Annotated in this window: 51 protein-coding genes, 1 tRNA gene and 1 pseudogene (2 of these 53 only partly in view); 19 read left to right on the forward strand and 34 right to left on the reverse strand. The window is 66.7% G+C overall.

Features of this window, described 5'->3' with window-relative positions; all coding sequences use genetic code 11:
* The 3 genes from AC1MDG_RS15655 to AC1MDG_RS15665 form a co-directional block, all read right to left on the reverse strand.
* On the reverse strand, nt 1-482 hold the 5' portion of the coding sequence (locus AC1MDG_RS15655) for an MOSC domain-containing protein (protein ID WP_479804970.1). The gene continues 172 nt to the left of window position 1, outside the view; 482 of the gene's 654 nt are visible here — the first part of the coding sequence; the start codon lies at nt 480-482; its stop codon lies off the left edge, out of view.
* Between the two features lie 93 nt (nt 483-575).
* Entirely contained in the window at nt 576-1,250 is a 675-nt protein-coding gene (locus tag AC1MDG_RS15660; RefSeq protein WP_043483263.1) for a response regulator, read from the reverse strand.
* Nucleotides 1,247-2,842, reverse strand: coding sequence for a sensor histidine kinase (locus tag AC1MDG_RS15665; protein ID WP_479804972.1), 1,596 nt, complete (start codon nt 2,840-2,842; stop codon nt 1,247-1,249). The genes AC1MDG_RS15660 and AC1MDG_RS15665 overlap by 4 nt, the downstream gene beginning before the upstream one ends.
* Before the next feature lie 153 nt (nt 2,843-2,995).
* On the opposite strand from AC1MDG_RS15665, the gene AC1MDG_RS15670 reads away from it, so the two are divergent.
* From AC1MDG_RS15670 to AC1MDG_RS15685, 4 genes are read left to right on the forward strand one after another with little or no spacing between them, the layout of a single operon-like run.
* Nucleotides 2,996-3,835 carry a Tat pathway signal protein gene (locus AC1MDG_RS15670; RefSeq protein WP_479804974.1) on the forward strand — a complete coding sequence of 280 codons (840 nt, stop codon included), beginning with the start codon at nt 2,996-2,998 and terminating at the stop codon, nt 3,833-3,835.
* A gap of 2 nt (nt 3,836-3,837) precedes the next feature.
* Nucleotides 3,838-5,058, forward strand: coding sequence for a glutathionylspermidine synthase family protein (locus tag AC1MDG_RS15675; protein WP_479804976.1), 1,221 nt, complete (start codon nt 3,838-3,840; stop codon nt 5,056-5,058).
* A complete protein-coding gene (locus tag AC1MDG_RS15680; RefSeq protein ID WP_479804978.1) occupies nt 5,055-6,539 on the forward strand; it encodes an APC family permease in 1,485 nt (494 codons plus the stop codon). Before AC1MDG_RS15675 ends, AC1MDG_RS15680 begins: the two co-directional genes overlap by 4 nt.
* Nucleotides 6,540-6,587: 48 nt before the next feature.
* On the forward strand, nt 6,588-7,787 hold the full coding sequence (locus AC1MDG_RS15685) for an acyl-CoA dehydrogenase family protein (RefSeq protein WP_479804979.1): 1,200 nt from the start codon (nt 6,588-6,590) through the stop codon (nt 7,785-7,787).
* A 101-nt stretch (nt 7,788-7,888) separates the two neighbouring features.
* Here the strand turns inward: AC1MDG_RS15685 and AC1MDG_RS15690 are convergent, their stop codons facing one another.
* The 7 genes from AC1MDG_RS15690 to AC1MDG_RS15720 all read right to left on the reverse strand — a co-directional run bounded on the left by AC1MDG_RS15690 (nt 7,889) and on the right by AC1MDG_RS15720 (nt 16,136).
* Nucleotides 7,889-8,635: an SDR family oxidoreductase gene (locus AC1MDG_RS15690; protein ID WP_479804980.1), complete on the reverse strand. Its 747-nt coding sequence runs from the start codon at nt 8,633-8,635 to the stop codon at nt 7,889-7,891.
* Complete coding sequence (locus AC1MDG_RS15695; protein WP_479804981.1) at nt 8,632-10,059, reverse strand: glycosyltransferase 87 family protein; 1,428 nt, start codon at nt 10,057-10,059, stop codon at nt 8,632-8,634. The genes AC1MDG_RS15690 and AC1MDG_RS15695 overlap by 4 nt, the downstream gene beginning before the upstream one ends.
* A 237-nt stretch (nt 10,060-10,296) precedes the next feature.
* Nucleotides 10,297-11,682: an MFS transporter gene (locus tag AC1MDG_RS15700; protein WP_479804983.1), complete on the reverse strand. Its 1,386-nt coding sequence runs from the start codon at nt 11,680-11,682 to the stop codon at nt 10,297-10,299.
* Nucleotides 11,679-12,188, reverse strand: a complete 510-nt coding sequence (locus AC1MDG_RS15705) for a winged helix-turn-helix transcriptional regulator (protein WP_479804984.1) — start codon at nt 12,186-12,188, stop codon at nt 11,679-11,681. Before AC1MDG_RS15705 ends, AC1MDG_RS15700 begins: the two co-directional genes overlap by 4 nt.
* Before the next feature lie 33 nt (nt 12,189-12,221).
* Nucleotides 12,222-13,526, reverse strand: a complete 1,305-nt coding sequence (locus tag AC1MDG_RS15710; RefSeq protein ID WP_479804986.1) for a glycosyltransferase 87 family protein — start codon at nt 13,524-13,526, stop codon at nt 12,222-12,224.
* Between the two features lie 6 nt (nt 13,527-13,532).
* The gene (locus AC1MDG_RS15715) at nt 13,533-14,717 is read right to left on the reverse strand and encodes a cystathionine gamma-synthase (protein ID WP_479804988.1); all 1,185 of its coding nucleotides are present in this window, start codon (nt 14,715-14,717) and stop codon (nt 13,533-13,535) included.
* A gap of 33 nt (nt 14,718-14,750) precedes the next feature.
* Nucleotides 14,751-16,136, reverse strand: a complete 1,386-nt coding sequence (locus tag AC1MDG_RS15720) for a cystathionine beta-synthase (protein WP_479804990.1) — start codon at nt 16,134-16,136, stop codon at nt 14,751-14,753.
* A gap of 166 nt (nt 16,137-16,302) precedes the next feature.
* On the opposite strand from AC1MDG_RS15720, the gene AC1MDG_RS15725 reads away from it, so the two are divergent.
* A complete protein-coding gene (locus AC1MDG_RS15725; RefSeq protein WP_479809117.1) occupies nt 16,303-17,436 on the forward strand; it encodes an SLC13 family permease in 1,134 nt (377 codons plus the stop codon).
* Nucleotides 17,437-17,440: 4 nt separating this feature from the next.
* Here the strand turns inward: AC1MDG_RS15725 and AC1MDG_RS15730 are convergent, their stop codons facing one another.
* Entirely contained in the window at nt 17,441-17,869 is a 429-nt protein-coding gene (locus tag AC1MDG_RS15730; protein WP_479804992.1) for a VOC family protein, read from the reverse strand.
* 155 nt (nt 17,870-18,024) lie between these two features.
* Here AC1MDG_RS15730 and AC1MDG_RS15735 point away from each other — a divergent pair, with 155 nt between their 5' ends.
* The gene (locus AC1MDG_RS15735) at nt 18,025-19,005 is read left to right on the forward strand and encodes a DNA-3-methyladenine glycosylase family protein (protein WP_479804994.1); all 981 of its coding nucleotides are present in this window, start codon (nt 18,025-18,027) and stop codon (nt 19,003-19,005) included.
* A gap of 64 nt (nt 19,006-19,069) precedes the next feature.
* Here the strand turns inward: AC1MDG_RS15735 and AC1MDG_RS15740 are convergent, their stop codons facing one another.
* Complete coding sequence (locus tag AC1MDG_RS15740) at nt 19,070-20,746, reverse strand: AMP-binding protein (protein WP_479804995.1); 1,677 nt, start codon at nt 20,744-20,746, stop codon at nt 19,070-19,072.
* Nucleotides 20,747-20,848: 102 nt separating this feature from the next.
* Here AC1MDG_RS15740 and AC1MDG_RS15745 point away from each other — a divergent pair, with 102 nt between their 5' ends.
* Nucleotides 20,849-21,127, forward strand: coding sequence for a putative quinol monooxygenase (locus tag AC1MDG_RS15745; protein WP_028269669.1), 279 nt, complete (start codon nt 20,849-20,851; stop codon nt 21,125-21,127).
* Between the two features lie 109 nt (nt 21,128-21,236).
* Here AC1MDG_RS15745 and trxA read toward each other — a convergent pair whose 3' ends face one another.
* Together trxA and AC1MDG_RS15755 are read right to left on the reverse strand one after the other, a co-directional pair.
* Nucleotides 21,237-21,650, reverse strand: a complete 414-nt coding sequence (trxA, locus tag AC1MDG_RS15750; protein WP_043483309.1) for a thioredoxin — start codon at nt 21,648-21,650, stop codon at nt 21,237-21,239.
* Between the two features lie 82 nt (nt 21,651-21,732).
* A complete protein-coding gene (locus AC1MDG_RS15755) occupies nt 21,733-22,278 on the reverse strand; it encodes an acyl-CoA thioesterase (RefSeq protein WP_479804998.1) in 546 nt (181 codons plus the stop codon).
* Between the two features lie 61 nt (nt 22,279-22,339).
* On the opposite strand from AC1MDG_RS15755, the gene AC1MDG_RS15760 reads away from it, so the two are divergent.
* On the forward strand, nt 22,340-23,074 hold the full coding sequence (locus AC1MDG_RS15760) for a potassium channel family protein (RefSeq protein WP_479805000.1): 735 nt from the start codon (nt 22,340-22,342) through the stop codon (nt 23,072-23,074).
* A gap of 600 nt (nt 23,075-23,674) precedes the next feature.
* A pseudogene (locus AC1MDG_RS15765) lies at nt 23,675-24,148 on the forward strand (LysM peptidoglycan-binding domain-containing protein); the annotation flags it as partial.
* Between the two features lie 135 nt (nt 24,149-24,283).
* Here AC1MDG_RS15765 and AC1MDG_RS15770 read toward each other — a convergent pair.
* Together AC1MDG_RS15770 and AC1MDG_RS15775 are read right to left on the reverse strand one after the other, a co-directional pair.
* A tRNA-Tyr gene (locus tag AC1MDG_RS15770) sits at nt 24,284-24,365 on the reverse strand.
* 161 nt (nt 24,366-24,526) lie between these two features.
* Nucleotides 24,527-24,781, reverse strand: a complete 255-nt coding sequence (locus AC1MDG_RS15775; protein ID WP_043483315.1) for a hypothetical protein — start codon at nt 24,779-24,781, stop codon at nt 24,527-24,529.
* A gap of 251 nt (nt 24,782-25,032) precedes the next feature.
* Here AC1MDG_RS15775 and AC1MDG_RS15780 point away from each other — a divergent pair, with 251 nt between their 5' ends.
* Nucleotides 25,033-25,524 (forward strand): YajQ family cyclic di-GMP-binding protein, encoded by a 492-nt coding sequence (locus AC1MDG_RS15780; protein ID WP_003804256.1) that lies wholly within the window; start codon nt 25,033-25,035, stop codon nt 25,522-25,524.
* Between the two features lie 104 nt (nt 25,525-25,628).
* On the opposite strand, the gene htpX is transcribed toward AC1MDG_RS15780, so the two are convergent.
* Together htpX and AC1MDG_RS15790 are read right to left on the reverse strand one after the other, a co-directional pair.
* Nucleotides 25,629-26,498 carry a zinc metalloprotease HtpX gene (gene htpX, locus AC1MDG_RS15785; protein ID WP_479805002.1) on the reverse strand — a complete coding sequence of 290 codons (870 nt, stop codon included), beginning with the start codon at nt 26,496-26,498 and terminating at the stop codon, nt 25,629-25,631.
* Nucleotides 26,499-26,551: 53 nt separating this feature from the next.
* Nucleotides 26,552-27,823 (reverse strand): MFS transporter, encoded by a 1,272-nt coding sequence (locus AC1MDG_RS15790; RefSeq protein WP_479805004.1) that lies wholly within the window; start codon nt 27,821-27,823, stop codon nt 26,552-26,554.
* A gap of 129 nt (nt 27,824-27,952) precedes the next feature.
* Here AC1MDG_RS15790 and AC1MDG_RS15795 point away from each other — a divergent pair, with 129 nt between their 5' ends.
* From AC1MDG_RS15795 to AC1MDG_RS15805, 3 genes are read left to right on the forward strand one after another with little or no spacing between them, the layout of a single operon-like run.
* Nucleotides 27,953-28,768: a hypothetical protein gene (locus AC1MDG_RS15795; protein ID WP_479805006.1), complete on the forward strand. Its 816-nt coding sequence runs from the start codon at nt 27,953-27,955 to the stop codon at nt 28,766-28,768.
* A 30-nt stretch (nt 28,769-28,798) separates the two neighbouring features.
* Nucleotides 28,799-29,266 (forward strand): Fur family transcriptional regulator, encoded by a 468-nt coding sequence (locus tag AC1MDG_RS15800; protein WP_043483322.1) that lies wholly within the window; start codon nt 28,799-28,801, stop codon nt 29,264-29,266.
* A gap of 26 nt (nt 29,267-29,292) precedes the next feature.
* Nucleotides 29,293-30,792, forward strand: coding sequence for a catalase (locus AC1MDG_RS15805; RefSeq protein ID WP_043483324.1), 1,500 nt, complete (start codon nt 29,293-29,295; stop codon nt 30,790-30,792).
* 149 nt (nt 30,793-30,941) lie between these two features.
* Here AC1MDG_RS15805 and AC1MDG_RS15810 read toward each other — a convergent pair whose 3' ends face one another.
* Genes AC1MDG_RS15810 through AC1MDG_RS15825 form a run of 4 tightly spaced genes read right to left on the reverse strand, consistent with a single transcriptional unit; the run spans nt 30,942 to nt 34,450 of the window.
* Nucleotides 30,942-31,862 carry an ABC transporter ATP-binding protein gene (locus AC1MDG_RS15810; RefSeq protein WP_479805009.1) on the reverse strand — a complete coding sequence of 307 codons (921 nt, stop codon included), beginning with the start codon at nt 31,860-31,862 and terminating at the stop codon, nt 30,942-30,944.
* Nucleotides 31,852-32,625 (reverse strand): ABC transporter permease, encoded by a 774-nt coding sequence (locus tag AC1MDG_RS15815; RefSeq protein WP_479805010.1) that lies wholly within the window; start codon nt 32,623-32,625, stop codon nt 31,852-31,854. The genes AC1MDG_RS15810 and AC1MDG_RS15815 overlap by 11 nt, the downstream gene beginning before the upstream one ends.
* Nucleotides 32,622-33,464, reverse strand: a complete 843-nt coding sequence (locus AC1MDG_RS15820) for an ABC transporter permease (RefSeq protein ID WP_479805012.1) — start codon at nt 33,462-33,464, stop codon at nt 32,622-32,624. The genes AC1MDG_RS15815 and AC1MDG_RS15820 overlap by 4 nt, the downstream gene beginning before the upstream one ends.
* Entirely contained in the window at nt 33,461-34,450 is a 990-nt protein-coding gene (locus AC1MDG_RS15825) for an ABC transporter substrate-binding protein (protein ID WP_043483336.1), read from the reverse strand. The genes AC1MDG_RS15820 and AC1MDG_RS15825 overlap by 4 nt, the downstream gene beginning before the upstream one ends.
* Nucleotides 34,451-34,715: 265 nt before the next feature.
* Between AC1MDG_RS15825 and AC1MDG_RS15830 the strand changes: the two genes are divergently transcribed.
* Nucleotides 34,716-35,351, forward strand: coding sequence for a DUF2461 domain-containing protein (locus AC1MDG_RS15830; RefSeq protein ID WP_479805014.1), 636 nt, complete (start codon nt 34,716-34,718; stop codon nt 35,349-35,351).
* Between the two features lie 48 nt (nt 35,352-35,399).
* Here AC1MDG_RS15830 and AC1MDG_RS15835 read toward each other — a convergent pair whose 3' ends face one another.
* The 8 genes from AC1MDG_RS15835 to AC1MDG_RS15870 all read right to left on the reverse strand — a co-directional run bounded on the left by AC1MDG_RS15835 (nt 35,400) and on the right by AC1MDG_RS15870 (nt 45,038).
* Nucleotides 35,400-36,005 carry a TetR/AcrR family transcriptional regulator gene (locus tag AC1MDG_RS15835; RefSeq protein ID WP_479805016.1) on the reverse strand — a complete coding sequence of 202 codons (606 nt, stop codon included), beginning with the start codon at nt 36,003-36,005 and terminating at the stop codon, nt 35,400-35,402.
* Between the two features lie 49 nt (nt 36,006-36,054).
* Nucleotides 36,055-37,596 (reverse strand): amino acid permease, encoded by a 1,542-nt coding sequence (locus AC1MDG_RS15840; RefSeq protein ID WP_479805018.1) that lies wholly within the window; start codon nt 37,594-37,596, stop codon nt 36,055-36,057.
* A gap of 174 nt (nt 37,597-37,770) precedes the next feature.
* Nucleotides 37,771-38,178, reverse strand: a complete 408-nt coding sequence (locus tag AC1MDG_RS15845; RefSeq protein WP_479805019.1) for a DUF779 domain-containing protein — start codon at nt 38,176-38,178, stop codon at nt 37,771-37,773.
* Nucleotides 38,178-39,200: an alcohol dehydrogenase AdhP gene (gene adhP, locus AC1MDG_RS15850; protein WP_200891041.1), complete on the reverse strand. Its 1,023-nt coding sequence runs from the start codon at nt 39,198-39,200 to the stop codon at nt 38,178-38,180. The genes AC1MDG_RS15845 and adhP overlap by 1 nt, the downstream gene beginning before the upstream one ends.
* 135 nt (nt 39,201-39,335) lie before the next feature.
* A complete protein-coding gene (gene exaC / locus AC1MDG_RS15855; protein ID WP_479805021.1) occupies nt 39,336-40,859 on the reverse strand; it encodes an acetaldehyde dehydrogenase ExaC in 1,524 nt (507 codons plus the stop codon).
* 126 nt (nt 40,860-40,985) lie between these two features.
* Nucleotides 40,986-42,389, reverse strand: coding sequence for a helix-turn-helix domain-containing protein (locus AC1MDG_RS15860; protein WP_479805023.1), 1,404 nt, complete (start codon nt 42,387-42,389; stop codon nt 40,986-40,988).
* A 100-nt stretch (nt 42,390-42,489) separates the two neighbouring features.
* Nucleotides 42,490-43,959: an FAD-dependent oxidoreductase gene (locus tag AC1MDG_RS15865; RefSeq protein WP_479805025.1), complete on the reverse strand. Its 1,470-nt coding sequence runs from the start codon at nt 43,957-43,959 to the stop codon at nt 42,490-42,492.
* Between the two features lie 68 nt (nt 43,960-44,027).
* On the reverse strand, nt 44,028-45,038 hold the full coding sequence (locus AC1MDG_RS15870; protein WP_479805026.1) for a DNA topoisomerase IB: 1,011 nt from the start codon (nt 45,036-45,038) through the stop codon (nt 44,028-44,030).
* Nucleotides 45,039-45,295: 257 nt separating this feature from the next.
* Between AC1MDG_RS15870 and rarD the strand changes: the two genes are divergently transcribed.
* Complete coding sequence (gene rarD, locus AC1MDG_RS15875; protein ID WP_479809118.1) at nt 45,296-46,228, forward strand: EamA family transporter RarD; 933 nt, start codon at nt 45,296-45,298, stop codon at nt 46,226-46,228.
* Nucleotides 46,229-46,359: 131 nt separating this feature from the next.
* Here the strand turns inward: rarD and AC1MDG_RS15880 are convergent, their stop codons facing one another.
* From AC1MDG_RS15880 to AC1MDG_RS15890, 3 genes are all read right to left on the reverse strand, one after another.
* Entirely contained in the window at nt 46,360-47,229 is an 870-nt protein-coding gene (locus AC1MDG_RS15880) for a universal stress protein (protein WP_479805028.1), read from the reverse strand.
* Nucleotides 47,230-47,437: 208 nt separating this feature from the next.
* Nucleotides 47,438-48,793 carry a 4-aminobutyrate--2-oxoglutarate transaminase gene (gene gabT, locus AC1MDG_RS15885; protein WP_043483368.1) on the reverse strand — a complete coding sequence of 452 codons (1,356 nt, stop codon included), beginning with the start codon at nt 48,791-48,793 and terminating at the stop codon, nt 47,438-47,440.
* A gap of 51 nt (nt 48,794-48,844) precedes the next feature.
* Nucleotides 48,845-50,275: a gamma-aminobutyraldehyde dehydrogenase gene (locus AC1MDG_RS15890; protein ID WP_479805030.1), complete on the reverse strand. Its 1,431-nt coding sequence runs from the start codon at nt 50,273-50,275 to the stop codon at nt 48,845-48,847.
* Nucleotides 50,276-50,443: 168 nt separating this feature from the next.
* Here AC1MDG_RS15890 and AC1MDG_RS15895 point away from each other — a divergent pair, with 168 nt between their 5' ends.
* The 4 genes from AC1MDG_RS15895 (at nt 50,444) to AC1MDG_RS15910 (ending at nt 55,163) form a co-directional block, all read left to right on the forward strand.
* Entirely contained in the window at nt 50,444-51,886 is a 1,443-nt protein-coding gene (locus AC1MDG_RS15895) for a PucR family transcriptional regulator (RefSeq protein WP_043483371.1), read from the forward strand.
* Between the two features lie 77 nt (nt 51,887-51,963).
* Nucleotides 51,964-53,193: an MFS transporter gene (locus AC1MDG_RS15900; protein ID WP_479805032.1), complete on the forward strand. Its 1,230-nt coding sequence runs from the start codon at nt 51,964-51,966 to the stop codon at nt 53,191-53,193.
* The gene (locus AC1MDG_RS15905) at nt 53,190-53,870 is read left to right on the forward strand and encodes a FadR/GntR family transcriptional regulator (protein ID WP_479805034.1); all 681 of its coding nucleotides are present in this window, start codon (nt 53,190-53,192) and stop codon (nt 53,868-53,870) included. The genes AC1MDG_RS15900 and AC1MDG_RS15905 overlap by 4 nt, the downstream gene beginning before the upstream one ends.
* A gap of 177 nt (nt 53,871-54,047) precedes the next feature.
* Entirely contained in the window at nt 54,048-55,163 is a 1,116-nt protein-coding gene (locus tag AC1MDG_RS15910) for an AI-2E family transporter (protein WP_479805035.1), read from the forward strand.
* A gap of 57 nt (nt 55,164-55,220) precedes the next feature.
* Here AC1MDG_RS15910 and AC1MDG_RS15915 read toward each other — a convergent pair whose 3' ends face one another.
* Nucleotides 55,221-55,501 carry the 3' portion of a hypothetical protein gene (locus tag AC1MDG_RS15915; protein ID WP_043483381.1) on the reverse strand. 265 nt of this gene lie beyond the right edge of the window, so 281 of the gene's 546 nt are visible here — the last part of the coding sequence; the start codon falls outside the window, past its right edge; its stop codon occupies nt 55,221-55,223.

The following is a 55,501-nucleotide window of genomic DNA, read 5'->3' on the forward strand; positions in this document are numbered from 1 at the left end:
TGGTCTCCGGCCTGGATGGTCCCGGTCCTGATCACGCGAAGGTAGGTGCCCACCCGGCCCGCCTCGGTGAACCGTTTGACCCACCGGGCCTCGTCCATGCGGCGCTGGAACGTGGCGCAGGGAACGCGGGGCGACGTTACCTCGACTTCGACGTCGAGGCCGATCTTCCACCGTTCGCCGATCACCGCAGTGGTGGTTCCGATACCGGCCACCCGGAGGTTCTCGCCGAAAACTCCCGGCGGCAGTTCCCGCTGCAGCTCCCCAACCCAGTAGTCGGCGTCGTCCTGCGAATAGGCGTACAGCGCCTGGTCCACGCCACCGTGGTGGACGCGGTTCGCCTGGACGTCCCCGTGGAGCCCGAGTTTGTGGACCCTGACCGGACCTTCGACGGCACGTTTGTCGATGGCCGTGACGCCCATGCTCCCCTCATCGCTCAGAAGCTGGTGTACCCGGCATACGGCAAGCACAGATGCGGTTTCCATGGCTACAGTCTAGGTTCTTCGGCCCTGATTGCCCGGGCAACTTCCGCACCCGCCTCAGGCAGGCGGCGTCAAGGGGGCGTCAGGCAGGCGGGGTCAGGGATCGAAGCGGTACCCCATGCCGGCCTCCGTGTGCAGGTGGCGCGGCTTGGCCGGGTCCTGCTCCAGCTTGCGCCGCAGCTGGGCCAGGTAGACGCGAAGGTACTGGGTCTCCTTGGCGTACGCCTGGCCCCAGACCTGGGTGAGCAGCTGCTGCTGGCTGACCAGCTTTCCCGCGTTGCGCACCAGCAGTTCCAGGATGTTCCATTCCGTGGGGGTGAGTCGGATTTCCTGCCCGTCCCGGATTACCTTTCGGGCCGCCAGGTCCACCATGAAGTCCGCGGTTTCCACCGTAGGGGCCTCGCGCTGCGCCGGCGAGCGCCGGGATGCTGCGCGCAGCCGTGCCAGCAGCTCGTCAAGCCCGAACGGCTTGGTCACGTAGTCATCCGCCCCGGCGTCGAGCGCTTCCACTTTGTCCTCCGAGGCGTGGCGGGCGGAAAGCACGATCACGGGCACGGAGCTCCAGCCGCGGATCCCCCGGATCACCTCAACTCCGTCCATGTCCGGCAGTCCGAGGTCCAGCACCACAATGTCCACCGGGTGCTGGGCGGCCAGTTTCAACCCGTCCGCTCCCAGGCCCGCGGTGATTGCCTGGTAGCCGTGGGCGCGGAGGTTGATCTGCATGGCCCGGGCCAGCTGGGCCTCGTCTTCGATGATCAGCACCAGGGTCACGGCAGCGGTCCCTCCCACAGCGGCAGGGTGACCACCATGGTCAGCCCGCCGCCCGGCGTCGGCTCCGCTGCCAGGGTTCCTCCCATGGCCTCGGTGAAGCCGTTGGCAACGGCCAGGCCCAGCCCGATCCCCACGGTGCGGCCGCCGCCGGTGCGCTGGGAATCGTTCAGCCGCTGGAACGGCTGGAACATGTCCAGCACCGCCGCCGGTGCCACCCCCGAGCCCCGGTCCACCACACGGAATTCGCTGGCAGGCCTGCCGGCCAGCGCGATCCCCTCCCCCGCCCGGGCGGTCAGCACCACGTCCGCCTCCGGCGCGTATTTGAGCGCGTTCTCCACCAGGTTCGCCACCACGCGTTCCAGCATGCCGGCGTCGGCCTCCACTCGGGGCAGGTTGGGCGGCACTTCCACCCGGATGCGCGCTGCGGGCAGCCCCCTCAGCGCATCGGGCAGCACCTCCGCCCAGCCCAGTCCGCGCAGGAGCGGGTTGACCGAATCAGCCGTGATCCGGGACATGTCCAGCAGGTTGCCGATCAGGTGGTCCAGCCGGTCGGCTGAATCCTCGATGGTGGCGAGCAGTTCGCGTTCGTCCTCCGGGGAAAACCGCACGTCCTCCTGGCGCAGGCTGCTGACCGCCAGCTTGATCCCGGCCAACGGGGTGCGCAGGTCATGGCTGACGGCCCTCAGGATGGAGGTGCGCATCTTGTTGCCCTCGGACAGCCGCTGGTTGTCCTGCATGCTCGCCACCAGTTGGCGCCGTTCCAGGATGGCCACAAGGAACGCTCCGAAGGCGGCCAGCATCCGCTGGTGCTGGCCTGAAAACGCCTGGCCGGCCGGCGGCCCGCCGTTGATCAGCAGCGTGTACCGGGAATCGACGACGACGGCGTGGTCGGCGGCCGCGTGCGTCACCGGCGCGCTGGTCCCGGCGCTGGCAAGCACGGTCCACTCGGCAATGCTGCCGCGCCCAAGGCCGGGTGCGCTGCCTGCAGCGGGCCGGGCCGGTCCGACGCGGCGGCCTCCCGGGGGGCCTCCCGCCACCAGCGTGACAGCGTCCACATCCAGCCTGCTGCGGACCTTCTCCAGGAAGGACTCCAGGCTGCCGTCGGAACTGAGGATCCGCAGGGCGAGCTCGCTCAGCGCCGTGGCTTCGGCCCCGGACCTGGCTGCTTCCTGCGCCCGGCGGGTCGCCAGGCCAACAGCCAGGGCCACACTGCAGGCAACGGCCAGGAACACCAGGAGGGTGAAGAGAGTGGAGGGATCGGCGATGGACAGCGTGCCCACAGGATCGGCGGAGAAGTAGTTGAGGAGCGTTGTGCCCAGGACGGCTGCCACGACGGCGGGCCAGAACCCCCCGATGGCGGCAACTGCCACGGCAACGGCGAGATGGAGCAGCATGATGATCGCGAAGTTCCGGTAACCCGCCAGCGTTACCAGGACTTCCACCGCGGGCGGCAGGACCACAGCGAGCGCCATGCCGACGACGAAGCGGCTCCGCCCGATTCCCTGAAGCTCCGGGCGTGCCGTCCCGGAACCGGCGGAGCCGGCCTGGCCGGACCTGCCGGTGCCGCCGCGGGCGGATTCAACTGCTGCCATGGCTCCATCTTGGCATGGGCAGTTCTCCCCCGTTTTCCGTTAACGGCACTTCCTGTCAGGCGCTAGGCTGACTTCAGGATTTACGCACCGGTGTCTTGCCGGGACGGCCATGCCGCGCCACCTTGACGCGCGCGTGCACGGTCACGTTTGAGCATGGACAAGCAAGGGGAACCCATGGAGCCGCAGGACCCGGATCAGGATCCTTCAAAGGACCCGACGAAGGATCCAAAGAACACCCGTCCCGGCCAGCAGCGCCCGGACGGCCGGCCTGCCGGAGCCGGTGGCCCCGGAGCCTCCCGGCCCGGGTGGATGACTGCGCCCGAGGATTTCACGCCGCAGCCCCACGACCCGGCGACCGGGCAGCTGCCGCCCTGGCAGGTCCCCAAACCGGAGCTCCGACCGGAACTGCTCGGCGACGGGGCACCGGGAGGAGCCGCGCCCGCACCGGGAAAGGCCGGCGGGCGGCCCGGACGGCGCCAGAAGGGCCCGGCCGCAGGGCAGGCTGCGGTGCCGGGCGCGGCTTCGGCGCCGTCGCCCGGGACAGCAGGACCGGGACCGGTGATCGACCCCTTTGAACGCGAACGCGAGCGGGAAGCAGCGGTACGCAAGAAGCGCTCGCAGCGCCGTACCGTCGTCGTCGGCCTCGGCGTTACCGCCCTGCTGGCAGGCACCATCACCGCCATCGTGGCCAGCAACGAGGCGGAAGCCGACTACGCACAGGTCTGCTTCAACGATGAAACCGGCGAGCGCGTGGACGACGCACAGTGCGACAACAGCAGCAGCGCCGGACGCAGCTCCGGAATCTACGCCTGGTACTTCTACTCGCGCGGCGCCAGTGTTCCGGCGGTCGGGCAGAACCGCTCGCAGTACACGGGCTTCACCAAGACTGTGCCGCAGGGGGCGAAGACGTCCACGGGCTACAGCACCAAGGGCGGCACGGTCAGCAGGGGCGGCTTCGGCAGCAGCTCCAAGGGCGGAAGCACGGGAGGCTAGGCGTGAAGAGACTCAATGCAACCCCGCGGCCCGACTGGAAGCGGAAGATCGAGGAGCAGGGGCTGGTCTTTTCCACCACCACCATGCCGGACGGCAAGAAGATCGAGTACTGGAACGAGTCCGCGTACTACGAATTCACCATGGACGAGGTGGAAACCCTCGAGAAGACCGCCGAGGACATGCACCTGATGTGCCTGGAGGCGGCCAAGTACCTGGCCACCGGTGCCATGGGCAATATCGGAATCGGTCCGCAGGCGCTGGAGCTGGCCGCGGAGTCCCTGCAGGCCGGGGACATGGACATCTACGGCCGCTTCGACTTCGTCTACGACGGCCGGGGCGGCCCCGCCAAGATGCTCGAGTACAACGCGGACACCCCCACCGGGCTGATCGAGGCCTCCGTGGCGCAATGGTTCTGGCTGCAGGAAGTCTTCCCGGAGAAGGACCAGTGGAACGGCATCCACGAAGCCCTGATCCGGCAGTGGAAGAAACTCCAGTACCGCACCGGCATGAGCACCCTGCACATTGCGCATTCCGAAGCCGAGCAGTCCGGCGAGGACTGGATGACGGCGGCCTACATGCGCGACGTCGCCGGCCAGGGCGGCTGGACCACCATCGGCATCAACATGTCCGACATCGGCTGGGACCCCAACCTGAACCGTTTTGTGGACCTGGACAACTTCATGATCAGCACCATCTTCAAGCTGTATCCGTGGGAACTGATGATGAAGGAACCCTTCGGCCAGCGGTTGCTGCAGCGTGCCCACAATCCGCGCTGGGTGGAGCCGGCCTGGAAGATGCTCCTGTCCAACAAGGCGCTCCTGGCCGCGCTGTGGCACCTGTACCCGGACCACCCGAACCTCCTCCCGGCTTACCTGAACGAGCCAGGGCCGCTGAAGGAATGGGTGGCGAAGCCGCTGCACGGCCGCGAGGGAGACAACATCAAGATCCACGCCGCCGGCGTCAACATGGAACAGCCGGGCGGCTACGGGCGCGAGGGCTGGTGCTACCAGCAGTTCCACTCCCTGCCCGATTTCGACGGCAACCACCCCGTCCTGGGCCTCTGGGTGGTGGACGGCGAATCCGTAGGCTGCGGCATCCGCGAATCGGACGGACCCATCACCGATTATTTCTGCCGGTTCGTCCCCAACACGATCGACGCCCCTGCACCCGTTTCACTCCAGGCCGCTTCGGCCTCCTCCAGCAAAGCAGGTATCGCACTATGACCACAGGGACGACGACGGCGGAGGTTCCGTCCAAGGGGCTGCGCGCCGGCATCCTGGACCTGGGCGACTCCGTGATGCTGGGGCTGGCCTCAACCGCCCCCGTTTATTCACTTGCCGCCACGCTGGGCCTGATCGTTGCGGTCAATGGCGACTACACCCCCCTGATCCTGCTCCTGGGCTTTGTGCCGGTGCTGTTCATCGCCTACGCCTTCCGGGAACTAAACAGTGCCCTGCCGGACTGCGGCACCACCTTCATCTGGGCGCGCCGGGCATTTGGCCCGTGGGCGGGCTGGCTGGGCGGCTGGGGCGTTGCCCTGGCCGGCATCGTAGTGCTCGCCAACCTGGCCCAGGTGGCCGGGCAATACCTGTGGCTTTTGGTCGGCGACGGTTCGCTGGCCGAAAACGAACTGCTGGTCACGGGCACCGGTGTGGTGTTCATCATCTTCATGACCCTGGTGAACTACTGCGGCATCCGGCTGGGCGAGCACGTCCAGCGGGTGCTGACGTATGTGCAGTATGTCTCGCTGGGCATATTTGCGCTGGCCATTGTCTTCCGGATCGCCGGGGGTGCGCCGGAGGGGCAGGCTTTCGACATTGAGTGGTTTAATCCTGCCGGTGCCTTCGCCGACCCAGGAGCAGTAGTGCACGGCGCCCTCCTGGCGCTCTTCATCTACTGGGGCTGGGACACGTGCCTGGCAGTGAACGAGGAAACCGAAAATCCGGCCACGACGCCCGGCCGGGGTGCCGTCATCTCGGCCTTCGTCCTCGTGGCGATCTACGTCTCCGTGGCGCTCCTGGTGATGATGTATGCCACCGTGGGCACGGATGGCATCGGCCTCGGCAACGCCGAAAACCAGGACGATGTCTTCCTGGCCATGAAGGATGTGGTGCTGGGCCCTTGGGGCTGGCTGATTGTGGTGGCCGTGCTGGCGTCGGTGCTGTCCTCGACCCAGACCACCATCCTGCCCACCGCGCGCGGCACGTTGTCCATGGGCGTCCACGGTGCCCTGCCGGCCAGGTTCGGCGAAGTCCACCCGCGCAACCAGACTCCGGGGTTCTCCACGCAGGTAATGGGGGCCGCCGCCGTCGTGTACTACGTGGCCATGAGCTTCCTCAGCCAGAACCTGCTTTCCGACTCCATCAGCGCCATCAGCCTGTTCATTGCGTTCTACTACGCCCTGACCGGTTTCGCGTGCGCCTGGTTCTTCCGAGGCACCCTGCGGGATTCCGCCCGCAACCTCTGGTTCCGGGGCATCCTGCCGCTGCTCGGCGCACTGATGCTGACCGCCGCCTTCTTCATCTCCGCCGTTCAAATGTGGGACCCGGCCTACGGCGATACGGAGATCTTCGGCGTGGGCGGTGCTTTCGTCAGCGGAGTGGTGCTCCTGGCGCTGGGCGTGGTGCTGGCCGTGGTGTGCCGGTTCTCCCCCGCCACCCGGGACTACTTCGTGGCACGGCAGCCTGAGCCCAGCCAGCTGTAGGGGCAACGGGTACCAGCAGCCCGGACGGGCAAGCCGTAGGATGCTCCAATGAGCAACGCCGCCGACCTTCCCGCTGTTTCCGACACCTCCGATGTCCTGGGCCTTGACGCCCTGCTGACGGCCGAGGAGCTGGCCGTCCGGGAGCGGATCCGCGATTTCACGGAACAACGGATCAAACCGGATATTGCCCGCTGGTACGACGACGCCGTCTTTCCGCTCGACATTGCCCCGGAACTCGGCGAACTGGGCGTGCTCGGCATGCACCTGGAGGGTTACCGCTGCCCCGGCCGCTCCGCCGTCGAGTACGGCCTGGCGGCCATGGAGCTGGAGGCCGGGGACTCCGGAATCCGTACCTTTGTCTCGGTGCAGGGTTCCCTGGCCATGACCGCCATCCACAGGTGGGGTTCCGAGGACCAGAAACAGGAGTGGCTCCCCCGGATGGCCGCCGGCGAGGTAATCGGCTGTTTCGCCTTGACCGAACCCACTGCCGGGTCAGATCCGTCCTCCATGACCACGGTGGCCCGCCGCGACGGATCAGGCGAGGACGCCGGATGGGTGCTCGACGGCGCCAAGCGCTGGATCGGCCTGGCTTCCGTGGCCGGGGTGATGGTGGTGTGGGCCATGACCGACGACGGCGTCCGCGGCTTCCTGGTGCCGACCGGAACACCCGGGGTCACCGCGACGCCGATCAACCGGAAACTTTCGATGCGCGCCTCGATCCAGTGCGATGTGGCGTTCGACGGCGTGAAGCTTGGTCCCGAGGCCCTGCTGCCGGGTGCCCGCGGCCTGCGCGGGCCCTTCAGCTGCCTGAACGAAGCGAGGTACGGAATAGCCTGGGGCGCCATGGGTGCCGCCCGCGACTCCTACGAGGCGGCGCTCAAGTACTCGCAGGACCGGCTCCAGTTCGGCCGGCCGCTGGCCGGGTACCAGCTCACGCAGGAGAAACTGGTGAACATGCTCCTGGAGATCCAGAAGGGCACCCTGCTGGCGCTCCACCTGGGCCGGCTCAAGGACGCCGGCACGCTGCGGCCGGAACAGATCTCACTGGGCAAGCTCAACAACGTCCGCGAAGCTCTGGCCATCGCCCGTGAGGCCCGCTCCATCCTGGGCGGCAACGGGATCACACTGGACTACTCGCCGCTGCGGCACGCCGCGAACCTCGAGTCGGTGCGCACTTATGAAGGCACGGACGAGGTCCACACCCTCATCCTGGGCCAGCACATCACCGGCATCGGCGCCTTCCGCTGACCCCTGTCCCAACTAGGTAGCAGCAGGTGTCGTTATGAGCCGACAAAACGACACCTGCTGCTACCTAGTTGGGCTGCTGCGTGCGGGCTGGGACGGGGAACCTAGGCCGAGAAGCCGCCGTCGGCCTTGATCAGCTGCCCGGACACCCAGCGGCCCTCCGGCGAGAGCAGGAACGCCACGGTTCCGGCCACGTCCGTAGGTGTTCCCAGGCGGCCGCCGGGCTGCTGCCGGGTCAGGTCCTCCCGCAGCTCCGCGTCCATCCAGCCGGTGTCCACCGGGCCGGGGTTCAGCACGTTCGCGGTGATGCCGAGCGGCCCCAGCTCCCGGGCCGCGGCAATGACGGTCCGGTCCAGTGCTCCCTTGGACGCGCCGTACGGCAGGTTGAACGCGGTGTGGTCACTGGTCAGCGCAACGATCGCGCCGCCGTCGTCCGCCGCCTGCCGGGCGAAGGCAGCGATCAGCTGCCAGCTGGCACGGGTGTTCACGGCGAAGTGCCGTTCCCAGCTGGCCAGCGTGGTGTCCAGGACGCCGGAGTCCACGGATTCGGCGTGGCTGAGCACCATCCCCTGCAGGGTTCCGGCCTGCTCCGCCACTGCGGCCATGAGCCCCTCCACTGCCAGCGGATCCTCCAGGTCCGCCGGTACAGCAAAGACGCGGGCGCCGGTCGCTTCCAGCTCCGCCGTGAGGCGTTCGACGTCGTCCGGCTGGACTCCCCAGGGCATCCTCGAGTCGTACTCCTGCCAGTACGTCAGCACCAGGTCCCAACCGTCGGCAGCGAGGCGGCGGGCAATGCCGGCACCGATTCCGGCAAGGCGGCCGACGCCGGTCACCAGCACCGTCCTGTTCATGCGGGCACCTCGGCCAGGGAACCACGCCGAAGCACCACGAGCCAGCAGGCCAGGATGGCCACCGCGCAGAACACGCCGGCGCTCGATGCCATCAGCCAGGGCTCGGGCGTCTGGAAGTCCAGGTTCTCCGCGCCCAGGGCCGCGCCGATGCTCTTGGGGGAAAAGAAGAACACGATGATCGAGGCCCCCAGCACGCCGCCCATCAGCCAGCGGGCTGCGCGGTGGCGGTGCGGCGTCTCGCGCAGGGTCCAGGCGAAGGCCGGGAGGACCGCCGCCATCCAGACCCAGTGGTGGGACCAGGAGACGGGGCTGATGAGCAGCATGGTCAGGGCCGTGGCCGAAATGGCCACCACCCGGGCGCCCTGGTCGCTGGCAGCCTTGATCACCAAGGCGCCAACGCCTGTCACCAGCAGGCTCAGCAGCAGCCAGGGAACGGTGACCCCGGCTTCGGGAACGCCGAAATGCAGCAGCGCACCCTTGATGGAGAGGTTGTCCACGTAACCTGCGCCGCCGATCCGGGACGTGTCGGGGAGGATCTCCAGCCAGAAACTGAACGATTCCGCCGGGCGGACCAGCCAGCCCAGCAGCACGGTAAAGGCGAACCCGCCGGCCATGTTGAACAGTCCGCGCCAGTCCTTGCGCACCAGGAAGTACAGTCCGAAAACCAGCGGCGTCAGCTTAATGCCGGCGGCCATTCCCACCAGGAAGCCCCGGCCCGGAAAACCCTGGTTCCAGCGCTGGTTCCTGGCCAAAAGGTCGGCCGCCATGATCCCCATCAGCAGGATGTTGATCTGGCCGAACGCCAGGGTCTCGCGCCACGGGCCCAGGTTGATGACGGCCAGCAGCAGGATCACGGCGCCCCACCTGTTCCGCGTTGCCTGGAACCCGGGGGCGGCGAAGGTGCCCCGCCAGTCCTGCTTGGCGCTCCAGTACCGCACTCCCCGCACGGCGACCCACACGGCGACGGCCGCCCCGGCGGCGTTGAACAGCATCAGGGCGGACTCTTCCGGCAGCCGTGCCAGCAGGCTGAACAGCAGCGCGGCGAACGGCGGGTACGTGAACGGCAGCTCCGGCCCTCCGGCCCAGCCCACGGTCAGGCGGTAGAGGCCCGACGGCGACTGGCCGGCTTCGTTGAGGATCTTGCCGCCGTGCCAGTACACGCTGAAATCGAGGCCCTGCTCGCCCCACACGCCAAGGCGTTGGACAACGAACACGGCTGCGGCCAGGACGGCCAGCAGCGTCACCAGCTCACCGGCCATGCCCAGCGCCAGCCGGCTGCGGTACCAGGATCCAGTGGTCCTGCTTTCAGCGGGTCTGCTTTCAGCGGTCCCGATTTCATGGGTCCCGGCGCGTGGCCGTGATTCCGCCCCCGCACGTGGGCGCGCCCGGGCGTCGAGCTCTTTTTCGGCGTCGAGCAGTGCCATCCCGTGTCCCCAAACGTTGTTCCTGCAGAGCGGCGCCACTGGAGGCGCGTTGCGCGCGAATCGCGATGTTATGCCGGCCGACTCGCGCCGGATCCGGCGCGTCGTCCTCACATCCTACTGAAACAGCAGCCCTGTCCCCCGCTGCCCCGCCCCGGCGTGGCATCACAAATCGGCCAGGAACCGGCCTCCGGGCTTTACGCGCCAGGCTGCAGGGCCAGGCGGCCGGCGCGTCTGTGCTCAGCCCTCGGCAGCCCTGGCCTCCACCAGGACGGGCTCCCGCGCCCCGGCATCCTTGCGGATGGTGGCGCTGATGACGGCGGCGATGGTGCACATGGCGGCTGCGCCGAACCAGGCATAGGTGTACTGGCCGGTGGCGTCACGGATGGCGCCGGCGGCCAGGGCCGCGGCGGCTGCGCCGAGCTGGTGGGCGGCGAAGACCCAGCCGAACACCACGCTGCCGTCGGCCCCGAACACCTGGCGGCAGATGGCGGCGGTAGGCGGAACGGTGGCCACCCAGTCCAGTCCGTAGATCACCACGAACACGATCATGCTGGGCTGGACCGTGGCGCTGAGCAGAAGCGGCAGCACCAGCAGCCCGATGCCGCGGAACTGGTAGTACACCGCCAGCAGGATCCTCGGGTTGAAGCGGTCCGTCAGCCAGCCTGATGCGATGGTGCCCGCGATGTCGAAGATTCCGACGACGGCGAGCAGGCCGGCCGCGGTGGTCTCCGCCATGCCGTGGTCGTGCGCGGAAGGAATAAAGTGGGTGCCGATCAGCCCGTTGGTGGTGGCCCCGCAGATGGCGAAACCGGCCACCAACGCCCAGAAGGTACGGACCTTGCTGGCGCGTTTGAGCACCTGCAAGGCCCGGACCGCGGCGTTTCCGCTGGGCTCGGCACTCCCGTCAGGTGCTGCGCCGTTGCCGCCGGGCGCCGGTGAGCCCGGCGCCGGCGAAGAGGCAGGTTCCGCCACGGCCTCGGCCCCGTAGGGCAGCACTCCGGCGTCGGAGGGTGAGTTCTTGAGGAATTTAAGCACCAGCGGCACCACGGCCAGGGCACCAGCGGCGATGAGCAGGGAGGCCTGACGCCAGCCGGGATCCTGCGCCAGCATGGCAATGAAGGGCAGGAACACCAGCTGCCCCGCGGCACTGCCGGCGGTCAGGATGCCGATCACCAGGCCGCGGCTCTTCGCGAACCACGTGTTGGCGATGGTGGCGGCGAAGACCAGTGCCATGGATCCTGTGCCCAGTCCGATCAGCAGTCCCCAGGTCAGCAGGATCTGCCAGGACTGGTTCACCAGCACGGTCAGGGCACTGCCGGCGCCGATAAGGACCAGCGCCACCGAGGTCACGGCGCGGATGCCGAACCGTTCCATGAGCGCCGCGGCAAACGGTGCGGTGAGGCCGAAGAGCACCAGGTTGATGCTGACGGCGGCGGACAGCACGGTGGTGGACCAGCCGAATTCGTTCTGCAGCGGAACCATCAGGACCCCCGGGGCCGCCCGGAAGCCGGCCGCGCCCACCAGTGCAAGGAATGCGACGGCGGCCACGATCCACGCGGGATGCAGCCGGCGGCGGGTCCTCTTCCCGGGAGCGGACGGCAGGGTCGTCTTGGGAGCGCTCATGCTGCGGTTCCGTTCTGTGGGGCTGCCGTGGCCAGCGGGACCGGTTCCGGGGTGCGCGTGAGGCTGTGCCAGCTGGTGTTGTCCGCGGTGAGGCGCTCACCGCAGGCCGTGCAGGTGTCCGCGGAGGAGGTCCGCTGCCCGCAGGTGGTGTGGATGACGAACATGTGCGCGTTGTCGGACGGTGCGGGGAGGTGCTTTTCGGCCCAGATCACGACGGCGTTGAGCACCGGCAGGGCATCCTCGCCCTTGCCGGTGAGGACGTATTCCTGGCGGGTGCGGCCGCCGTCGTCGTACGGTTTCCGCTCCAGCAGCCCGGCCTCCACGAGGCCAGCCAGCCGTTTGGTGAGCACGGAGTCGGCCACCATCAGCCGTTTCTTCATGGCGTCGAAGCGGCCATTGCCGAAGAAGACCTCGCGGAGCACCAGCATGCTCCAGGGGTCGCCGAGGATGTCCAGGCCGCGCGCCATGGCGCAGCTGCGTTGGGACCAGTCAGAACGGAGTGCCATGCAGGCAACCGTAGCTGACTTTCTTGAAGAAAGCTAGGTTACCCGGGCACCAGGTTGCCCGGAGGGAGTTGAGCGGAGCGAGGCCCGTGAGGGACGGTACGCGAGGGCCCAGTAAGCCAGCATGGCAATGCCGCACACCACGCCGAGGCTGGACACCGTGAGCTGCCACTGCGTCTGCGGGTCCTTGCCCCATTCCGCTGCCCCGGCCCAGACAGCCAGGTTCTTCGGCGTCATATAGAAGGCGATGGTGGAAAAGACCACGATGACCCAGCCGGCGGTCCGCATCCTGCCGCTCCGTGACGGCACGCGGTGCATGGCGAAAGCCATGCTGGGCAGCGCAACAGCCACCCAGACCCAGTGGTGTGACCAGGAAACCGGGCTGATCAGCAGCATGAGGACGGCGGTGGCGGAGACGGCGATGAAGTTCTCGTCGACGTCCACCGCCCACTTGATGACCAGCGCAGCGAGGACTACCAGCGCCAGCGAGAGGACCAGCCACACCAGGGTGGTCGCTGACGAATCCGGCATGCCGACGTGCAGCAGCAGCCCCTTCAGGGAAAGGTTGTCCACGTAGGCCGGACCGCCGATGCGGCTGGTGTCCGGAAGGATTTTGGTCCAGAAAGCCAGTGACGCCTGCGGCAGGATCGCCCAGGAGAGCGCTATGGAACCAAAGAAGCCTGCCGCCATCCAGCCGAGCGCCTTGAAGTCGCGGCGCACCAGGAAATACAGCCCGAACGCGAGCGGGGTGAGCTTCACTCCGGCGGCCAGGCCGATCAGCAGTCCGGCGGGCCACCGGATTTCGCCCGCGCGCGACTTCCCGTATAACGCGAAATCAGCCAGGATCACGCCCATCAGGATGATGTTGATCTGGCCGAAGACGAACGTGTCCCGCCATGGTCCCAGGAGCAGGATCGCGCCGGTTCCCACCAGGGCGGTGGTCCGGAAGCGGTAGTCGGCGAAGGCTGCGCGCCACGTCTTCATGCCGAAGTAGTGCCGGGCCAGCCAGCCGGCCACCACCGCTGCACCGGCCAGGGCCGCAACGATGAAGACCAGGCTGCCCGCGTCAAAGTCCATCGTCGCCAACAAGGCAAAGAGCAGGGCAGCAAACGGCGGGTACGTAAACGGAAGGCCGTCACGTGGTGCGTAGAGCTCGTTGACGCCGCCTTCACCCGATGCGAGTACGCGGCCGCCGCCGTAGTAGTAGACCTCGAAGTCGTTCAGGAACGGTTTGTAGTCCGAGTACAAGAACCACACTGCTACGGCAAGGATGAGGGCGCCGGCCGCCGTCACGACCCAGCCGCGGGTGGCGGGCGACATGGCACGAAGCGAGATGCTCACTGGTTGCTAGCTGCCCGTCCCGATAAAGGTGAAGGCGTGCTCCAGGTCCGCGATCAGGTCCTCGACGTCCTCGATGCCGCAGGAGAGCCGGATCAGGTTGACCGGAACGGCCAGCTCGGTTCCCTTGACCGAAGCGTGCGTCATTTCCGACGGGTAGTTCATCAGGGATTCGATGCCGCCGAGGGATTCGGCCAAGGTGAACACGGACGTGTTTTCCGCGACGGTCCGGGCTGCGGCCTCGCCGCCCTTGAACTGCACCGAAATCATGCCGCCGAACTTCTTCATCTGCTTCTTCGCCAGCTCGTGGCCCGGGTGCGACGGGAGTCCCGGGTACAGCACGGCTTCCACTTCGGGGCGCTGCAGCAGCCATTCGGCCACCGCCTGGGCGTTGTCGCTGTGCCGGTCCATCCGGACGCCCAGGGTCTTGAGCCCGCGGGTGGTGAGGAAGGCATCCATCGGACCGGAGACCGCGCCGACGGCGAACTGGACGAAGCCGATCTTCTCAGCGAGTTCCGCGTCGTTGACCACGATCGCGCCGCCCACGACGTCGGAGTGGCCGCCAATGTACTTGGTGGTGGAGTGCACCACGATGTCGGCGCCGAGGGCCAGCGGGGTCTGCAGGTAGGGCGAGGCAAACGTGTTGTCCACCACCAGGAGGGCGCCGGCGTCGTGCGCCAGCGTGGCGAGCGCTTCGATGTCGGTGATCTTCATCATCGGGTTCGAGGGGGTTTCCACCCACACCAGGCGGGTTTTGCCGCCGCCCGTTCCGCCCGCGGCGATGGCCTTGGCCACGGCATCGAGGTCCGCCATGTCCACGGGCGTGTTGCCGATGCCCCAATCGCCCAACACACGGCTGATCAGGCGGTACGTTCCGCCGTAGGCGTCGTTGCCCAGCACAATGTGGTCGCCGGGGCGGGTGAGGGCCCGGATGAGCGAATCTTCGGCGGCCAGGCCCGAGCTGAAGGAGTACGCGTGCGAGCCGCCTTCGAGGGCAGCGAGCTGTTCCTGCAGGGCGTCGCGGGTGGGGTTGCCGCCGCGGCCGTATTCGTAGCCGTCGCGCAGGACCCCGATGGCCTCCTGGGCGTAGGTGGAGCTGAAGTGCAGCGGGGGCACCACGGCGCCGGTGCGCGGCTCGAAGGCCTGGCCGGCGTGGACGGCGCGGGTGTTGAACCCTTGGTTTTCTTTAGACATGGTTCTCCTTTTGATTGCGGACGCAGGGAGGATTCAGTTGCTGAGGTAGGCGAGAAGGTCGTGGCGGGTCAGGATGCCCACCGGGGCGCCCACGAACGTGACCATCACGGTGTCGACGTCGGAGAGCAGTTCGCGGGCCGCGGAGATGGTCTCCAGCGAACCGATCACGGGCAGGCGCTCCCCCATGTGTTCGGAGATCTTGTCCGTCAGCTTCGCCTCGCCGCGGAACAGCTTGGAGGTCAGGCTCCGTTCGTCTACGGCTCCCAGTACCTCGCCCATGACCACCGGCGGTTCCTGGGACAGGACCGGGATGTGGGAGACGCCGAACTCGTTCATGATGTTGATGACATCGCGGACGGTTTCGTTCGGGTGGATGTGCACCAGTTCCGGGAGTTCGCCGGTCTTGGACTTGAGCACCTCACCGACGGAGGCCTCTTCGCCGCCGGAAAGGAAGCCGTAGGACCGCATCCACTGGTCGTTGAAGATTTTCGCCAGGTAGCCGCGGCCGGAATCGGGCAGGATCACCACCACCACGGCGTCCTCGGGCAGGTCCTTGGCGACCTGCAGGGCGGCCACCACGGCCATGCCGGAGGAGCCGCCCACCAGCAGGCCCTCCTCGCGGGCCAGCCTGCGGGTCATCTCGAATGACTCGGCGTCGCTGACGGCAATCACCTGGTCCGGGACGGATTTGTCGTAATTGGCCGGCCACATGTCTTCGCCGACGCCCTCCACGAAATACGGCCGGCCGGTGCCGCCGGAGTACACGGAACCTTCCGGGTCGGCGCCGATGATCCGGACGCGTCCGCCGTCGGCTTCGGGCCGGTTGGCGGAAACCTCCTTGAGGTAGCGTCCGGTGCCGGTGATGGTGCCGCCGGTGCCGGCCCCGATTACGCAGTGCGTGATCCGGCCATCGGTGTCGCGCCAGATTTCCGGTCCGGTGGTTTCGTAGTGGCTGCCGGGAGCGGCCGGATTGGAAAACTGGTCCGGCTTGTAGGCGCCCGGAATCTCGGTGACCAGGCGGTCGGACACGCCGTAGTAGCTCTGCGGGCTGTCCGGGGCGACGGCGGTGGGAGTCACCACCACTTCCGCACCGTATGCCTGCAGGACGGCGCGCTTGTCCTCGCCTACCTTGTCCGGCACCACGAAGACGCAGCGGTAGCCCTTCTGCTGTGCCACCAGGGCCAGGCCCACACCGGTGTTGCCGGACGTCGGCTCCACGATGGTTCCGCCGGGGAGCAGCTTTCCGTCCCGTTCCGCCTCCTCGATCATCTTCGCCGCGATCCGGTCCTTGATGGACCCTCCGGGGTTCAGGTATTCCACCTTCGCCAGGACGGTGGCTTTGATGCCGTCGGTGACGTGGTTGAGCTTGACGAGAGGCGTGTTGCCGATGAGGTCCAGGACGGACTGGGCGTACTTCATAGGTACAAAGTTACCGTCTTGGGCCGCTTCCCCGTGCCTCCCCGGCCGTCCGTGCCCGTGCGCGCGAGCGCCGCTCGCACGCTCAACCGGCGGCGGATGCGACGATTGGGCGGTGAAGCGGTTCGCGTGGTTGACCAAGATACGGACTTACCTTCTGCCGGGGGCCATGCTCGCGGCAGGCGTGGCTGCCCTGGCCTTTGGCGCGCTCCCCGTGCCTGCGTTCGGGGAACTGGCCGCACGCACCATTCCGATCCTGTCCTTCGTGCTGGCCATGTCGCTGGTCACGGAGCTGCTGGACGAGGCGGGGCTGTTCCGCGTGGTGACGGACCGCCTGGCTGCCCTGGGCCGCGGGCGGGTCTTCTCCTTGTGGCTCCTGGTCATTGCCGTGGCCACTGTCTCCACGGTGTTTCTGTCCCTGGACACGACGGCGGTGCTGGTGACGCCCGTGGTGGTGCTCCTGGCCGTCCACGCCCGGATTCCGCCGCTGCCGTTCGCCCTGACCAGCATCTGGCTCGCCAACACGGCCTCCCTGCTGCTTCCGGTGTCCAACCTGACCAACCTGCTGGCCCAGGACAGGCTTGGGCTTAGCCCGCTGGGCTTTGCGGGTCTGGTCTGGGCGCCGGCCTTGGTGGGATTGCTGGTCCCCCTTGCCCTGTTGTGGCTGGCGTTCAGGCGGGAGCTGCGCGGAACGTACGGGCCGCAGCCTGTCCATCGCGTGCGGGACCGCGGCCTGCTGATATTCGCAACCGGAACGGTGCTGGTGCTGCTGCCTGCGCTGGTTTCGGGAGTGCCTGTGCAGTACCCAGCGATGGCGGCCGCGGCTTTCCTTCTGGCGGTCTTCCTGCGGCGACGCCCTGCCGCGCTGCGGTGGTCCATGGTTCCGTGGCGTCCATTGATGCTGACGGTAGGCCTGTTCATGCTCGTGGAGGCCCTGCACGCCAACGGCCTGACGTTGCTCCTGGCCGGGGTGGCCGGATCAGGTGAGAGTCTGCCCGCCCTCCTGCAGGTGGCGGGACTGGGCGCGGGCGCCGCAAACGCGGCCAACAACCTTCCGGCCTACCTGGCCCTCGAGCCGGTGGCCGGCTCGCCGGCCAGGCTGGCTGCCCTGCTCATCGGCGTGAACATTGGCCCGCTGGTGAGTCCGTGGGCCTCCCTGGCCACGCTGCTCTGGCATGAGCGGCTGCGGGCGCTGAACGTCCGGATCAGGTGGGGCGGATTCGCGCTGGCGGGATTGGTGGCGGCAACGCTGACGGTTCCCCTTGCCGTCGTAGCGCTGTGGGCGGTTTTAGGAATGCACTGAAGCGTTACGCACCGATGTCGTTCGCGGCGGCGTCCGGGCTGACGGCGGAGCCGGCTTCGGCGTTCTGCCACAGGCCCACGATGTTTCCTTCGGTGTCCTTGAAATACGCGTTCCAGCCCATGCCCGGAACCTCCATCTTGCCCCGGAAGACTGAACCGCCCACGGCGGCAATCTTCGCCAGGGCGGCGTCGATGTCCTCCACGTCAACGGTGACCACCGGTGCCGCCATCTCCCCCTCCCGGAGGAACATGCCGCCGTTGATCGAACCGGCCGCGGACGGCATGCCCGTGTCATCAACCGGCGTTGTCATGATCAGCGTGTAGCTCATGTCCGGCAGCGGGTTCATCTCCCAGCCAAACGCCGAACTGTAAAAGTCCCGTGCGCGGTCTTCGTCGTCGGCGGGGATCTCGAAGTGGACTACTCCTCCGGCCATTGTTTTCACCTGGCATTCCACAGTCTGGCCGCAGTCGGCCCGGCGCGGGCGGTCCACGCCACACCTGGAGTCTAGGCCCGGGCATCGGTGACGGGCAGGGCCGTTCGGCCTTGCGCGTTTCCGGCCCTGTCGGCCCCGCATGGGACGATGGTTCCATGACCATCGCAGACGTCCCCGCCGGCGTGGCCGCCGCGGCGGACGCCGCCCTGAGATGGCATCCCGGCGGCCCGTTCAACCTCCTGCAGACCCTCGGAACACTCATGCGCGGCAACGGGGATCCGGCCTTCGCTTCCCGCCCGGATGGGCTCTGGATGGCATTCACCACCCCGTGCGGGCCCGCCACCCTGCGCCTGACCGTTGCCGGGGACCCCCGCGAACCGGCGGTGGACGTACAGGCGTGGGGACCGGGTTCGGAGGAGGCCCTGGCCGCCGCGCCGCGGCTGCTGGGCAGCGGCGACGACTGGTCCGGGTTCGACCACCCGGAGTTCCACTCCACGCTCCCCCGCATGGTGGTGGAAGCCCGACGCCGGAACCTGGCGCTGCGTCTCCCCGCCACCGGCCGGATGGTTGACTCCCTGGTGCCCACCATTCTTGAGCAGAAGGTCACCGTCATCGAAGCCCGGCGGGGCTACCGGTACCTGATGTACCGCTTCGGCGCGCCAGCACCGGCTGCCGGTACGGCCGTGCCGGCCGGGCTCCGTATTCAGCCCACACCGGAGCAGTGGCTCCGCATCCCGTCGTGGGAGTGGCACAAGGCCGGGGTGGGCCCCCAGCGTTCGGCCACGGTGATGCGGGCACTGCGTTCCGCCGTCGCGCTGGAACGCCTGGCGGCGGTGCCGGCAACGGAGGCAGCCGCCGGGATGCAGGCCATTCCGGGCATCGGCGTCTGGACCACGGCCGAGGTGGTGCAGAGGACGCACGGCTGCCCGGACTCCATCGCGGTGGGCGACTACCACCTGGCGGCGTATGTGGGTGCGGCGCTCACGGGCCGGCGGACCGACGACGCGGGGATGCTGCGGCTGCTGGCGCCGTGGCAGGGCCACCGTCAGCGGGTGGTGCGGATGATCGGCCTCAGCGGGTTTAGGAAACCCACGTTCGGCCCCCGGATGACCATCCAGGACCACCGCCGGCACTAGGCGGCAAGCGCGAACGGACACATGAGGCCCCCGCAGGGCCGGGCGGGCAACCCCGCCCCGAAGGCTAGAGCCCCAGCCGGGCCACGGCCTCCTGCCGCATCTCCACCTTGCGGATCTTCCCGGAGACAGTCATGGGGAAGCTGTCCCGGACCTCCACGTAGTGCGGGATCTTGTAGTGCGCCAGCTTCCCGCGGCAGAACTCGGCGACGGCGGCTGCGTCCAGCGGTTCCGCGCCGGGTTTGAGGATGATGCAGGCCATGAGCTCCTCGCCGTACCTGGCATCCGGGACGCCGATCACCTGCACGTCCTGGATGGACGGGTGGCTGTACAGGAACTCCTCGACTTCACGCGGGTAGATGTTCTCGCCGCCACGGATCACCATGTCCTTGATCCTGCCCTCGATCACCACGTAGCCGTCGGCGTCCATCCGGGCCAGGTCGCCGGTGTGCATCCAGCCGTCGGCATCGATCGCTTCGGCAGTCTTGTCCGGCTGGTTCCAATATCCCTTCATCACGGCGTACCCGCGGGTGCACAGCTCGCCGATTTCCCCGCGCTCCAGCACATTGCCTGTCACCGGGTCCACCACCTGGCTCTCCAGCTGCGGCATGGTCCGTCCCACGGTTTCGGTGCGCTGCTGCACGGTGTCGCCGGCGCGGGTCATGGTGGATACCGGCGACGTTTCCGTCATTCCGTAGCAGATGGCCACGTCCTTCATGTTCATCTCCGAGATGACCCGGTTCATCACCTCGATGGGACGCAGGGATCCCGCCATCACACCGGTGCGCAGCGTGGACAGGTCATACGAGGCGAAGTCCGGCAGCGCGAGTTCGGCAATGAACATGGTGGGCACGCCATACAAGGACGTCCCGCCAAAGTCCTGGACCGCTTCGAGCGCCGCCGCCGGAGCGAAGGAGCGTCCCGGAATGATGGTGGCGGCGCCGTGGCTCAGGGCATTCAGGTTTCCGATCACCATCCCGAAGCAGTGGTAGAACGGCACCGGAATCACCACCCGGTCATGCTCCGTGTAGCCCAGCAGTTCCCCGATGGAGTAGCCGTTGTTCAGGATGTTGCGGTGCGTGAGGGTGGCGCCTTTGGGGAAGCCCGTGGTGCCCGAGGTGTACTGCAGGTTGATGGGGTCATCCGGGTCCAGCCCCGCCAGGCGGGCCTTGAGGACGGAATGCCCGACGTCGTCAGCCCGCTTGAGCAGCTCGGCGTACGTCATTTCCGCAGCAGTTTCAGGATCGCCCGCCTGCAGCAGCGGCTGGCTGCCATCGGGCAGGAACACCAGCTCCTTCAGCTCCGGGCATTCGGCGAGGGCCTGCCTGGCCATCGCCGTGTAGTCGCTGCTCCGGTCCGACGGCGCCGCCACGAGCATCCTCATGCCGTTCTGCCTGACCACGAACTCCAGTTCATGGCTCCGGTAGGCCGGGTTCACGTTGACCAGGATCGCCCCGATCTTGGCGGTTGCGTACTGCAGGATGGTCCACTCCGCGCAGTTGGGGCTCCAGATGCCGATCCGTTCCCCGGCGGCGACGCCGCGGGCCAGCAGCGCGCGGGCCAGCCGGTCGACGTCGTCGTTCAGTTTGGTGTAGCTCCAGCGGCGGGCGTCCGCTCCGGGAACCGGCGCCGCCTCGATCAGGGCGTCGTGGAACGGGAACCTGGCCACTATCCGCTCAAAATTCTGGCCGATGGTCTCGTCAAGCAGCGGGACGTCAGTGTCCCCGGCTGTATAAGCGCGCATGCTGGCACGCTACCAACAGAGCCGTGGCAAGAGAAGCCTAAAACTAGGAAGTCCTACAAAATATTCGGGGAGGGGTGGGGACGGACCGGTATTGTGAAACGCATGAGTGCACCCATTGACCTGAAGGCAACGTTCATCCCCAACGACGGCGAATTCTTCCGAGTGAAGCTCGCCCTCGAAATCGCGATCGACGAGGTGGTCAACGAACCCGGCTGCATCCGGTATGAACTGACGGAGGCCACCGAGGAAAAGCTGGTATTGACGGAGCAGTGGGCTTCCGAAGAAGACCTGGCGAAGCATTCCAAGGGCACTGCCGTCCAGGACCTCAACGAATCGCTGAGCGCCCTGCTGGCCGAGCCCGTTCAGCTCGAACGGCTGTAGTCCTTTCCGGAGACAACAACGCGGGGCCGCTTCCGCCCGAACGAACCCGGGTTCGTCGGCGGAAGCGGCCCCGCGTTGGAGTTTAAGGCGTGGTAGCCCGGGCGGAAGCTTAGGCCTCCGGAATCTGCGTGCCGTCCTGCTTGCCCGCCGCAGCGGCCGACTCGGCCTGGGACCGGGCCACGTGTGCGTGGACCTCCTCCATGTCCAGTGCCTTGACGGCGTCAACCACCTGCTCCAGCTGCTGGGCGTTGAGGGCGCCGGGCTGCGAGAACACCAGCACCTTCTCGCGGAAGGCCATCAGCGTGGGGATGGACGTGATGCCTGCCTCGGCGGCCAGCTGCTGTTCGGCCTCGGTGTCCACCTTGGTGAAGACGACGTCCGGGTGCTTCTCTGAAACTGCGGAATACGTGGGTCCAAACTGCTTGCAGGGACCACACCATTCGGCCCAGAAATCAACGAGGACGATGTCGTTGTTCTCGACGGTAGATGCGAACTGTTCACCTGTAATGTCTACGGTAGCCATGGGTCAACGGTACGCGAGCCTCCCGGCGATGTCCCGTGCGTTTCGCTCTTGGCACACCTCTTTTGCGTTGCCGCTTACCGGCCTAGTGCCAGAGGTGGGGTGCGGGGCGGCGTGCCCCGGGCAGCGCGTTGGTTTCGCGCCACTCGTGGATCCACTCCGGCAATTCGAGCCCGGCCGGAGGCTCGCCGAACTCCCGGAAGATCTCCTCCTGGCTCACCGGCTTCCCCTTGCTGACCAGCCGCGTTGCGATATACGCGCGGGCATAGATTTCACCTTCGGCCACCATGCGCTGCTCGAAGTAGATGGCCTTGGTGTCGAGCCCGATGATCCGCGATTCGATGGTGTACTGCTGCCACAGCTGCAGGGACTTCCGGAAGGCGATGGTCTCCCCGGCGGCCACGGGCGACCACCCCCGCCGGCGCATCTTCCTCCAGGTCCCGCTCCTCGCCATCAGATCGAATCGGCCCAGGTCCATCAGCGAGAAGTACATCCCGTTGTTGACGTGCAAGGCGATGTCGATGTCCGTAGGTAGGACGCGCAGCGGGAGTGAGGACGTATCCCAAATGCTTAGGGGCGCTCGGCGCGAGGACGTGAACAGGAGCAGGAGCGTTCGCAAAAGCAGGTGCATCCCTTTATGTTACCCGCGAGTAACATTAGCGCCAAGAGCCGCCACCCATAGGATTTCCCCTATGACGCAGCAACGCTACAGGGACATTGCCGAGTGGCCTTTGATGGGAACAGCACTGGTCTTCCTGGCGGCTTATGCATGGCAGGTGATCGGGCACATCGAGGGACGGCGGGCCGAGTTCCTCGAGAGCGTTATGTGGATCACCTGGGCTGTCTTCGTGGCCGACTACGCCGCCAACCTGTGGCTCGCGGAGAACAGGAAGCGCTGGTTCGTCCTCAACCTGCACGAACTGCTGATTGTTGCCCTGCCGTTTTTCCGCCCGCTGAGGCTGCTCCGGCTGGTGACCCTGCTGTCCGTGTTGCACCGGACCGTGGGCGAGACACTTCGCGGCCGGGTGGTCACCTACGTGGCCGGCTCCGCGGTGCTGCTGGTCTTCGTCGGCGCCCTGGCCGTCCTGGACGTCGAACAAAATGCACCTGATGCCAAGATCCTCACTTTCGGCGACGCCGCGTGGTGGGCCGTCACCACCATCACCACCGTGGGCTACGGAGACCTCTTCCCCGTCACCCCGATTGGCCGGATGGTTGCCGCAGCCCTCATGATGAGCGGCATCGCAGTGCTGGGCGTCGTCACCGCGTCCATCGCATCCTGGCTGGTGCAAAGAGTCGAGGAGACCACCGAGGCGGTCGTGGAGTCGGCCGAAATCCCGGTCCGCGCGGAGGTCCGTGAATTGTTGGCAGAGGTGGCTGCACTAAGGCGGGAACTGGCGGAACTGCGCCGCGAACGTGAGCGCTAAGGCGAGTCCAGGCACACTGCCACTGGGTACCTGCAGGGAACAGAGACCCAGAGAGGCACGTCGTCAAGGGGAAGAATCGAGTACCAGATACTGGTGCGTTGAATCAGCCCCGCCATTAGACTGATTCCGCTGGGGCGACACGCTACTGAACGTGTCTCTATCGACATACCGAGGGTCATGTCCCTTACGTTGAGCCACAGCCCGCTCTGTGACTTCCGTGATCCACCTGGCCTGCCAGGAAACGCGCCGCAGTCTTTACGGCAGCGCAGGGATAGTCCAGAGCCCCAGATGCGACATAGCACTTCTTCCGTCCATCACATCGGCAGACTAAAAGCGGCCATTGCAGTGATCTCACTTCTGGCCCTTGGAACCATGTCCGCTCCGACGGTTCTGCATGTCATCCCGACGTCCGTGTCTCGTGCAGATCTGTTGCACCCGGCGTCCGCGGCGCATCGGACGGATTATTCCGAACGTGGAATATCCCCGGCCACGGTCCCTACTCATGGGGAAGTGGATGCTCTGCAACCGGCAGCGGGCGACCTGCAAGGTGCAGGCGTGGCCGTCACGCCTTCACCACCGGATCTTCACCCCGGTAACGGACTGACCGGACCTGCCGTGGCCGCACCGGCACCCCCGGCAGCGGCCGCACCGAAACCCGCCGCGCCGGCACCCGCCGCGCCGGCACCCGCCGCTCCGGCACCCGCCCCGGCGCCCGATCCTGCTCCTGCGCCTGCGCCTGCTCCGGCAGTCCGCACGATCTACGTCGCGGGTGCCGGCGGGCAGTCGATGGTGGACGCCTGCATCGGTCCCATCCACTTCACGCCCACCGATGCCTACGCCCTCTTCATCACGGAGCATGACTTCTGTGGCGGGTGGGCCCGGTTCTCGGGGATCGGCGTCGGCGAGACCGTCAGCATTCCCGGCTACGGGACCTACACAGTGGTGGGACGGGGCCAGGTACCAAATCCTGGAACCACCAACAATGTCTCGGCGATTTTCGGCGGCTTCCCGCGGGTCATTCTGCAGACCTGCATCCCGGGGACCAGCCAGATGCTGGTGATCGGCCTCAACTGACGCTCCCGGGCTTGTCCGCGGTTCCGAACCTTCAAGGCCGGGATCCGCGTTCAAGGCCCTGCCGGAAGGCAGCAAATGTGGCCGGACAACGAAAAAGTCTCCGGAACCTGATGGTTCCGGAGACTTTTCCTTGGGTGGCAGATGAGGGATTCGAACCCCCGTAGGCGTTGCCAGCTGATTTACAGTCAGCCCCCTTTGGCCGCTCGGGTAATCTGCCGAACTTCAAAAGAAGATCACTCGCGGTTTCCTTGGTCAGAACGGCTGTTTCCAGTCCGTTCCGCTTCCAGCAACCGCGGGCAAGACAACTTTACAGAACTTCTGCCGAAGAATCGAATCGAGCCTCAAAGGACCCAAAATACCCCGGAAATCCGCCAAAAATCAGGCTTCGCCAAGAATGCGTCCGGCCAGTTTCGCCTCGAACTTCGCTGCCTGCTCCTCGGTGATCTGGTTCAACTGGACCGCCCGCATCAGATCCGAGTGCACACCGTCCAGGCGGGAGGAGGCCTCGGCCACCGGGCTGAGGATGATCGAAGCGGCCACCGCGGCGGCTGCCACGGACGTGGCTGCGGCGGCGAGGGTGGTGGCCGCAGCGGTAGTGGAGCGGGTGACGTAGCGGACGGCCTTCTGGTGCATGTGCTTTCCTTCCGGGGCAGCTCTTCCAACACCTCCAACTCTGGAGGCCAAGGCTTCGTTCCCGCCGTGCGTCCGCTTTGAGGAAACTGTGAATCGTCCGCACCCCGTCGGCTGCGGGCGACGCATTCACCGCTAAGACCGGGAACCCCGCCCGGGCCTGGAGCCTTCACTTGGCCGCCATCCGTACTAGGCTGGAATGCAGACAACACCGCTCCTGAAGGGGCATCCAGGCGATTAGCAGGAGGACAGTTATGGCAGGCGAATCCACATTCGACGTCGTCAGCAAGGTAGACAAGCAGGAAGTTGCGAATGCCCTGAACCAGGCACAAAAGGAACTCGCCCAGCGCTACGACTTCAAGGGCGTGGGCGCCGAGGTCGATTTCAGCGGTGAAAAGATCCTGATGAAGGCCAACTCGGAAGAGCGGGTGCTGGCCGTCCTGGACGTACTGCAGTCCAAGCTCATCCGCCGCGGGATCTCGCTGAAGTCGCTGGACACCGGTGAGCCCTACGCATCCGGCAAGGAATACCGGCTGGAGGCCTCCATCAAGGAGGGCATCGCCCAGGACCTCGCCAAGAAGATCAACAAGCTGATCCGCGACGAGGCACCCAAGTCCGTGAAGTCCCAGATCCAGGGCGACGAACTCCGCGTGACTTCCAAGTCCCGCGATGACCTGCAGGCCACCATGGCCCTCCTGAAGGACTTCGACGAGGCCGACCTTCAGTTCGTCAACTTCCGCAGCTAAGACGCCCACGCGGCGCCAGGACGCAGAAACGGGCTGGGGACACCGGAATCCGGGTGTCCCCGGCCCGTTTCTGCGTCCTCAACGCAAACGCACGACGGCGGCGCTCAGCTGACCGGGCCCCGCGCCATCAGTTCCAGCCGGGTGATGCGGTCCTGCATCGGCGGGTGCGTTGCGAACATCCTGGTCACACCGCCGGCACGGAACGGGTTGGCGATCATCAGGTGCGAGGTGTTCACCAGCTTCTGGTCCGCCGGGAGCGGCACCATCTGTACACCCTGATGGATCTTCCGCAGGGCTGAGGCGAGCGCCAGCGGATCGCCGGTGAGTGCGGAACCGTCCTCGTCGGCGTCGTACTCCCGGGTCCGGGAAATGGCCGACTGGATCACCACCGCCGCGAGCGGGGCCAGAAGCGCCATCGCCATCATCGCGAGCGGGTTTGCATTGCGGCGGTCCCCTCCGCCGAAGAACAGCAGCATCTGCCCCACCGAGGTGATCACGCCGGCTACCGCCGCGGCCACGGATGAGGTGAGGATGTCCCGGTTATAGACGTGCATGAGCTCGTGGCCCAGCACCCCGCGGAGCTCCCGGACGCTCAACAGCCGCAGGATGCCTTCAGTGCAGCAGACGGCGGCGTTCTGCGGGTTCCTGCCGGTGGCAAAGGCATTTGGTGCCGGCGTGGGAGAGACATAAATCCGCGGCATGGGCTGGTTGGCCCGGGCGGACAACTCCCGGACAATCTGGTAGAGCTGCGGGGCCTGTTCCTCAGTGACCGGGTAGGCCTGCATCGACCGGAGCGCGAGTTTGTCGCTGTTCCAGTACCCGTAAGCCGTGGTGCCCACGCCAATGAGGGCCATGATCCAGATGGGGGTGGTGCTCCGCATGCTGCTGCCGATCACGGCACCCAGCCCCAGCAGCACCGCCCAGAGCACCCCGAACAGAGCCGCGGTCTTCAGTCCGTTGTGGTGATTATGCACTGTGCCTCCTCACGAAGTTACTGCCCTCACGAAACGACAGCCGGGCGGCGCCGCTACGGAACGGGATTCCGCGCGTCGTACGCCAGGAAACCCGACTGCCGGCGCGCCACCGTCCACGCCACGGCGATGCACAACAACCCGCCCAGCAACAAAACCCAACCTTCACTCAAAAGTTTAGTGCCGCCACCCGCCAGCATGTCCCCGATCCGCGGACCGCCCGCAACCACCACCACAAACACTCCCTGGAGCCGCCCGCGAAGGTGGTCCGGCGTCGCCGCCTGGAGGATGGTGGTGCGGAACACGGCGCTCACGGAGTCCGAGATGCCGGCAAGGGCGCAGCAGAGCGCGGCGGGCAGCAGCCACCACGTCACCCCGTCGGCGCCGGAACGCCCGGCCAGCACCACCACCAGCCCGAAACCGGCGATGGACGCGCCCCATCCCATGACGGACCACACCACGGCGCTCCCCTGCCGGCGGATACCGCCCAGCGGCCCGGAGAACAGCCCTGCCAGGAACGCACCCACGGCAGTCGAGGCCAGGAGCACGCCCACGGTGGCCTCGCCCCCGCCGATCATCAGTGCGCCGATTGCCGGCATCAGTGCCCGTGGCTGCGCGAAGATCATGGCCACGAGGTCGATCACGAACGTCATGCGGAGGTTTGGACGAGTACCCAAAAAACGGAAGCCCTCCACCACGGACCGCAGCCCGGCACGGTGTGCTGCCTTTCCCGGCGGCATCGGCGGGAGCTTCAGCAGGGCCCAGAAAGCAAACGCAAAGCTCGCTACATCCAGCGTGTAGGTCCAGCCGAAGCCCACCCACGCCACCAGCACGCCGGCCAGGAGCGGGCCGGCGGTCATGGCCAATCCAAAGCTGATCATGCTCAGGGCGTTGGCCGCCGGCAGGAGTTCCTTGCGGACCAGCATGGGAATGATGGCGCTGCGGGCGGGCTGGTTGATCGCCTGGGCGCCGCTCTGCACAGCCACCAGCAGGTACAGCAGCCACACGCTGCCCACCTCGAGCCAGGCCTGCGCCGCCAGCCCGGCAGTGGTCAGCCACAGTACGGTGGTCGCCAGCAGGGCGACCCTGCGGCGGTCGTGGGCATCGGCGATGGAGCCGCCCAGCAGGCCTCCAAGCACCAGCGGAACCAGGGCAAAAATACTCAGCAACCCCACGTAGAGGCTGTCCTGCGTCAGCCGGTACACCTCAAGGCTGACCGCCACCAGGGTCAACTGGCTGCCAAGGTTGGAGATGGCTGATCCGAGCCAGAGCCGGCGGAAGTCACGGCTCTCGCGCAGCGGAGTGATGTCAGCCAGAAGTCTTCCCACCGGGCAACTCTAGCGGCGGGGGCCAATGGAACCGGGCCATTCGGCGTCCACCGTGCCGGGGCGCCCCCGTACGACGTCCCGCACCTTGATAGTCTCAGGCGGGGAAACACCACGGGGGAAGGAAGACGCATGCAGTTGTCCAGACGGCTGCTTTTCGGTTCGGCGGTTTGGGAAGTCACCCGGCCGCGCACTCCGCTGACTTCAGGGCACCTGATGATCCGGCTCAGCAATCCGGCAACGGCCCTGGACCACCGGTCGGCCGCCGACTGGCTGCGCTGCCACAACGCAGCCCGCCGGGCACTGGCCGATGTTCTCGGGGCGGACACCTGCACCCTGCTCTTCGCGCATCGCTGGCATCCGCTTGGCGCCGCGATCGGCGAACCTGCCGCGGAATCGTCCACCCCCACCTTCCACCTGTTCGGCCGCTGGGACGGCGAGCCGGTCACCCCCGCCGAGCAGCTCTCCCTGCCGGCGCAGCGCCGGAAGCCGGCGGAGGACCGGGACCTGGACACGTACGACGCCGGGCTCCGCACCGCGTTGCTGAAGGCGGCAGCTACCGCCGTGGCTGAGGCACCGGACGGTTCGGCTACCGAACCCCGCGCGGAAACTCTCCCGGCAACCGGCCCGGAAGAGACGGCGCCGCTGCCCGCCATCCGCGCCTGGACGCCGTCGTCCCCTGCGGGGTCGGACCATACGGTCCTCGCGCCGGATCGGCCCATCGGTTCCGTGGAGGACGTGACCCCGCGGGAACTGCTTGCCCTCGCCGCCGCCCTTGAGACCTTGGCTTTGCGGCCGGCCGTCACCGGCCTCAGCTGCATAGTGCCGGACACTGCCGTCACGGACGGCCGCCTGGAACTGCACGCGCTGGGCCGCTCCGCCGGTGAGTCCGTCAATCCGTTTGAAATGTTGCTGCGGTCTCCGGAAATTAGCCCCGCCTTATTGTGATTTAGTCATAATAAGTGCTTGAATGGGGCTATGACAGTTCACGAGGCGGGCCAGGATGCATGGGCTGCCGCCCTGCGCGCCCACGGCCGCCGGGTGACCAAACAGCGGATGGCGGTCCTCACCGCCGTCGAACGCCACCCGCACTCGCCGGCCGAAAGCATCCTTGCCGCAGCGCGTGAAGAACTGCCCGAAATGACCGCACAGTCCGTTTATGTGGTCCTCGGTGACCTCACGGACCTGCACATGCTGCGCCGGTTCGAACCGCCCCACTCCCCCGCACTCTACGAGACGCGGGTGGGCGACAACCACCACCACGCCATCTGCATCAGCTGCGGACGGGTGGAGGACGTGGATTGCGCCGTGGGCCACGCGCCCTGCCTCACGCCGCACTGGGACGAGAACTCCGAGCCGATGACCATCCAGATCGCTGACGTTATGTACCAGGGCATCTGCCAGGACTGCCAGCGCACCCAAAAGCTACCCGCCGAACGAAACTAAGCAAGAAACCCAACCAAAGGAGAAAGATGACTCTGAACATCTCTGCGCCCGCTGTGTCCACCACACAGTCCGGTGCTCCCGTCACGTCCGACGCTCACTCACAGGCTGTCGGCGCTGACGGCGCCATCATCCTGACCGACCACTACCTGATCGAAAAGCTCGCCCAGTTCAACCGCGAGCGGGTTCCGGAGCGCGTAGTGCACGCCAAGGGCGGCGGCGCGTTCGGTACGTTCAAGACCACCTCGGACGTCTCCAAGTACACCAAGGCCGCGTTCCTGCAGCCGGGTGAGGAGACCGAGATGCTGATCCGCTTCTCCTCCGTCGCCGGCGAGAGCGGCTCCCCCGACACCTGGCGCGATCCCCGCGGTTTCGCCGTGAAGTTCTACACCTCCGAGGGCAACTACGACCTCGTGGGCAACAACACCCCCGTCTTCTTCATCCGCGACGGCATCAAGTTCCCGGACTTCATCCACAGCCAGAAGCGCCTCCCGGGCACGCACCTGCGCGACGCCGACATGCAGTGGGACTTCTGGACCCTGTCCCCCGAGTCCGCGCACCAGGTCACCTGGCTCATGGGCGACCGCGGCCTGCCGGCTTCCTGGCGTGAAATGCAGGGCTACGGCTCACACACCTACCAGTGGATCAACGCCGAGGGCGAGCGCTTCTGGGTGAAGTACCACTTCAAGTCCAACCAGGGCGTCAAGAGCATCACCGGGGACCAGGCTGAAGAACTTGCCGGCTCGGATGCCGACTTCTACATTCGCGACCTGCAGGAAAACATCGCTGCGGGCAACTTCCCGTCCTGGGAGCTGCACGTCCAGGTCATGCCGTACGAAGACGCCAAGACCTACCGTTTCAACCCGTTCGACCTCACCAAGGTGTGGCCGCACTCTGACTACCCGCTGATCCACGTGGGCACCATGGAGCTGAACCGGAACCCGGAGAACTACTTCGCGCAGATCGAACAGGCCACCTTCGCGCCGTCGAACTTCGTGCCGGGCATCGCCGCTTCCCCGGACAAGATGCTGCAGGCCCGCATCTTCTCCTACGCTGACGCACACCGCTACCGCGTGGGCACCAACCACGCCCAGATCCCGGTGAACCAGCCGAAGAACCAGGTCAACAACTACAGCCAGGACGGCGCCGGGCGTTACCACTTCAACGCCTCCTCCGTTCCGGTCTACGCCCCCAACTCGGTTGGCGGCCCGGCTGCCGTTGAACCGCAGAACCCGGCAGGCGGCTGGGAGAACGACGGCCAGCTGACGCTCTCCGCCCACTCCCTGCACGCCGAGGACGGCGACTTCGGCCAGGCCGGCACGCTGTACCGCGAAGTGTTCGACGACGGCGCCAAGGCCCGCCTGCTGGACACCATCACCGGTGCTGTGGGCGGCGTGAAGAACGCCGGCATCAAGGAACGCGCCATCCAGTACTGGACCAACGTTGACGCCGAACTCGGCGCCAAGCTGCGCGCCAACCTCGGCGCCGGCCAGACGGAATCCGACGCTGAAGCAGCCAACAAGCTGTAACCCCTTCGGCGGCGCCGCCCGGCGCCGCCCGGCGCCACTGACGGCGAACGAACAGAACACCCCGCCACGGATCATCCGTGGCGGGGTGTTCTGTTTGATCCCGGACGGCGATATGGCTTGCGTCCGGCGCCGCAGGCCAGGCCGCCGGACTAGCCTGCGTTCGAGCCTGGGTTCGAGCCGGCCGTCGAGCCGGCGTTCGAACCGGCCGCGGCGGGGTTCGAGCCTGGGTTCGAGCCGGCCGCGGCGGGGCGGTGGCCCTTCTTGGCCAGCTGGATCTGCTCGTACACGTGGTGGCGGAGCTCGGTGAAGCGTGGCAGCGCCCTGGTGTTGAGCTGGTCGCGTTCGTCGGGGAGGTCGATCACGATGTCCTCCTGAACTACCGTCGGGGAGGACGACAGGATGATGACGCGTTCGCCGAGGTAGACCGATTCGTCGATGTCGTGGGTGACAAACAGCACGGTGACGCCGAGCTTCTTCCAGACCACCCGTATCAGGTCCTCCAAGTCCGCCCGAGTCTGCGCGTCCACTGCGGCGAACGGTTCGTCCATCAACAGGACCTCCGGCTGATACGCGATGGCACGGGCGATCGCCACACGCTGCTGCATGCCGCCGGAGAGCTGCCAGGGGTAGGAGCGCGGGACGTGGGACAGGCCCACGGCTTCGAGCGCCTCATCCACCAGCGTGTCGCGTTCCGCCTTGGGCACGCCCTGGTTCTTCAAGGGGAGCTCTACGTTCTCGCGCACCCGCATCCAGGGGAACAGGGACCGGCCGTACTCCTGGAAGACCACTGCCATCTTCTTGGGCGGCCCGGACACGCGCTTGCCGTCCAGCAGGACCTCGCCTGCGGTGGGCGCCATCAGGCCGGAGATGCACTTAAGAAGCGTGGTCTTGCCGGAGCCGGAGGGGCCAACGAGGCAGGCAAGTTCACCGGGGCGCAGGTCGAAGGTGAGGTTGCGAACGGCCTCAATGTCCCCGCCGTCGGTCTGGTATACCTTTTTCACGCCGCGGACGGAGAGCATCACCTCCGGCAGGGTTTTCCCGGACGAGGCCGGGGTTGGGTCAGGCTGCATTTTCTACCTCTTTCTGGCCGTGGTACCAGCGCAGGATGTGCCGCTCGGCCCACTGGAAGATGAATGACATGGCCACGCCCAGCAAACCGAGCACCACAATGCCGGACCACATTTCCGGTATGGCAAAGGAACGCTGGAACTGGACAATGGTGAAGCCAAGCCCCGAGGACGAGGCGAACATTTCGGAAATGACCATCAGGATCAACCCGAGGGACAGCGACTGGCGAACGCCGGCCATGATCTGCGGGCTGGCCGAGGGCAGCACGAGGTACCGGACCCGGGCCCAGCCGTCAATGCCATAGGTGTGCGCCGAATCCGAGAGGACACCGTCGACGGCACGCACCCCTTCGATGGTGTTCAACAGGACCGGCCAGACGCAGCCGGAGATGATGACCGCGACCTTCATGGAATCGGTGATGCCCATCAGGAGGATCAGGACCGGGACCAGGACCGGCGGCGGGATGGCGCGGAAGAATTCCAGCGTGGGTTCCAGCAGCGCACGGAGCCACTTGACCGACCCGATCAGGACACCGCCTACGACGCCGATCGCAATCGCGGCGACGACGCCCACCAGGAGCCGGGCGATGCTGGGCAGGACGTCGGTGAAGAAGCGGGGCCCGAACCAGACCTCGCCGAACTTGCCTACCAGTGCGGCCGGGGTGGGGACAAAGAAATTGACCGCCCCGAGGATTGAGGCCCACCACATCAGGACCAGGAGCACTGGCAGCGCAAGAACGTAGCCGAGTGTCTTCAGGGCTTTCATACGATCACCTCGGAACGGACGGAGGAGTGCCAGGACAGGGTCTTCTTCTCGATGAAGCGCATCAGGACGTTGATCAGCACGCCGATCAGGCCGGTCGCGAGCACCAGGGCGTACATGCCGGAAATGGCGCCGCCGGATTGCGCGAGGGCGATTTCACGGCCCAGGCCCGGGGAGCCGATCACCAATTCCGCCGTGATGGCCAGGACCAACGCCACCGTGGCGGCGAGCCGGACGCCGGTCATGAGGTACGGCAGGGCGGTGGGGAACACGACGTAGCGTATCCGCGCCATCCGGCCCAGTCCGTAGGTCTTCGCGGTGTTGTTGGCCACCATGTCCACGTCGGCCACCCCGTAAAGGACCTGGATCAGGACCTGCCAGAAGGCGGCGTACGTGATCAGCATGAGGGACGATTCAATCTTCACGCCGAAGAGGAGCACCGCCAAGGGGATCAACGCGACGGAAGGAATCGGGCGCAGGAACTCCACGGTGGAGTTGGTCGCCTTCCGCAGGAAGTCACTGGAGCCGATAACGAATCCCAGCAGCACGGCCAAGGCCACCGCGATGATGAGGCCCAGGAACCACGCTGCCATGGTCTCGCCCACCGAGATCCAGAATGCGGTCAGGCTGAAGTCCCGCACCAGCGCCAGGATCACTTCGCTGGCGGGCGGCAGGTAACGCTCATCGATGAGGCCGAGCCGGGGAATCAGTTCCCAGGTGGCGAGGAATCCCACGATCCCGGCCAGGCCGAGCAACTGCTTTGCCGGGAGCTTGCGGACCGGCCGGCGGTCCCGGCCCGCGCTGGGGGCGGGACCGCCGGAGGCTGGATCGTCGGAACTCACGGGAGGAGGTCGCCGGCGTTCGGTGCCTTGGTCAGTGTGCCGTATTTGGCGGCGGCGTCACCGAGGGTCTTGAAGGCATCTTTGTTGAAGTCGACCTTGTAGCGCGGGAGCACGATCTTGGCTCGCGTTCCCTCGTCGATCTTGGTGTAGGTGCCCACGATGTCGCGGACCTCCTGCGGGTGCGCCTGCGCGTACTCGAGGGACTTGTTCATGGCCCGGGTGAACTTTTGTGTGAGCTCGGCCTTGCCCTTGATGGTGTCCCCCTTGGTGAAGTAACCGGCGATGTCCAGGTCCGGACTCATCTCGGCGAAGTTCCAGGAGACCACCGTGCCGCCTTCAGCCACGGCCTTGGACAGGAAGGGCTCCAGGATCCACGCCGCATCCACCTGCTTGTTGGCCAGGGCCGCCGGGGCGTCCGGGAAGGCCACCTCAACGAACTTCACGCTCTTGGGGTCGCCGCCGTCCTTTTCGACGACCGACTTGATCGTGGTGTCGCCGATGTTGGAGAGGTTGTTGACCGAGACGGTCTTGCCCGCAAGGTCCTTGGCGGACTTAATGCTGGAGCCGGCGGGAACGACGACGCCGCCGATGTCCTTGCCCTTCTCACCCGTGGTGGAGGCGCCGTTGGCGACGAACTTCAGGTCGAGGCCCTTGTCCTTGGCGACCATCACGGAGATCAGGTTGGAAAAGGCGAAGTCGAAGCTGCCGCTGACGACGCCCGGGACGATTGCTGCGCCGCCGGTTGCGGTCTGGATGTCCAGCTGGAGTCCCTCTTCCTTGAAGAATCCCTGCTTGTCACCCAGGTAGATCGGCGCGCAGTCGACGATCGGTATCACGCCGACGCTGACTTTAGTCAGTTCCGCGCCGCCGGTGCTTCCGCCTGAGGCAGTTCCGCCTCCCGTGGAACTGGGCGAGCCGGACCCGCAGGCTGATAGGCCCAAAACTGATGCTGCGGCAAGCACAGCAATGGCAGTACGACGATTCATGTTCACTCCTTTGTGGACTGGCCTGGGAGCTGAACGGCCCCCAAGCCCCGCTTGTCCGCTGTCCGAACAAACGTTCGAGGTAAGTCTATTGGCACCAGAAGGTTGAAGGTCAAACTGATCACTCATCGTTATCCTCCTGATACTGGCATAACCGGAAGTCGGAAAGAAGGCGCCTTCGGTTCGGGTGGATGCGCCGGACCCTGCGGTTTCCACATACGCGCTGCCGGCTCTGGCTGGCGCTCATTCCGCTGCCTAGGATCACTGCATGACCACATTCGAGGGCATCCCCGCGGCGGCTGCCGCGTTCTATGCCGACCTTGAGCAGAACAACAACCGGGAGTGGTGGCTCGACCACAAGCCGCGCTACGAAACGCTCGTCCGGGAACCGCTGACGGCACTGCTGGCCCAGCTGGAACCCAGGTTCGGTCCGGCCAAAATCTTTCGGCCCAACCGGGACGTCCGGTTCTCCCCGGACAAGTCCCCCTACAAGACAGCCCAGGGAGCGGTCGCATCCTTCCAGGAAGGAGTGGGGTACTACGTGCAGCTCAGCGCCGACGGCCTCCTGGTAGGCGGCGGCTGCCATTCGAGCTCGCCTGCCCAGCTGGCCCGCTTCCGGAACTCGGTGGACGCCACCGGGACCGGCGAGTCGCTGGAGCGGATCGTCCGAACGGTCACCGATGCGGGGTTCCAGGTTGAGGGCGACCGGCTCAAGACCGTGCCGAGGGGCTTTCCGCGCGACCATCCCCGGGCGGAGCTCCTCAAGTACAAGTCGCTGTCGGCCGGTATGGAGCTGGGCGAACCGGACTGGCTATCCACACCCGCAGCCGCGGAGGGGGTTTCCCGGCTCTGGGAACAGCTTCGGCCACTCGTTGAATGGGTGGGCCGCCACGCCGCGCCCTAGGGCCGCGCCGCGCTGGTGCGCCCTGCTGGCGTCCCAGGCGTACCGGCGTCAGACGTGCTGGCCTTCCGTGGCCAGGCGGTGCTCAAGGTTCGAAAAGAACACAGCCACCATCAGTTCGAAAGCCTTCGTCGCTTCCTCGGGCTGGTTCATGACCACAAAATCGAACTGGAGCCCGTAGAACGTGGACGTAAAGAGCCGGGCGTCGGTGTCTGCGAACTCCGGGCGGATGCCCTGCACCACCAGCCAGTCGCGCGCTTTTTCGTGGAGCATGCGGAAATGGTCCTGGGCTGTGCCGCGGGGCGAGGCGGCCACGACGTCCTGCGCCGTCGCCTCGAACTCAAGCCTGGCCAGGTGGCGGTTGCGCTGGGCCATGGTCCACTGCCAGGACTCCATTAGGAACGACCGCCAGGCTTCCCGGTCGATGTCCCGCACGTCCGTGGTGCGCATGCTGTCCAGCCGGGATTCGATGGAGCGGATGATCTCGTTGACCAGTTGTTCCCGGTTGCCGAAGTGGTACACCAGCACGTAGGAGCTGATGCCCAGGCCTTCCGCGAGGCTCCGGAAGGTGAGTTCGGCCAGGGTCTTGTCCATCAGGTAGTCCTGAATGGCGGACAATAACTCCACCTTGCGTTGCGGTTTAACAGCTCTGGCCATGACTCCATCTTATGGAGTCATGGCCAGAGCGGATTCCGGGGCCCCGGAGTCAGTTGCGGGTGAGCGCGTCCTCGTTCCCCGCTGCGACCGGGGCGCCATTGACGGCGGCCCTGGCCTCAGCGAACTTCTCATTCAGCCGGGAGTGCCGCTGGCCGTAGGAGAAGTAGATCACCACACCGATGACCAGCCAGATGGCAAAGAAGATCCACGTCTCCACCGCGAGGTTGGTCATCAGGTAGAGGCACAGCAGGGCCGAGACCACGGGGAGAACCTTGCCGAACGGGACGCGGAAGGCCGGCTTGAGGTCCGGGCGCTTCTTCCGCAGGACCAGGATGCCCAGGCTCACCATCACAAAGGCGGACAGCGTGCCGATGTTGATCATTTCCTCCAACAGGTCCACGTTGGTCAGGCCGGCCACCACGGCCACAGCCGCGCCGCAGATCACCTGGAGCCGGACCGGTGTTGCACGGATGCTGCTGGTTTTGGACAGCGAGCGCGGCAGCAGTCCGTCGCGGCTCATGGCCAGGACCACGCGGGACAGGCCCATCAGGAGCACCATGATCACCGTGGTGAGGCCCACCAGTGAGCCGAAGGCGATGACCTTGGCGGCGTCGGTGTTGCCCACGGCTTCGAACGCGGTGGTGAGGGTGGGGTTCTTGGCCTCCGCCAGTTGCGTGTAGGACACCATGCCGGTCAGGGCGAGGGACACCAGGATGTAGAGAACGGTGACGATGGCCAGGCCGCCGAAGATGCCGCGCGGCAGGGTCTTCTGCGGGTTCTTGACCTCTTCTGCCGAGGTGGCAACCACGTCGAAACCGATGAAGGCGAAGAAGACCAGCGCCGCGCCGGCAAAGATGCCCAGCGTGCCGTATTGCGCCGGAACGGCTCCGGTCAGGAAACCGAAGAAGGACTGCTTGAGCACGTCGGCGGTGCCGGAGGCGGCAGTGGGTTCGGAAGCGGGGACAAACGGCGAGTAGTTTTCGAACTTCACGTACGTGAAGCCGACCACGATGACGAACAGCACCACGGCGATCTTGATGAGGGTGAAGATGTTGCCGACGCGGGCGGACAGCTTCGTCCCCAGCACCAGCAGGACCGTGAAGACGGCCACGATCAGGAAGGCGCCCCAGTAGAGGTCGATGCCGCCGAGGGAGATGGCGGGCGGAATGTCCAGGCCCATGAGTGCGAAGACTTTGCTGAGGTAGATGCCCCAGTACTTGGCGATCACGGCGCCGGCGGTGAAGAGTTCCAGGATGAGGTTCCAGCCGATGATCCAGGCCAGCAGCTCACCCATGGTGGCGTAGGTGAAGACGTAGGCCGAACCTGCAACCGGGATGGCCGTGGCAAATTCGGCGTAGCACATGATGGCCAGCGCGCAGGTGACGGCGGCAATGGCGAACGACACCGTGACGGCGGGGCCGGCAAAGTTTGCAGCGGCCTTGGCGCCGACGGAGAAGATCCCGGCTCCGACAGCAACGGCGACACCCATGATCATGAGGTCCCACGTGCTCAGGGAACGCTTCAGCTTGCGTCCGGGTTCATCGGCGTCGGCGATCGACTGCTCGATGGATTTCGTCCGGAAAAGGTTCATAGGAAAGTCCACAATCTCGATAGCTTGCTGGAAACAGACTTATCAAGAGTAGTGTCCATCCAGTGGACGGTCACATTTATCCCAGATACTGAGACGCGGAAAAGCGCGAACGGACAGTTGGGGCCCTCGTGAGAGGGGCCCCAACTGTCCGTTCGCGCTATCGGAGCCGGCCGCTCAGGAGGGCCAGTCCATCAGCGTTGACCGGATCAGGAACCGCTTGCCTTCCGGCGCCTCCACCGAGAAGCCGCTCCCCCGGCCCTGGACCACGTCCACGGTCAGGTGGGTGTGGCTCCAGTAGTTGAACTGCTCCCTGGACATCCAGAACTCGAGCGTCTTCGGCTCCACGCCGTCGGCAATATCGAACAGCCCCAGGAGGACATCGGCCTCGGCCGTGATGAAATCCCCCGCCGGATAGCACATTGGGGAGGAGCCGTCACAGCAGCCGCCGGACTGATGGAACATCAGGGGCCCGTGCTGGCCCCAGAGTTTCCGCAGCAAATCCACGGCCGTCCCGGTGAGCGCCACCCGGGAGAAGTCCTCCCCGGGCAGCGTCACCGCGGCGTCCAGCCTGGTGCCGGGCATCAGAACCTCAGCACCACGCGGCCGTCGATCTTGGCGTGCTTCATCTCGTCAAGAACCGCGTTCACTTCCGAAAGTTCCCGCGTGGACACCGTGGGGTGGATCTTGCCCTGGGCGTAGAAATCCAAGGCTTCCTCCAGGTCCTGCCGCGTTCCCACGATCGAGCCGCGGACGGTCAGGCCCTTGAGCACAATCTCGAAGATCGGCGCCGGGAAGTCGCCCGGCGGCAGGCCGTTGAACACGATAGTGCCGCCCCGGCGGGCCATCCCGATCGCCTGCCCGAAGGCTGACGGGTGCACTGCCGTAACCAGGACTCCATGGCAACCTCCGGTTTCGCGCTGGATGACTTCCACCGGGTCCTCGTGGAGGGCGTTAACGGTGAGTTCCGCGCCGTGCTTCTTGGCCAAGGCGAGCTTGTCGTCGGCGATGTCCACGGCGGCCACCCGCAGGCCCATGGCCACGGCGTACTGCACGGCGATGTGCCCGAGTCCGCCGATACCGGAGATGGTGACCCACTCCCCGGGCCTGGCTTCGGTCATCTTCAGGCCCTTGTAGACAGTGACGCCGGCACAGAGCACGGGGGCCACTTCCACGGGGTCCGAGCCCGCCGGGATGCGGGCGGCGAAGCGGCTGTCCACCAGCATGTACTCGCCGAAGGACCCGTCCACGCTGTAGCCGGCATTCTTCTGGGCTTCGCACAGTGTTTCCCAGCCGGTGCGGCAGTACTGGCAGTCACCGCAGGCGGACCAGAGCCAGGCGTTGCCCACAAGGTCTCCGACAGCCAGGTCGGTGACACCCTCGCCGAGGGCCACCACTTCACCCACGCCTTCGTGGCCGGGGATGAACGGCGGTGTGGGCTTGACCGGCCAGTCGCCCTCGGCCGCGTGAAGGTCCGTGTGGCAGACGCCGGTGGTGATGACCTTGACCAGTGCCTCTCCGCGGCCCGGAGTGGGAACGGGGAGGGACTGGATCTGAAGGTCTTTTCCGAATTCGGTTACTACGGCTGCTTGCATTGTCGTCGTCATTGGCGAAATCCTTGCGTCGTTAAAGCATTGCTTGGGGTGGGGCGGTAAAGAGTCGTGCTGCCTTCCTGAGGGGTGGTCAGGTGGTGCGGGCGGGGACGGATGCGTGCAATCCGTCCCCGCCCGGGCTAAAGCGGCTTAGAAGAAGCCGAGCTTGTTTTCGTTGTAGCTGACCAGGAGGTTCTTGGTCTGCTGGTAGTGGTCCAGCATCATGGAGTGGTTCTCACGTCCGATGCCGGAGGACTTGTACCCGCCGAACGCGGCACCGGCCGGGTAGGCGTGGTAGTTGTTGACCCAGACACGGCCCGCCTGTATTTCCCGGCCTGCCCGGTACGCAACGTTGCCGTTGCGGGACCAGACGCCGGCGCCGAGGCCGTAGAGGGTGTCGTTGGCGATGCCCATGGCGTCGTTGTAGTCGCTGAAGCGCGTCACGGAGACCACCGGGCCGAAGATCTCCTCCTGGAAGATCCGCATTTTGTTGTGGCCCTCGAAGACGGTGGGCTGGACGTAGAAGCCGCCGGCCAGGTCGCCGGGGAGTTCGGCACGTGCGCCGCCGGTGAGCACCTTGGCGCCCTCCTGCTTTCCGATGTCGATGTAGGAGAGGATCTTCTCGAGCTGGTCGTTGGAGGCCTGGGCGCCCACCTGGGTTTCGGTGTCCAGCGGGTTGCCCTGGATCATTTTCTCCACCCGGGCCACGGCGTCCGCCATGAAGGAGTCGTAGATGTCTTCCTGGACCAGGGCGCGGGACGGGCAGGTGCAGACTTCGCCCTGGTTGAACGCGAACAGCGCGAAGCCTTCCTGCGCCTTGTCGTAGAACGCGTCGTTCTCCTGGGCAACGTCGTTGAAGAAGATGTTCGGGCTCTTGCCGCCCAGCTCCAGGGTGACCGGGATCAGGTTCTGGCTGGCGTACTGGCTGATCAGGCGGCCCGTAGTGGTTTCGCCGGTGAAGGCGATCTTGCGGATCCGGGGGCTGGAGGCGAGCGGCTTGCCGGCCTCGACGCCGAAGCCGTTGACCACGTTGATGACGCCGGCGGGAAGGATGTCACCGATGAGCTCCATCAGCACCAGGATGGACGACGGCGTCTGCTCGGCCGGCTTGAGGACCACGGCGTTGCCGGCAGCCAGGGCCGGGGCGAGCTTCCAGACGGCCATGAGGATGGGGAAGTTCCACGGAATGATCTGGCCGACGACGCCGAGCGGCTCGTGGTAGTGGTACGCCGTGGTGTCGTCGTCGAGCTGCGACAGGCGGCCCTCCTGGGCGCGGACGGCGGAGGCAAAGTAGCGGAAGTGGTCGGCGGCCAGCGGAATGTCCGCGTTGAGGGTTTCGCGGATCGGCTTGCCGTTGTCCCAGGACTCGGCCACGGCCAGCATCTCAAGGTTCTCGTCGATGCGGTCCGCGATCTTGTTCAGGATGGCTGCGCGCTCGGCGACCGAGGTCTTGCCCCAGGAGGGTGCGACCTTGTGCGCGGCATCCAGCGCCAGTTCGATGTCCTCGGCGGTGCCGCGGGCCACCTCGCAGAATGCCTTGCCCGTGACCGGGGTGATGTTCTCGAAGTACTGGCCCTTGACGGGGGCAACCCACTCGCCGCCGATCCAGTTCTCGTAGCGGTCCTTGAACGTAACCTTCGAACCTTCGGTACCGGGCTGTGCATAGACAGTCATTGCTAGCTCCTTTGCTGTGCAAGATGATCAGCGGCCTGTGCTGGCGGCCGCCGTTGCATTCAGCGTAGGAGCTGGGAGGTTGCAGTCAGGTTGCAACCATGTGAGTCAGCTCACGTTGGGGCGCTTTCAGGCGCTGAGTTCCGTTTCCAGCCGTTCGAGGTCGGCGACGACGGCGGCCCGCTTGGGCGAGCGCGGCGGCAGGAGCTTCAGCGCGGCGGTGCGGACGCCGACGTCGTCCTTCGCCTCCGGCAGTTCCGCGTACTTCAGCAGCGCATCAGCGCTGCCGTCGGTGAGCACCGCTTCGCGCAGCAGTGACGAGACGCGGTCCCGGAGTTCCACGATGCCCGGCGCTTCGGACCGCGGCAGCACGGCGCCGCGGTAGATCTCCAGCGCGATGCGGTGGGCGCCGCGCTGCAGGCAGTTGAGGACCTGGCTGGAATCCGGCATCAGGTCCATGGGCAGCCGGTACGGCCGCGAGCCGGGGACGGCTTCAGGGCTGAGCTGCTGCAGGACCTTGCGCAGGCGCACCATCTCGGGCCGCAGCGTCATGGACGAGCCGTCTCCCGGGTACAGCAGGGTGCAGAGTTCCTCGGCGCTAAGCCCGTCCGGATGAACGCTGAGCAGCGCCAGGATTTCGCTGTGCCGGGCCGAAAGCGCCACGGTGCGGCCCTCGATGCTGAGCAGGGCCTGGTCCCGGCCCAGGAGCTGGAGACTGTTGCGGTAGAGGCTGCCGGAACCCGCAGCGGAAGCGGTCCGTGCCGTGGAAGCTGCCGTCCGCCGTCGTACCGGCGCTGCCTGGCGGGCGGCCGCCAGCTGGAGCCGTTCCACGCGCAACTGGGCCTGGGCGGCAGCCACCGTTGCCTCCACGAGGGACAGCGTGTGCGGTGCGACGGCGGACTCGGTGCCGGTAATGTCCACCACCCCCAGCAGGGCGCCGGAATCCGGGTCATGGAACGGGACGGCCGTGCAGCTCCACGGGTGGACGGACCGCTTGTAATGTTCGGCGCCGGAAATCTGGATGCTGCGACCCACGGCGAGCGCGGTGCCCGGGGCGCTGGTTCCGACGCTGGCCTCGGACCAGTCGGCGCCCGCCACGAACATCATGCCTTCGGCCCGGCGCTGCATGACGGCGTCGCCTTCCACCCACAGGAGCCGGCCCACTTCATCGCCCACGGCAACCAGCAGGCCGCTGTCGTGGCTGGGCAGGACCAGGAGCTTATGGATCACCGGCATGATCGTGGCCAGGGGGTGCTGCCGGCGGTACTCATCCAGCTCTTCCCGGTCCATGGCCAGCGGCGCTTCGGGGTTGTCCGGGTTGGCCCGGAACTGGACAGAACGCTGCCAGGATTCCTCCACCAGGCTGCGCAGCCCGGGCACCCGCACACCCGCAGGGCCGCCGGCGCTGCCGGTGATCAGCGGGCCGGGCCCGGTCAGCAGCTCGTGGCCCGCCAGGGCATCCCGCTGGAGCAGTGCTGCAGCGTCGTTTCTGTCTGCGGTGCCCGCGGCAGCCGGCTGCAAGATATTCCTCATTGGACTCCCCTGCCGGCACAGCGGTGTGCCAGGCGTGACGTCATGCCGAAGTGGCGTGGTCCGGTCAGTCTAGTTCCCGCCCGGCCCGGCCGCCACAGGGTTAGCCGTCGGCGCTGCGGGAAATGCGGATCATTTCCTCGCGGGGAACAACCTTAATGCGTTCACGCACGACGCCGGTGTCCGCTTCGGCTTCGGTCCACGCCTTCCCGAGGGCTGCTTCGTGCGCGTCGAGCCTATTCCAGCCTTCCCAGGTGGTGTACTCCACGCCGCGCTCCTCGAGCAGGGCGATGATGGCGTGCGGGTCCGGGTCCTGCGCCGGGGGCAGCGTCAGCCGGTCCTCGAGCAGGCAGCCGATGGTTTCCAGGGCGTCGCCCTTCGTGTGCCCGATCAGGCCCACCGGTCCGCGCTTGATCCAGCCGGTGGCGTAGATCCCCGGAACGGGGTTGCCGTCGGCGTCCAGCACGCGGCCGCCTTCGTTGGGAATCACGCCGGCCTTGGCGTCGTATTCGAGTTCGTCCAGCGGCGAGCCGTGGTACCCGATGGCCCGGTACACGGCCTGGACGGGGTAGTCGATGTACTCCCCCGTGCCCTTCACGTGGCCGGTGCCATCCAGCTGCATCCGCTCGAACTTGATGCCCGCGACCTTGCCGGCGGCAGCGGTGTTGCCGGCGGCAGTGTTGCCGGCGGCGTCATAAATCTCGACCGGGCTGTGCAGGAAGTGCAGGTGGAGCCGGCGGGAGGAAGGCACCTCGGCTTCGGTGTGCTCCTCGACCAGCCAGTTGGTCATCGTGTTGACCATGGTCTTGGTCTGGTTGTTGGTGCGGATGGCTTCCTCGGACGCTTCATCGAACTCGAAGTCCTCCGGGTAGAGCACAATGTCAACGTCCTTGGCGTGGCTCAGCTCGCGCAGTTCCAGCGGGGTGAACTTCACCTGGGCGGGGCCGCGGCGGCCGAAGACGTGCACGTCCGTGACCGGGGATTTCTTCAGCGCCTGGTAGACGTTGTCCGGGATTTCCGTGGACAGCAGCTCGTCCGCGTGCTTCACCAGCATGCGGGCCACGTCCAGGGCAACGTTGCCGTTGCCGATCACGGCGATTTCCTTGGCCTCCAGCGGCCATTCGCGCGGCACGTCGGGGTGGCCGTCGTACCAGGAGACGAAGTCCGCGCCGCCGAACGATCCTTCAAGCTCGACGCCGGGGACGTTGAGGTCGGCGTCCTTGATGGCGCCGGTGGAAAAGATCACAGCGTCGTAGAAGGCGCGGAAATCGTGGAGTTTCAGGTCGCGGCCGTATGCCACGTTGCCCAGGAACCGGATGTCCCCGCGGTCCAGGACCTTGTGCAGGGCGTTCACGATGCCCTTGATGCGCGGGTGGTCCGGAGCCACCCCGTAGCGGATCAGGCCGTACGGGGCAGGGTAGGCCTCGAAAAGGTCGATGCTGACTTCGAAGTCGCCGTCCTTGACCTCATTGGACTTGGTCAGGATGTCCGCGGCGTAGACGCCGGCCGGTCCGGCGCCGACGATCGCGACGCGGAGGGGACGTTTGGGAGTGGTTTCGGCCGAATTGGACACCGGGAGCCCTTCTGGAACTGAGAGACTGCGCCAGGTCACTGAGCGCACAATTCCCCCATTCTAATTGCTCAGCCCGCTTTCTTCGGGGAGCTGTTGAGGGATACGACGTCGCCTTCCCGGTACAGCATGGCGCGCAGTTCCGCTTCCGCCGAACCCGTCCGGCGGGGGTCGATCGTCTCGCCCGCGGAAAAGTGATCCAGCAGCCGCGGATCCACGTAGCTTTTCCGGGCGATCGACGGCGTGTTCCCCAGCACAGCGGCAGCGTCCTGCATCGCCAGGCTGATGGCCCGTTTCCTCGCAGCCACCGTGGCCTGCGGCCCGGTCCGGGCCAGGCTGACGGCGGCCGCCACGGTGCCGCGGAGCGTCCGGAAGTCCTTGGCGGTGAAATCCCCGCCCGTGCGTTCCTTGACGTACTCGTTGATTTCCGAGCTGCCCACGGGGTGCCAGCTGCGCCCGTTTTTGTACGCCAGGAGCCTGGCGTTCCCGCCGCGCCGCTTGAGCGAACGGACCAGGGCGGCGAGGTCGGCGTCGTCGATTTCCGAATCCCAGGTCTTCCCGCTCTTGGCCGGAAAACTGAGCCGGAGGCTCTCCTGCTTCACCTTCACGTGGGCGCATAGCAGTGTGGCCAGGCCGTGGCTGCCGTTCTCATTGGTGTACCGCTCGGATCCCACCCGCAGTGACCCGCTGTCCAGCATCCTGAAGGCGCCGGCCAGGACGCGTTCGCGCGAGAAGCCCTCGCTGCGGAGGTCCAGGGTGACCAGCCTGCGTGCGGTCGGCAGGGATTCGGCGAGCTGGAGGGCGCGGTCGAACTTGAGCCGGTCCTTCTTTTCCCGCCAGGCGGGGTGGTAGATGTACTGCCGCCGGCCCACGGCGTCGAGCCCCGTGGCCTGGATGTGCCCGTTGTCGTAGGGGGCGATCCACACATCGGTCCATGCTGGCGGGATGCCGATGCTTTCCAGCCGCTCCCGGACGGGACCCGGCGGCAGCGTGGAACCGTCCAGGTCGCGGTACGTGAAGCCGGTGCCGGCAGCCAGGCGCCGGTAGCCCCTGCCCGAGGCGTTGCTGTGGCGGAGCCTCATCGTGCTGGCCGCTCAGGATGCGAATTCATAACGGTAAGCGTACTGAGTACCGCAAGTGTCCGGGATATCGCTAACGGGAATCTGTACCGTGTTGGCGGAATACAGCCCGCGGAGGTGGTGTTATTGATCGTGTGCCTACACCCGACGGAACTGCCTCAGCACCTGCCGTGACCACCACGGGTACGCCCGCTTCCAGCGGGCATTCCAGTGGGGCTTCCGGCGGGCAGCCGCGCCGCCCCGGCGTCGAACTTAAAGCGGTGGACAAGGACACGACGGCGGGTGTCCTCTTCGGGATTGGTGCGTACGGACTCTGGGGGCTGCTGCCCCTGTACTTCTTCGTCCTGCAGCCCGCCGGCGCGGTGGAGATCGTCGCCAACCGCGTGGTGTGGTCGCTGGTGTTCTGCACCCTGCTGATCACGGTCACCCGCTCCTGGCGGGTCCTGGCGGACGCTTTCCGGGACCGGACCGTCCTCGGCACGCTGTCCATCGCTGCGGCCCTGATCGCGGTGAACTGGCTGACGTACACCTACGGCGTGACCACCGGCCAGGCGGTGGAGGCGTCCCTGGGCTACTTCATCAACCCGCTCGTCTCCGTCCTGCTGGGCGTGTTCGTGCTGAAGGAAACGCTGCGCCCGCTCCAGTGGGCCGCCGTCGGGATCGGCTTTGTTGCCGTAGTGGTCCTGACGATTTCGTACGGCAAGCTCCCCTGGATCGCGCTGACGCTGGCGGTGAGCTTCGGGCTGTACGGGTTCGTGAAGAAGCGGATCGGGCCCAAGGCCGACGCCGTCACCAGCCTGACGATGGAGACAGTGGTGCTCACTCCCCTGGCGGCGGCCACGATGATCTTCCTGGCAATCAGCGGCACCAACACGCTGGGGACGCAGGGCACCACGCACTTCTGGCTGCTGGTTTCCTCAGGCGTGATCACGGCGGTACCGCTGCTGTTTTTTGGAGCCTCCGCCCGCCGCCTGCCCATGACCACCATCGGGCTGCTGCAGTACTTCGCCCCCGTGCTCCAGTTCATCGTGGCCCTGGTGGTGTTCAAGGAAACCATGACCCTGGACCGCTGGATCGGCTTCGGCGTGGTCTGGCTGGCGCTGCTGGTGCTGACGGTGGACATGCTGGCGGTGACCCGCCGCAACTCCGTGGCGAAGAAGCGGGCCCTGGCCGGAGCGCGAACGGGCAGATAAGTCCCGGCGCACCCGCAGCCCCCCGCGCGAACGGGCAGATAATGCCCTGCTTTTCGGTTTTTGGGGGCATTATCTGCCCGTTCGCGCATATCCCTTCGCGCTTGCCCGTTCGCGCTCAAGTAGCCAGTGGGTCAGGGGGCCATGGCGGTGTCCACCCGCTCATACTCGCGCGGGATGACCACCATGGGCACCGGCAACGCGCGGAGCACTTTGTTGGCCGTGCTGCCGATGAATAGCTTGTTCCGCTCGGCCAGGCGCGAGGATCCCACGATCAGGATCTCACCGTCATCCCAGTCAAGGTCGTCGATGCACTCCTCGATGGTGCGGCCGTGGGCCACCTCCACCGTGACCATGTGCCCTTCGGGGAGCCGGCGCGAGGCTTCGGTGAGCACGGTGTTCGCGTGCACGTGAGCCGCGTTGACTACTTCTCCCGGATCGCCTTCAGCGTCCAGTTCCACCAGGGACACCATGCGCAGCGGGACGCCGCGGCGCTCTGCGGATCCGATGGCGACGTCGATCGCGGCATCCGCACCGGCCCGCTGTCCGACGGCGAGGGTCAGCCGGGATATCGGCTCGGTCCGGCGGTAGCCGCGCGGGGCAAGCGCCACCGGCACCGGGGAAGCGTGCAGCAGTGCGTTGGCCACGCTGCCTATGGTGTGGCGTTTGAACAGACCGTTGCTTGCCGCGCCGACCACGATGAGGCCGGCTTCGATGTCGACCGCGGCTTCAATCAGGCCCGCAGCGAACGACTCCGCGTGGCGTACGTGAAATTCGACGGGGACGTCCTCCGCGACCAGGCCGAGCCCTTCGCGCTGCGCATCCTTCACGGCCTGCTCGCGGGCGAGGTCATGGCCGCTCGCCACCTCGTGCGCAACGTGCAGTCCCTTGTCCACCACATAGACGAGGTCGAGCTGCGCGCCCTGCGCCCGGGCTAATGCGGACGCCAGGGCAACTGCATCGGCGCCGCGCTCGTTTGGTGTGTAGCCAACTACGTATCGCATGGGTGAACCCCTTTGTGGGTCTGGGGCAGAATCCAGCCTCGCCCGGGGTGCCCGGGCGACGTCGGCCGGTCTGCGTTCCTGCAGTGGTACTGCTGACTCTAGCCCACACAGGCACAAATCAGAGGTGATTTCCTGGCTCCCGCAGCAGCACCAACAGAAGAGCCGCGGACCGTCGGTCCGCGGCTCTTCCATTCGCAAAGATTCTTGGCTAGGCGTGCGCCTTGATGGCGGCGGCCAGCACCTCGAGGCCGTCCATCAGCAGCTCGTCGCCGATGACCAGCGGCGGCAGCAGCCGGATCACGTTGCCGTAGGTGCCGCAGGTGAGGATGATGACGCCTTCCTTGAGGCAGGCGGCGGCAACGGCCTTGGTCAGTTCCGGGTTCGGTTCCTTGGATCCGGCCTGCACGAGTTCGATGGCCAGCATGGCGCCGCGGCCGCGGATGTCGCCGATGACGGACACCTCACCCTGCAGTTCGCGGAGGCGTGCGGTGGCCAGTTCCTCGATGTGCTTGGCACGGGCGTTGAGGTCGTATTCCTCCATGGAGCCGATTGACGCCAGGGCCGCGGCACAGGCAACCGGGTTGCCGCCGTAGGTGCCGCCGAGACCGCCCGGGTGGACGGCGTCGAGCAGGTCGGCGCGGCCGGTGATGGCGGACAGCGGCATGCCGCCGGCGATGCCCTTGGCCATGGTGATGATGTCCGGAACAACACCTTCGTGGTTGACGGCGAACCATTCCCCCGTGCGGCAGAAGCCGGACTGGACTTCGTCGGCGATGAAGACGATGCCCTTTTCCTTGGCCCACGCGGCAAGGGCCGGCAGGAAGCCGTCGGCCGGGACGATGAAGCCGCCCTCGCCCTGGATCGGTTCGATGATGATCGCGGCGACCTGCTCGCCGCCGATCTGCTTCTCAATCGCGGTGATGGCGCGCTTGGCGGCCTCGGCACCGGTGATCGCAGGGTTTTCCTCGCGGAACGGGTAGCTCATCGGCATGCGGTAGACCTCGGGCGCGAACGGGCCGAAGTTGGTTTTGTACGGCATGGCCTTCGCAGTCAGCGCCATGGTCAAGTTGGTACGGCCGTGGTAGGCGTGGTCAAAGGCGACGACGGCGTCACGGCCGGTGGCCAGGCGGGCCACCTTGACGGCGTTTTCCACGGCTTCGGCGCCGGAGTTGAACAGCACCGTGCGCTTCTCGTGGTCGCCCGGGGTGAGGCGGTTCAGCTGCTCGGCGACGGCCACGTAGCCTTCGTACGGGGTGACCATGAAGCAGGTGTGGGTGAAGTGCTCCACCGCTTCCTTCACGGCGCCGACGACGGCGGGATCGGACGCCCCGACGCTGGTCACGGCAATGCCGGAGCCGAGGTCGATGAACGAGTTGCCGTCCACGTCGTGGATGATGCCGCCGTCGGCGTCCGCAACATAGACGGGGACGCTGGAGGCGACGCCGGCAGCCACAACGGCCTTGCGGCGTTCGGTCAGGGCGACGGACTTGGGGCCCGGGAAGTCCGCCTGGACGCGGCGCTTCTGCTCGAGACGGTAGGTGATGTCACTTGCGGTGGTGGTCATGGGAGAAGCCCTTTCTTTAAAGCTGGGGATGAGGCGTGGGAAGAAGCTGGATCAGGCGTCGAGTGCACTCATCACGTGCTTGATGCGCGTGTAGTCCTCGACGCCGTACATGGAGAGGTCCTTGCCGTAGCCGGACTGCTTGAAGCCGCCGTGCGGCATCTCGGCGGTCAGCAGGATGTGGGTGTTGATCCACACCGCGCCGAAGTCCAGGTCGCGGCTGACGCGCATGGCCGTGCCGTGGTCGGTGGTCCAGACGCTGGACGCCAAGGCGTAGTCGACGTCGTTCGCCAGCTCCACGGCTTCAGCCTCCGTGCTGAACTTCTGGACGGTGATGACCGGCCCGAAGGTTTCCTTCTGGACGACGTCATCCGTCTGCTTGGCACCGGTGATGATGGTCGGTTCGAAGAAGAAGCCCTTCTCCCCCGCGCGGTGGCCGCCGGTAACGATCTTGCAGTTCTCCGGCAGGTGCTCCACCACCGACGTGACGGCGTTGAAGTGGTTTACGTTGTTCAGCGGGCCGAAGTAGTTGTCTTCGTCGTTCTGCGAGCCGGTGTGCAGGGTCTTGGTGTGTTCCAACATGGCTGCCACGACGTCGTCGTGAACGGAGTCCTCCACCAGCACCCGGGTGATGGCCGTGCAGTCCTGGCCGGCGTTGAAGAAGGCGAATTCGGCGATGGCCGCGGCGCTCTTCTTGATGTCGGCATCCTTGAAGACGATGGCCGGGGCTTTGCCGCCGAGCTCCAGGTGCGCGCGCTTGAGGCCCTTGGCCGCTCCCGACGCGACGGCGATGCCGGCGCGGACGGATCCGGTGATGGAAACCAGGCCGGGGACCTTGTGCTCCACCATCATGGCGCCGGTTTCGCCGGTGCCCAGGATCACGTTGAGGACGCCTGCCGGGAAGATCCCGCCGGCGAGGCGGGCCAGGACCAGGGTGGATTCCGGCGTGGTGTCCGAGGGCTTGAGCACCACGGTGTTGCCGGCGGCGAGTGCGGGGCCGATCTTCCAGATGGCCATCAGGAACGGGTAGTTCCAGGGGGCAACCTGGGCCACGACGCCAATGGGTTCGCGGCGCACGTAGGAGGTGTGGCCTTCGAAGTACTCGCCGGCGGACTTGCCTTCGAGGATGCGGGCGGCGCCGGCGAAGAAGCGGAGCTGGTCGGCGCCGGCGGCCACTTCCTCGGAGGCGATGAGGCTGCGGACCTGGCCGGTGTTGCGGTGCTGGGCCTCGACGAGTTCGTCGCTGTTGGCCTCGACGGCGTCGGCAAGCTTGAGGAGCATGAGCTGGCGCTGGCCCGGGGTGACGTGCTTCCAGGTCTTGAATGCCTCGCTGGCCGCCGTCATGGCGGCGTCGACGTCGGCCTGCACGGAGATGGGCGATTTCGCCACCACTTCGCCGGTGGCGGGGTTCACGATGTCCAGCAGTCCGGTGCCGGCGGGCGTGACGAACTCGCCGTTGATGAAGTTCTGCAAGGTTTGGACCACGGTGTTCAACCTCTTTCCTGCGGGGTGTCTGCGGCCGGTTCCAAAACCGGCGCAGTGTTGCGACTGCTCACGAGCCTATGCCAGCGCCGATACGCAGGGAATAGCCACCTGCACACCTTCTCCGGAATCCTTTAGTGCGGTTGCCCAGCACGCGGCTATCCTGATTTCATGGCAATTTCCCTCGCCGCCCTGCTGGGCGTGCAGTCGCTCCAGCTCGTGAAATCCGGCCTCGCCGAAACCACGTGGCACCAGGACATCCATTGGGTCGCCGTCACCGAGCAGGAGGACCCGCAGCGCTTCCTCAACGGCGGCGAGCTGGTGCTCACCACCGGCATGCGGCTGAAGTCGGCCCCGGAGCAGCGCCGCTTCGTGCGGCAGGTGCAGCGGGCAGGCGCGGTGGGGATCGGCTTCGGGGTGGGGCTGACGCACGACGCCGTTCCGCCGGCACTGATTGCCGAGGCCAACCGCTGGGGCCTTCCCGTGGTGGAGGTCCCCTACGAGACGCCCTTCATTGCGATCACCAAGCTGGTGGCGGATGCCCAGTCGGCGGATCATTACGCCAAGCTGGAACGGCTCATTGCGGGCCACCAGATCCTGGCCCGCGCCCTGCTGACCGGCGGCGGCCTCTCCGAACTCCTCAAGAACCTCGGCTCCATGCTGCGCACGGATATTGTGCTGACCCAGTTCACGGCGCAGCTCTACAACAGCGTGCCCGGGAACCCGGCACCCACTGCGGACACCTGGGCGTCCTATCCCATCCCCACCGGCCGGCGGGACGCCTGCACGCTCTGGGCCCGGCAGCCCTTCGAGGATTCCGGCATCGTGGGGTACGCGCAGAACCTGATCAGCGTGGAACTGAACAACATGGTCAAGCAGCGGCAGGCCCAGCGGGCGCTGTCCGGCCAGGTCCTGGAGGACGTGATCCACGGGACCCTGGAGGCCAGCGAGGCGTCCCGACGGCTTGCCGGCATCGGTGTCAACAGCACCCGGAAAAACGTTGTCCTGCTGGCCGAGTCCGCGGCGCACCCCAAGCAGCTGGCGAGTTCCTCCGTGCCGCGGCCGTTGGAGCACGGGGTGACTGCCGTCGTCGGGAAGGACCTGGTGGTTGTGGTGACGGACGACGGCAGCGGTGCCAGTGCGCTGGCCAAGGGCCTCAGCGACCATCTTGCCGAGGCCGGCATCCACGCCACGATCGGCATCGGCGGCGCCTACACCAAACCCAACGGGCTGCGCTGGAGCTACTTCGAGGCGCGCGACGCGGCAAGCCACGGGCTGCCCGTCAACGAGCCCGAACGGCTCAGCCTGACGTCGCTGCTGCTGGCCAGCGAGGACGTGCCGCTGGCGGACATGGCGAACGAGTCCCTCAACCCGCTTCGGAACTTCGACGCCCTGCACGGGGCCGAGCTGATGGCCACGCTGGAAAGCTACCTGAACAACAACGGCTCGGTGGCCGCCGTCGCCGAAGCGCTGACGCTGCACCGCAACACCGTCCGGTACCGGCTGGCACAGATCACCGAACTGACCGGCTACGACCCCGCCCAGACCCAGGACCGCGTGCAGCTCTGGCTGGCACTGGCCGTGCAGCGGCTGAACCACCGCCAGCAGCGGTAGGAGGCGGCGGCCGGGCCCTCCGGAGATCCCTGCCACATCTTTACAAACATCAAACGTCTAACGTCTAATGTTTAAGTATGGCAACCACGACGACGGCACCTCCCGGAACTGACACCCCACCCGCCGCACGGACCGGCGCAGCCCGGCCGCGCGCCGTCGTCGTCCTCGGGATTGTTGCCGTGGTGCTGATCGGGCTGAACCTTCGCGCCGGCATCACCGGAGCCGCCGCCCTGCTCCACGACCTCCAGGAAGTCCTGGGCTACGGGGCGTTCATCGCCGCCGTCATCCCTTCCATTCCCACCCTGTGCTTTGCGGTGGCCGGCGCGGCCACGTCCTGGCTGACGCGCCGGATGGGCGTGGAAAAAGCCATCCTGCTCTCGCTGGGAATGCTGGCCGCGGGACTGCTGCTGCGCGGCATCCCGTCCACCGGCATGCTGCTGGCCGGGACGGTGGTGGGCATGTCCGGGCTCGCCGTCTGCAACGTAGCCATGCCGTCATTCATCCGCGAGCACTACGCGCACCGCACGTCCCTCATGACGGCGCTCTACACGGTCACCATGACCACGGGCGCCACGGTCACGGCCGTGCTGGTGGTTCCGGTTGCCCAGATGCTTGGTTCTGCGTCGGCGGGACTGGGTGCCATCGGCCTGCTCTCCGTGGCCGCCTTCCTGGGCTTCCTGCCGGTGGCCCTCCACGCACACCGGAATGCCGCGCCGGGCCGGGGCACCAACGTTTCCCCGTGGCCGCTCCTGCGGACCCGCACGGGCGCGCTGCTCACCGCAATCTTCACGCTTCAGGCACTGCTCGCCTACGCCGTGCTCAGCTGGTTCCCGTACATGCTCACCACCACCGGACTGACGGCAACGGACAGCGGGCTGATGTTCGGACTGATGCAGCTGATCTCCGTGCCCGCAGGCATGGTGCTGATCGCTATAGGATCCCGGCCGCGGATGCTGCGCCCGGCGTTCTACCTCGCCAGCGTCACCATGGTCCTGGGCATTACCGCCCTGATGCTGCTGCCTGCCACGCTGGCCGCCGTCCCGGCAGTGCTGCTGGGGTTCGGCCTGGGCATCTTCCCGCTGGTCATGGTGATGATCAGCCGCAGCGGGCGCACGACGGCGGAAACCACCGCCATGTCCACGCTGGCACAGTCAGTGGGCTACCTGCTCGCCACGGCGGGTCCGTTCGGCATGGGCCTGCTGCACAGCGCCACGGGCGGCTGGACGGTACCCTTGGTGTTGCTGCTCGCCATCGCCCTGGCCCAGATCGTGGTGGGGCACCTACTGACGGCAAGGACCCGGCCATGACCCTCACAGCTTCGCACCGGCCCGTACTGGCCGACGAAATCACGGACAAGCTCCGCGGAATGATCCACTCCGGCGAATGGAAGCTGCAGCAGAAGATCCCCGCCGAGCCCGAACTGATGGCCCGGCTGGGCGTATCCCGGGGCACCCTGCGCGAGGCCATCAAGGCGCTGGCCCACAGCGGAATGCTGGAAGTCCGCCGCGGCGACGGCACCTACGTCCGGGCAACCAGCGAGATCTCCGGCGCTGCGCAGCGGATGTACAAGGACCACACCCAGGAACACATCCTCGAGGTCCGCATAGGCCTGGACACCCAGGCGGCCCGGCTGGCAGCCCGCAACGCCAAGCCGGAACACCTTGCCGCCATGAAGGCCCTGCTCACGGAGCGCCACGCTGCTTGGAACTCCGAGGACTACGCCGCCTGGGCACGCGCCGACTGGGACTTCCATGTTCTGGTGGCGCAGGCATCCGGGAATCCGCTGCTGCACGAGCTGTACGTGAGCTTCGGCGGCGTGTTCCACGCGGACCTGCTTCGGCAGCAGCGCCGCAGCGGCTTCAACGGACTACCCGACGAAGGGCACGGCGAGCTGGTGGAAGCCATCGAGGCGCACGATGAAGCCGCTGCCGTGGACAGCGTCAACCGGAACCTGAACTCCTGCGCGGAGTGGCTCGGGGTGTAGCCGGGGCTGCCGCCGCCCAGCGGGAGGCCAGGGCTGCGGCCGCCCAGCGGGAGGCCCTGGCCGCCGCCCAGCGGGAGGCCCGGTAAATCAGTAGGCTTAGCTGTTTGGGGAGTTCCCATCCCGGCCTCAGCCGGATCGGGCGTCCCGTTCTTGCACGCTGACGAATTGGAGTACCCCATGGCCAGATCAGTCGACATCACTGTGGACGGCAAACGCCCGGACCCCTGGGCAGACGGCCTGGGCAGGGTGGGCGTTCGCTCGGCCCAGATCCTGCTGGTCCTCACCGTGGTGGTGGTGTCCGTCTTCGCGCTGCTGCAGATCCGGCTCCTGGTCATTCCCGTGCTGATCGCCCTGATCCTGGCAGCTGCTATTGCGCCGTTCGTCAACCTCCTGAAGCGGCGGGGCCTGCCCGGCTCGGCGGCAACGGCTGTGGCTTTTGTGGCCCTGCTCGCCGTACTGGCCGGCGTCACAACGGTCATTGTTGCCTCCATCCGCAGCCAGTGGGGTGAACTGGCCAGCCAGGCGTCATCCGGCCTGGACGAACTGCAGTCCTTCCTGCTCAACGGCCCCATTCCCGTGGACGGAGAGCAGATCGAGCAGGCCCGGGCAGCCATTGTGGATTTTGCCGCCAGCAGCCAGGTCCGCTCCGGAGCCATCACCGGGCTATCCGTCATCACTGAGTTCCTCGCCGGGGCCAGCCTGATGGTGGTGATCCTGTTCTTCTTCCTCAAGGACGGGACCGGGATCTGGAACTTCTTCCTGCGGCCCTACACCGGCGCCCGCGAGGCCAAGCTGCGCCGGTCGGGCGCACGAACCATCCAGGTCCTGGGTGACTACGTGCGCGGCACGGCCATCGTTGCCCTCGTGGACACCGTGGCCATCGGCTCTGCGCTGCTGATCCTGCAGGTTCCGCTGGCCATCCCGCTGGCCATCATCGTCTTCATCGGCGCGTTCGTCCCGATCGTGGGAGCCACGGTGGCGGGCATCCTCGCGGCGCTGGTGGCGCTCGTGGCCAACGGGCCCGTGGTGGCGCTGATTGTGGTGATTGTGGTGATCGCCGTCAACCAGCTTGAGGGTAACCTGCTTCAGCCGGTGGTCATGGGCAAGTCCCTGCAGCTGCATGCTTTGGTCATCCTGCTGGCGCTGACAGCAGGAACCATCCTTGCCGGCATCATCGGCGCCGTGCTTTCGGTTCCGCTGGCCGCCGTGGTCTGGGCGATCATCCAGGTCTGGACAACGGACAGCAAGGACCCGGACCCCGACCTTGCCGCTGCGGACGCCAGCCGGGCCTGACCGGCTGGGCGCCAGCCGGGCAGGTCTGACTGGCGCCCGGGATCCGGCCGATGGCCCCTAGCTGGAACGGTGCAGCAGGCCCTGCAGAACGTTCTTCGGCCGCTGCATTTCGCCGTGCTGTGCACCCAGGACGATGACCCAGCCGGCAAAGACCGGGATGGCCCACTGCAGGATCTTCAGCTGCTTCTGGGCCGACTTGAGTTCGTCCGAAGCCCCCCGCTTCGGTTCGGTTGCGCCTTCGGCGCCTTCACCGGCGAGCTTCTCCACCTTGCTGCCCAGGATCCCGGCGTACAGCGTAACGGCGGCGCCGGCCAACGTAACCGCCGTCTTGTAAACGT

Source organism: Arthrobacter sp. AIWTK1 (assembly GCF_056680535.1).

Excerpts from the sequence above, each read along its gene's own strand:
- AC1MDG_RS15690 (WP_479804980.1), bottom strand. The coding sequence starts at position 8,635 with ATGAACAGGACGGTGCTGGTGACCGGCGTCGGCCGCCTTGCCGGAATC.
- AC1MDG_RS15835 (WP_479805016.1), bottom strand. The coding sequence starts at position 36,005 with ATGGCCAGAGCTGTTAAACCGCAACGCAAGGTGGAGTTATTGTCCGCC.
- AC1MDG_RS15755 (WP_479804998.1), bottom strand. The coding sequence starts at position 22,278 with ATGCACCTGCTTTTGCGAACGCTCCTGCTCCTGTTCACGTCCTCGCGC.
- AC1MDG_RS15895 (WP_043483371.1), top strand. The coding sequence starts at position 50,444 with ATGGCAATTTCCCTCGCCGCCCTGCTGGGCGTGCAGTCGCTCCAGCTC.
- AC1MDG_RS15805 (WP_043483324.1), top strand. The coding sequence starts at position 29,293 with ATGACTCTGAACATCTCTGCGCCCGCTGTGTCCACCACACAGTCCGGT.
- exaC (WP_479805021.1), bottom strand. The coding sequence starts at position 40,859 with ATGACTGTCTATGCACAGCCCGGTACCGAAGGTTCGAAGGTTACGTTC.
- AC1MDG_RS15810 (WP_479805009.1), bottom strand. The coding sequence starts at position 31,862 with ATGCAGCCTGACCCAACCCCGGCCTCGTCCGGGAAAACCCTGCCGGAG.
- AC1MDG_RS15720 (WP_479804990.1), bottom strand. The coding sequence starts at position 16,136 with ATGAAGTACGCCCAGTCCGTCCTGGACCTCATCGGCAACACGCCTCTC.
- AC1MDG_RS15900 (WP_479805032.1), top strand. The coding sequence starts at position 51,964 with ATGGCAACCACGACGACGGCACCTCCCGGAACTGACACCCCACCCGCC.
- AC1MDG_RS15705 (WP_479804984.1), bottom strand. The coding sequence starts at position 12,188 with ATGGCACTCCGTTCTGACTGGTCCCAACGCAGCTGCGCCATGGCGCGC.
- AC1MDG_RS15880 (WP_479805028.1), bottom strand. The coding sequence starts at position 47,229 with ATGCGATACGTAGTTGGCTACACACCAAACGAGCGCGGCGCCGATGCA.
- AC1MDG_RS15745 (WP_028269669.1), top strand. The coding sequence starts at position 20,849 with ATGAGTGCACCCATTGACCTGAAGGCAACGTTCATCCCCAACGACGGC.
- AC1MDG_RS15715 (WP_479804988.1), bottom strand. The coding sequence starts at position 14,717 with ATGTCTAAAGAAAACCAAGGGTTCAACACCCGCGCCGTCCACGCCGGC.
- AC1MDG_RS15685 (WP_479804979.1), top strand. The coding sequence starts at position 6,588 with ATGAGCAACGCCGCCGACCTTCCCGCTGTTTCCGACACCTCCGATGTC.
- AC1MDG_RS15840 (WP_479805018.1), bottom strand. The coding sequence starts at position 37,596 with ATGAACCTTTTCCGGACGAAATCCATCGAGCAGTCGATCGCCGACGCC.
- AC1MDG_RS15870 (WP_479805026.1), bottom strand. The coding sequence starts at position 45,038 with ATGAGGCTCCGCCACAGCAACGCCTCGGGCAGGGGCTACCGGCGCCTG.
- AC1MDG_RS15695 (WP_479804981.1), bottom strand. The coding sequence starts at position 10,059 with ATGGCACTGCTCGACGCCGAAAAAGAGCTCGACGCCCGGGCGCGCCCA.
- AC1MDG_RS15845 (WP_479805019.1), bottom strand. The coding sequence starts at position 38,178 with ATGCCCGGCACCAGGCTGGACGCCGCGGTGACGCTGCCCGGGGAGGAC.
- AC1MDG_RS15665 (WP_479804972.1), bottom strand. The coding sequence starts at position 2,842 with ATGGCAGCAGTTGAATCCGCCCGCGGCGGCACCGGCAGGTCCGGCCAG.
- adhP (WP_200891041.1), bottom strand. The coding sequence starts at position 39,200 with ATGACGACGACAATGCAAGCAGCCGTAGTAACCGAATTCGGAAAAGAC.
- AC1MDG_RS15830 (WP_479805014.1), top strand. The coding sequence starts at position 34,716 with ATGACCACATTCGAGGGCATCCCCGCGGCGGCTGCCGCGTTCTATGCC.
- AC1MDG_RS15775 (WP_043483315.1), bottom strand. The coding sequence starts at position 24,781 with ATGCACCAGAAGGCCGTCCGCTACGTCACCCGCTCCACTACCGCTGCG.
- AC1MDG_RS15760 (WP_479805000.1), top strand. The coding sequence starts at position 22,340 with ATGACGCAGCAACGCTACAGGGACATTGCCGAGTGGCCTTTGATGGGA.
- AC1MDG_RS15725 (WP_479809117.1), top strand. The coding sequence starts at position 16,303 with ATGCTCGCGGCAGGCGTGGCTGCCCTGGCCTTTGGCGCGCTCCCCGTG.
- AC1MDG_RS15780 (WP_003804256.1), top strand. The coding sequence starts at position 25,033 with ATGGCAGGCGAATCCACATTCGACGTCGTCAGCAAGGTAGACAAGCAG.
- AC1MDG_RS15700 (WP_479804983.1), bottom strand. The coding sequence starts at position 11,682 with ATGAGCGCTCCCAAGACGACCCTGCCGTCCGCTCCCGGGAAGAGGACC.
- AC1MDG_RS15800 (WP_043483322.1), top strand. The coding sequence starts at position 28,799 with ATGACAGTTCACGAGGCGGGCCAGGATGCATGGGCTGCCGCCCTGCGC.
- AC1MDG_RS15910 (WP_479805035.1), top strand. The coding sequence starts at position 54,048 with ATGGCCAGATCAGTCGACATCACTGTGGACGGCAAACGCCCGGACCCC.
- AC1MDG_RS15735 (WP_479804994.1), top strand. The coding sequence starts at position 18,025 with ATGACCATCGCAGACGTCCCCGCCGGCGTGGCCGCCGCGGCGGACGCC.
- AC1MDG_RS15905 (WP_479805034.1), top strand. The coding sequence starts at position 53,190 with ATGACCCTCACAGCTTCGCACCGGCCCGTACTGGCCGACGAAATCACG.
- AC1MDG_RS15680 (WP_479804978.1), top strand. The coding sequence starts at position 5,055 with ATGACCACAGGGACGACGACGGCGGAGGTTCCGTCCAAGGGGCTGCGC.
- AC1MDG_RS15860 (WP_479805023.1), bottom strand. The coding sequence starts at position 42,389 with ATGAGGAATATCTTGCAGCCGGCTGCCGCGGGCACCGCAGACAGAAAC.
- AC1MDG_RS15670 (WP_479804974.1), top strand. The coding sequence starts at position 2,996 with ATGGACAAGCAAGGGGAACCCATGGAGCCGCAGGACCCGGATCAGGAT.
- AC1MDG_RS15825 (WP_043483336.1), bottom strand. The coding sequence starts at position 34,450 with ATGAATCGTCGTACTGCCATTGCTGTGCTTGCCGCAGCATCAGTTTTG.
- AC1MDG_RS15795 (WP_479805006.1), top strand. The coding sequence starts at position 27,953 with ATGCAGTTGTCCAGACGGCTGCTTTTCGGTTCGGCGGTTTGGGAAGTC.
- AC1MDG_RS15815 (WP_479805010.1), bottom strand. The coding sequence starts at position 32,625 with ATGAAAGCCCTGAAGACACTCGGCTACGTTCTTGCGCTGCCAGTGCTC.
- trxA (WP_043483309.1), bottom strand. The coding sequence starts at position 21,650 with ATGGCTACCGTAGACATTACAGGTGAACAGTTCGCATCTACCGTCGAG.
- AC1MDG_RS15740 (WP_479804995.1), bottom strand. The coding sequence starts at position 20,746 with ATGCGCGCTTATACAGCCGGGGACACTGACGTCCCGCTGCTTGACGAG.
- AC1MDG_RS15730 (WP_479804992.1), bottom strand. The coding sequence starts at position 17,869 with ATGGCCGGAGGAGTAGTCCACTTCGAGATCCCCGCCGACGACGAAGAC.
- gabT (WP_043483368.1), bottom strand. The coding sequence starts at position 48,793 with ATGACCACCACCGCAAGTGACATCACCTACCGTCTCGAGCAGAAGCGC.